We start from the raw sequence: 56,536 nt of genomic DNA, 5'->3' as shown, positions 1-56,536 counted from the left end.
GGCCGCGAGGACGTCCTCGGGGGCGACGACGGTCCAGACGTGCGGCACGTGCCGGGACACCAGGGCATGGCTGAAGTTGTAGAACGTCGCCGTGATCGTGCCGGGGCCCACCGCGCCCATGGCCGCGCCGCGGGCGGCGAAGTAGGAGGCGCTGCGGTCCTCGACGCCGAGCTCGGCCATCTCGGCGGGCAGGTCCGGCGAGAAGTAGTGCGTCGAGTGGAACGGGTTGACGACGTTGTGACAGTGCCGCCCGGCGTGCGCGGGCAGTGCGCTCGAAGAGGTCATGCCCGGCAGGTTACCGACCCGTCGGTATGGCCGGAAGGTCAGGTCCGGTCATGACGAGGACCGGGCCGCGCACCCTCGCGCCCCGGCCCGCGCGCACCGCCCCGCGCGGTGCGTGATGGCAGCAAAGGTGGGTTATTCGTCATTGCCGCCATCGCTCCCGCTGTCCAGGATGGAGCCATGCGACAGCGCGATGTTCTGGTCGTCTACTTCGACGGCGTGCAAAGCCTCGACGTCACCGGCCCGGTCGAGGTCTTCACCGGCGCCGCCCGCGGCGCCCCCGGTGCCTACCGCATCCGCACCGCGAGCCTCGACGGCGGCCCGGTCCGCACGTCCTCCGGACTGACGCTGACCCCCGACCTCGCCCTCGCCGACGCCCCGGCACCGCACACCCTCCTGGTGCCCGGCGGCGACGGCACCCGCGCCCCCGACCCGCGGCTGACCGACTGGCTGCGCACTCACGCCCCCCTCGCCCGGCGGAAGGTCTCGGTGTGCAGCGGGGCACTGCTGCTCGCGGAGGCCGGACTGCTGGACGGCCGCCGGGCCACGACCCACTGGAACCTCTGCGACACCCTCGCCCGGCGCTACCCCGCCGTCCACGTCGAGGCGGACCCGATCTACGTACGGGACGGCGACGTCGCCACATCGGCGGGCGTCACGGCCGGCATCGACCTCGCGCTGGCCCTCGTCGAGGAGGACCTCGGCCGCGACCTCGCCCTGACCGTCGCCCGGCACCTGGTCGTCTTCCTGCGGCGTCCGGGCAATCAGACCCAGTTCAGCGCCCAGCTCGCCGTACAGACCGCCGAGCGCCGCCCGCTGCGCGACGTCCAGCAGTGGATATCCGAGAACCCCTCGGCCGACCTGTCCGTCGACGCCCTCGCAGGCCGCGCGGGACTCTCGCCCCGGCACTTCGCCCGCGCCTTCCGCGACGAGGTCGGCATGACGCCGGGTCGCTACGCCGACCGGGTCCGGCTGGAGGCCGCACGCCGGCGCCTGGAGGACACCCCCGACGGCGTCGAGGAGGTGGCCCGGCACTGCGGCTACGGCACCCCGGAGGCGATGCGCCGCGCCTTCGTACGCCACCTGGGCTCCGGCCCCGCCGAATACCGCCGCCGCTTCCAGCCGGCCCGCCCGGCCCTGTGAGCGGCCCCAGGGACCGGTCCCCGGCCCACCTCTTCCGCAGCCCCTCACGACACACGACGCACCACTCACCGCTCACGACGCACAGCTCACGCACTCACCACTCACCACGCACGACGGGAACCTCATGCAGATCGCGATCCTTCTCTACGACCGCTTCACGGCGCTGGACGCCGTGGGTCCCTACGAGACCCTCGTCCGGCTCCCCGGCGCCGAGGTGGTGTTCACCGGCGAGCGCACCGGCCCGTACCGCAACGACTCCGACTCGCTCGCGCTGGTCGCCGACGCCGCGCTGGACGACGTCACCGCGCCCGACATCCTCGTCGTGCCCGGCGGACCCGGACAGACGACGCACATGACGGACGGCCCGCTGCACGAGTGGATCCGCGCTGTGGACGCCGGCACCACGTGGACCACCTCGGTGTGCACCGGGTCGCTGATCCTCGGCGCCGCCGGCCTGCTCAAGGGCCGCCGGGCGACCTCCCACTGGCTGGCGCTGGACCAGCTGCCCGCGCTGGGCGCCGAGCCGACCGGGGAGCGTGTGGTCATCGACGGGAAGTACGTGACGGCCGCCGGCGTCTCGTCCGGCATCGACATGGGCCTCACCCTCGCCGGCCGGATCGCCGGCGACACCGTCGCCCAGTGCATCCAGCTCGGCGTGGAGTACGACCCGCAGCCGCCGTACGACGCGGGCTCCCCGCAGAAGGCACCGGCCGAGGTCACCGCGCTGCTGCGGGACCGCAGCCGGTTCATCCTCAACGGCGAGTAGCCGGCCGGGCCCGCGCCTCAGGCCACCGGCCAGGTGAAGCGCGGCGCCCTGCGCTCCAGGAAGGCGGCGGCCCCCTCCGAGGTGTCGCCGCTCGCCCGCGCCTCGGCGGCCCAGTACGCGCCCCGCTCCTCGGCCGCCGCCGGCGACACGTCCCACGTCCCGTCGGCGAGCTCCTTCGCGGCGTTCTGCGTCAGCAGCGACCGGCTCGCCAGTACGGCGGCGAATTCCGCCACCCGCCCGGCCAGCTCACCGCCGGCCAGCACCTCGTCGACCAGACCGGTCCGCAGCGCCCGCGTGCAGTCGATCAACTCACCCGAGAACAACAGGTACTTGGCGGCCGAAGGGCCGACCAGCCGGACCAGCCGCCGGGTCGCGGACGCCGGATAGACGATCGCCAGCTTCGCGGGCGTCACCCCGAACAGCGCGCCCTCCTCCGCGAACCGCAGATCACAGGCGGCGGCCAGCTGCGCCCCGCCGCCCACGCAGTACCCGCGTATCGCCGCCAGCGTCGGCCCGGGGAACGCCGCCAGCGCCTCCTCCGCCGCCACCGCGAGCCCCTGCGACTCTCCCGCCGCGTCCCGCAGCGCCCCGATGTCCGCGCCCGCGCAGAACGTGCCGCCCTCGCCCGTCAGCACCAGGGCCCGTACCGAACGCTCGCCCGCCAGCCGCTCCATCAGCGGCGGCAGATCCCGCCACATCTGGACGGTCATCGCGTTCCGTTTGCTCGGGTTGCTGATCGTGACGGTCGCTGTGCCGTCGCTGACATGCGTCTTCAGGGCCGGTTCCATGCCCCGGATATTAGAGCGACCGGCACCGCGGCGGCCCGATACGATCGGCAGTCTGATGTCAGCCACTCTTGTCGCCAAAGACCTCGCCGCCGGCCACGGCGAGCGCGTCCTGTTCTCCGGCCTCGACCTGGTCGTCGCCCCCGGAGACGTGATCGGCCTCGTGGGCGCCAACGGGGCGGGCAAATCCACCCTGCTGCGGCTGCTCGCCGGCCTGGACACTCCGGAGGAGGGCAAGCTCGCGCTCAGCCCGCCCACCGCGACCGTCGGCCACCTCCCGCAGGAGCCCGACCGCCGCCCCGGCGAATCCGTACGCGCCTTCCTCGCCCGCCGCACCGGGGTGAGCGACGCCCAGCTCGCCCTGGACACCGCCACCCAGGCGCTGGTCGACGAACGGCCCGGCGCCGACGACGCCTACGCCACCGCCCTGGAGCGCTGGCTCGCGCTGGGCGCCGCCGACCTCGACGAGCGCGCCGAGGAGACCGCCGCCCAGCTCGGCCTCACCATCGGTCTCGACCAGCCCATGACGTCGCTGTCCGGCGGCCAGGCCGCCCGCGCCTCGCTGGCCTCGCTGCTGCTCTCCCGCTACGACATCTTCCTGCTGGACGAGCCGACCAACGACCTCGACCTGGACGGCCTGCGGCGGCTGGAGGCGTTCGTCACCGGACTGCGCGCCGGCACGGTCCTGGTCAGCCACGACCGCGAGTTCCTGACCCGGACGGTGACCCGCGTCGTCGAACTCGACCTCGCCCAGCAGCAGGTCAACACCTTCGGCGGCGGCTACGACTCCTACCTGGAGGAGCGCGAGCGGGCCCGGCGGCACGCACGCGAGGAGTTCGAGGAGTACGCCGACACCAAGGCCGCCCTCGAGGCTCGCGGCCACACCCAGCGCAACTGGATGGAGAAGGGCGTCAAGAACGCCCGCCGCAAGGCCCCCGACAACGACAAGCTCGGCCGCAAGGCCCGTGTCGAGGCGACCGAGAAGCAGGCCGCCAAGGCCAAGCAGACCCAGCGCCTGATCGAACGCCTCGACGTCGTCGAGGAGCCCCGCAAGGAGTGGGAGCTGCGGATGGAGATCGCCGCCGCGCCCCGGGCAGGCGCCGTCGTGGCCACCCTCCGCGGCGCCGAGGTCGTCCGCGGCTCCTTCCACTTCGGCCCGGTGGACCTGCAGATCGACTGGGCGGACCGGGTCGCCATCACCGGACCCAACGGATCCGGAAAGTCCACCCTGCTCGCCGCCCTCCTCGGCCGGCTGCCGCTGGACGCCGGCGCGGCCTCGCTCGGACCCGGCGTGGTCGTCGGCGAGGTAGACCAGGCGCGCGGCCTGTTCGTCGGCGACGCGCCCCTCATGGACGCCTTCCGGGCCGCCGTGCCCGACCTGTCGCCCGCCGATGTCCGCACCCTGCTCGCGAAGTTCGGACTGAAGGCGGCCCATGTGCTGCGGCCGGCCGACACCCTGTCGCTGGGGGAGCGGACCCGTGCCGCGCTGGCCCTCCTCCAGGGCCGCGGGGTCAACCTCCTCGTGCTTGACGAGCCGACCAACCACCTCGACCTGCCGGCCATCGAGCAGCTGGAGTCCGCGCTCGCCTCGTACGCGGGCACGCTGCTGCTGGTCACCCACGACCGGCGGATGCTGGACGCGGTGCACACCACGCGCCGCATCGAGGTCGGCGCGGGGAGGATCGCCGACCTGCCGGTGTGAGCGCGGGCCCGGCCGGTGATCCGCGCGGATTATCGATTTGGTCCTGAGCTGGGCGGCCCGTAGTGTGGGGTTCACCGACGCGGGGTGGAGCAGCTCGGTAGCTCGCTGGGCTCATAACCCAGAGGTCGCAGGTTCAAATCCTGTCCCCGCTACTCATGAAGAACAGCAGGCCCGGTGCTCAGGCACCGGGCCTGCTGTTCTTTGCGTGCGCCCGCCCTTCCGCTCTGCCGTCGCCTCCGATGCGGGGTATACCGGGACAAACGGGGTGACCGAGGAGGCGGGCATGTTCAGCAGATCCAGAACTCCCCGACGCGATCCGCACACGGCCCGGCTCGGCCGCAACTTCGGCGGGCTCATGGTGCTCGGCGTCATCCTGGTCGTCGCCGGGGTGGTGGGCCTGATCCACGTCGGCGTGGCCACCCTCACCACGATGCTGCTCTTCGGCTGGCTGCTGCTGATCGGCGGCGTGATCGGGCTGGTGCACGCCGTCCTGTCCCGCGGTACGAACTTCTTCTGGCTCGCGGTGATCGTCGCGGCGCTGAACATCGCGGCGGGCGCGGTCGTCATCCGGCAGCCGGAGGGCACCGCGGCTGCGCTGACGATGTTCGCCGCACTGCTCTTCCTGACCGGCGGCGTCTTCCGCCTGGTCGGCGGGGTGGTGGTACGCGGACCGCAGTTCGGCTGGACGCTGGTGCAGGGCGCGTTCGGCATCCTGCTGGGTGTCCTGGTGCTCGGCGACTGGCCGCACAGCAGCCTGTACGTGATCGGCACCTTCTTCTCGCTCGCGCTGCTCTTCGACGGGCTGGGGCTGTTCGCGATGGGGATCGGCGGCCGCCGGATCGTCGGTATGGTCGAGGAGGGCGGCATGATCGACGACGGGGCCTCGGGCCGCACGACGACTACTCCGTGGCAGTCCTTGAATAAGGAACAAAAGCGGCAGAATCAGTCACCGGACTGATCGGTGCACTCTGAATCGGTCAAAACGCGTCGATAGGCGCTGACTTGTGTTCAGCAGCCCGGTCCGGACCTACACATTCTCAACACTCTTCGTGTGAGGATTCCTTCCGGACCCCCAGCAGAACCCCCCGAGGGGCTGACCTCCCCGCTCGCGTACGAAGGTGTGTGGCGGTTCACCGCCCCGGCACTGGAGTGTTCGGTGCCTCAGGCGCGCCACGCGGTCCGGGATCTGCTCGACGAACAGCGCGTGCCCGTGGCCGCCGTCATCATGGACGGTCTGCTGCTGATCGTCTCCGAGCTCGTCACCAACGCCGTGCAGCACGCCGCCCTGCTCTCGCCCCAGATCGCCGTACAGGTCACCATCGGGGCGAACTGGCTGCGGGTCGCGGTGGAGGACAGCCACCCCTACCGCCCCAAGGCGCTGGAGGCGGATGAGGGTGACGTCGGCGGCCGCGGTCTGTGGCTGGTCAAAGTGCTCACCGCCGAGGCGGGCGGCAAATGCGATGTCGAGCACACCGCGAACGGCGGCAAGGCGATCTGGGCCGAACTGCCGCTCGCCCCGCTGGCTACCAGCCCGCCGACTGTCCGGTGAGCTCACGGACCGCCGGGCGGGCCGCGTCCAGCACGGTCATGAACCACGCCGAGAACGGCGCGGCGGCGTGCCGCTCGGCCAGCTCCTGCGGCGTCACGAACGCGATCTCACCGACCTCCTCGGGGTCCGGGGCCGGCTCGGCCCGCACCAGCCCGACGAACAGGTGATTGAACTCCTGCTCCACCAGGCCGGAGGCCGGATCCGGGTGGTTGTAGCGCACCGTGCCGGCCTCGGCCAGCAGTGCGGGCGCCAGGCCCAGCTCCTCGGCGGTCCGGCGGGCGGCTGCCGCGAACGGCTGCTCGCCCGGATACGGGTGGCCGCAGCAGGTGTTGGACCACACGCCGGGGGAGTGGTACTTCGCCTTGGCCCGGCGCTGCAGCAGCAGCCGCCCCTTCTCGTCGAAGAGGAAGACCGAGAACGCCCGGTGCAGCTGCCCGGGGGGCTGGTGGGCCGCGAGCTTCTCCGCGGTGCCGATCGTCGCACCGTCCTCGTCGACCAGCTCCAGCATGATCGGCTCGGCGTCGCCGTCCGGTGTCCTCACCGCCGAGATCCCGGTGGTCTGTCCGTTGGCAGGTGTGATCGGCATGCGCATCCTTGTCGTCGGTCTTCGACGCCAAGTCTGCCCTAGCCGCGTGCACATAAGCGGCAGAGCGGCGTCCTGTGGTGCGCGGCGCCGCTGTGTTCGAAACGGAAACGATCACCGGGCAGACGGAAGCGGGCCCCCACTCCGCCCGTGAGATGGTCCACACCCCGTGACCGGAGCGACCCGCCCCCGAGCGGGCCTTCCCCGGCGGGCCTCCCCGCAGGCAGCCGCCCTGCCGGCCGGTGGCCCGCGGACCTGCGACGGATCTCGTCACACCTGCAGCGGCGCAACCCACCCCACCTGTGACCAGCCCTCTCATAACCGGCACCCGATCCGGCTCCCGGGCCGGACGGCAGTTGTTCATGCGCCGTCCGATCCACCATGATGATCGCGGCAGGCGCAGCCGTCGGTCACTCGATCGTGCGATGAATGCGCGGTGAACGGCCTCATCCGGCGATCCGATAGCCTCTGCCGACGTGCCACCCAGCTCTCCGGGGACGAGGTGTGCCACGCCCGTTGCCCGGGTAGTTCGTATCGAATGCGGACCGGCCGGCGCTGCCTTGTCAGCATTCCAAGGAGTGAGTTCGTCTGTCGACCGCCATCCTCACCGGTCCGCCGGTAGCCGGGTCGCCGCTCGAAGGCGACCTGCGCACTCTGGGTTTTGACGTCCGTACGGCGAGCGACCCGGCCTCGGCCGCCGAGCTGATCGCCGAGGCGCCCGCGGACGAGCGGGTCGCCGTGGTGGACCCCCGCTTCGTCGGACATCTGCACGCCCTGCGGCTGGCACTCACCGACCCCCGCTTCCCGGCCGCCGCCGTCCAGGGCGCGCTCACCGCGCAGCCCGGGGCGCGCGCCGCGCTGACCCGGGCGGCCGGCAAGATCCCGGTCGGCGCCGGCACCGCCCACCTCACCGACGTCCTCACCGAGACGCTCACCGACTCCCTCGACCGCGAGGACATCGGGCTGCAGCGCATCGACCTGGGCAGCCTGGTCGCCACCGTCCCGCTCACCCCGGCCCAGCGCGAGGACGCCCAGGAGTCCGTCGCGGCCGTCGACGACGAGGCCGTACGGCTGCGCACCGCGGTGAAGTCCCGCGACGGCTTCTTCACCACGTACTGCATCAGCCCGTACTCCCGCTACCTCGCCCGCTGGTGCGCGCGCCGTGGCCTCACGCCCAACCAGGTCACCACCGCGTCGCTGCTCACCGCGCTGATCGCGGCGGGCTGCGCTGCCACCGGAACCCGCGGCGGCTTCATCGCGGCCGGATTCCTGCTCCTCTTCTCCTTCGTCCTGGACTGCACCGACGGGCAGCTCGCCCGCTACTCCCTGCAGTACTCGACGATGGGCGCCTGGCTCGACGCGACCTTCGACCGGGCCAAGGAGTACGCCTACTACGCCGGGCTCGCACTCGGCGCCGCCCGCGGTGGCGATGACGTATGGGCGCTCGCGCTCGGCGCGATGGTGCTGCAGACCTGCCGCCATGTCGTCGACTTCTCCTTCAACGAGGCGAATCACGACGCGACCGCCAATACCAGCCCGACTGCCGCGCTCTCCGACAAGCTCGACAGCGTCGGCTGGACGGTCTGGGTGCGCCGGATGATCGTGCTGCCGATCGGCGAACGCTGGGCCATGATCGCGGTGCTCACGGCGGTCACCACCCCGCGCATCGTCTTCTACGTCCTGCTCATCGGGTGTGCGCTGGCCGCCTGCTACACCACGGCCGGCCGGGTGCTGCGCTCGCTGACCCGCCGGGCCCGGCGCACCGACCGCGCCGCCCAGGCGCTCGCCGACCTCGCCGACTCCGGCCCGCTCGCCGGCCTCATCGCCGGCGCGGCGCGTGGCCGCAGCCGCTCCGGTTCCTTCCTCGCGCCCGTCATGGCATTTCTCTCAGCCGCGGTGCTGCTGGTCTGGGTGATCTTCCAGGAGGACCCCGCGTCCTGGCTGACCGTCGGCGTCGCGCTCTGCTCCGCGCTGCTGGCCGGTGCGGCCGTCGCACGCCCGCTCAAGGGCGTCCTCGACTGGCTGGTACCGCCGCTCTTCCGGGCCGGTGAATACACCACGATCCTGGTCCTGGCCGCCCGCGCGGACGTCCCCGGGGCGCTGCCCGCGGCGTTCGGGCTGGTCGCGGCTGTCGCCTACCATCACTACGACACGGTCTACCGCATCCGCGGTGGCACCGGAGCCCCTCCGCGGTGGCTGGTCCGGGCAACCGGCGGCAGTGAAGGACGGATCCTCGTGGTCACCGTCCTCGCCGCCCTCCTGTCCCCCTCAGGTTTCACCATTGCGCTCACGGCCCTTGCTGTGGTCCTGGCGCTGCTGGTGCTCGTCGAGAGCATCCGTTTCTGGGTGGTCGCCGCTCAACAAGGTGCCCCCGCCGTACACGATGAAGGAGAACCCGCATGATCGGCCTCGTGCTGGCAGCCGGCGCCGGACGGCGTCTGCGCCCCTACACCGACACCCTGCCCAAGGCTCTGGTGCCGGTTGATGGGGACACGACCATCCTGGACCTGACCCTCGGCAACTTCGCCGAGATCGGCCTGACCGAGGTCGCGATCATCGTCGGCTACCGCAAGGAAGCCGTGTACGAGCGGAAGGCCGCCCTGGAGGCGAAGTACGGCCTCAAGCTCACGCTGATCGACAACGACAAGGCCGAGGAGTGGAACAACGCCTACTCCCTGTGGTGCGGCCGTGACTCGATCAAGCACACCGTGATCCTCGCCAACGGCGACACCGTGCACCCGGTCTCCGTCGAGAAGACGCTGCTCGCCGCCCGCGGCGACGGCAAGAAGATCATCCTCGCCCTCGACACGGTGAAGAACCTCGCCGACGAGGAGATGAAGGTCATCGTGGACCCCGCCAAGGGCGTCCAGAAGATCACGAAGCTGATGGACCCGGAGACCGCCACCGGCGAGTACATCGGCGTCACCCTCATCGAGGGCGAGGCCGCCGACGAGCTGGCCGACGCCCTGAAGACCACCTTCGAGCGGGACCCCGACCTCTACTACGAGGACGGCTACCAGGAGCTCGTCAACCGCGGCTTCAAGGTGGACGTGGCCCCGATCGGCGACGTCAAGTGGGTCGAGATCGACAACCACGACGACCTGGCGAAGGGCCGTGACATCGCATGCCAGTACTGACCCGCCTCATCCCGTCCCCGGTCGTCGTCGACATCAACGCCGGCGCCCTGGACGACCTGGCGGGCCTGCTGGCCGATCAGCGCATTTCCGCGTCCGGCAAGCTCGCCATCGCGATCAGCGGCGGCTCGGGGGCACGGCTGCGTGAGCGGCTGTCCCCCGCACTGCCCGGCGCCGACTGGTACGAGGTCGGCGGCGGCACCCTGGACGACGCCATCAAGCTCGGCGACGCCATGAAGAAGGGGCACTACGACGCGGTCGTGGGCCTCGGCGGCGGCAAGATTATCGACTGTGCCAAGTACGCCGCGGCGCGGATCGGGCTGCCGCTCGTCGCCGTCGCGACGAACCTGTCGCACGACGGTCTGTGCTCGCCGGTCGCGACCCTCGACAACGACGCGGGCCGCGGCTCCTACGGTGTGCCGAACCCGATCGCCGTGGTGATCGACCTCGACATCATCCGTGAGGCCCCGGTCCGGTTCGTCCGCTCCGGCATCGGCGACGCGATCTCCAACATCTCCGCGGTCGCGGACTGGGAGCTCTCGCACCGCGAGACCGGCGAGGACATCGACGGACTGGCCGCCGCCATGGCGCGTCAGGCCGGCGAGGCCGTGCTGCGCCACCCCGGTGGCGTCGGCGACGACGCCTTCCTGCAGGTGCTGGCCGAGGGCCTGGTCCTCACCGGCATCTCGATGTCGGTGGCCGGCGACAGCCGTCCGGCCTCGGGCGCCTGCCACGAGATCAACCACGCCTTCGACATCCTCTTCCCCAAGCGGGCGGCGAGCCATGGCGAGCAGTGCGGCCTCGGCGCCGCGTTCGCCACGTTCCTGCGCGGGGACAAGGAGATGTCGGCGCTGATGGTCGAGGTGCTCCGGCGGCACGGCCTGCCGGTCACCCCGGGCGAGATCGGCTTCACGGACGAGGAGTTCGTCCAGGTCGTCGAGTTCGCCCCGAAGACCCGCCCCGGGCGCTACACGATCCTGGAGCACCTGGACCTGTCCACCGAAGAGATCAGGGACGCATACGCCGACTATGCCAAAACCATCAGTAGCTGAACTCCGCCCGGTCGTTCACCCCGAGGGGGTGAAGGACCGGCGCAGCGGTGAGCACTGGGCCGGTCGCATGTACATGCGGGAAATCTCGCTGCGCTGCGACAGGTACCTGGTGAACACCAGGATCACGCCCAACCAGCTCACCTATCTGATGACCGTGGCCGGTGTCCTGGCCGCCCCGGCGCTGCTGGTGCCGGGAATCTGGGGCGCCGTCCTCGGCGTGGTGATGGTCCAGCTCTACCTGCTGCTGGACTGCGTCGACGGTGAGATCGCCCGCTGGCGGAAGCAGTTCTCGCTCGGCGGCGTGTACCTGGACCGGGTCGGCGCCTACCTGTGCGACGCCGCGGTGCTGGTCGGCTTCGGGCTGCGCGCCGCCGATCTGTGGGGCTCGGGCCGGATCGACTGGCTGTGGGCGTTCCTCGGTACGCTCGCCGCCCTCGGCGCCATCCTGATCAAGGCCGAGACCGACCTCGTCGGGGTCGCCCGTCACCAGACCGGCAAGCCGCCGGTCGAGGAGGCGGCGGCCGAGCCGCGCTCGTCCGGTATGGCGCTGGCCCGCAAGGCCGCCGCGGCGCTGAAGTTCCACCGGCTGGTCCTCGGCATCGAGGCGTCCCTGCTGATCCTGGTCCTGGCCGTCCTCGACCAGATCCGGGGCGACCTGTTCTTCAGCCGTCTGGGCGTCGCCGTGCTCGCGGGCATCGCCATCCTCCAGACGCTGCTCCACCTCGTGTCCATCCTCGCCTCCAGCAGGCTCAAGTGACGGGGGCGTCCCGCATGCGGCTCGGTGCGGTTGTCCTGACCATGGGCAACCGCCCCGAGGAGCTGCGCGCCCTCCTGGATTCGGTCGCCAAGCAGCACGGTGACCCGGTCGAGGTCGTCGTCGTCGGCAACGGCGCCCCGCTGCCCGAGCTGCCCGAGGGCGTACGGACCGTCGAGCTGCCGGAGAACGTCGGCATCCCCGCGGGCCGCAATGTCGGCATCGAGGCGTTCGGCCCCGGCGGCAGCGAGGTCGACGTGCTGCTCTTCCTCGACGACGACGGGCTGCTCGCCACCGAGGACACCGCCGAGCTGTGCCGCGAGGCGTTCGCCAAGGACGACAAGCTCGGCATCATCAGCTTCCGCATCGCGGACCCGGACACCGGTGAGACCCAGCGCCGGCACGTCCCGCGGCTGCGCGCGGCCGACCCGATGCGCTCCTCCCGGGTCACCACCTTCCTCGGCGGCGCGAATGCGGCCCGTACCAAGGTGTTCGAGGAGGTCGGCGGGCTGCCCGACGACTTCTTCTACGCCCATGAGGAGACGGATCTGGCCTGGCGGGCGCTGAACGCGGGCTGGATGATCGACTACCGGTCGGACATGCTCCTGCTGCACCCGACCATGGCTCCCAGCCGGCACGCGGTCTACCACCGGATGGTGGCCCGCAACCGTGTCTGGCTGGCCCGCCGCAACCTCCCCGCCCTGCTCGTTCCGGTCTATCTCGGTGTCTGGTTCCTGCTCACGCTCGCGCGGCGTCCCTCGTGGCCGGCGCTGCGGGTCTGGCTGGGCGGCTTCAAGGAGGGCTGGACCACCCCGTGCGGTCCCAGGCGCCCCATGAAGTGGGCTACCGTTTGGCGACTGACCCGACTGGGCCGCCCTCCCGTCATCTGACAAGCTCGTATCTGAGAGCATCAGGCGCGAGCCGGGGCATGGCCCCGGCAGCGCACCTTGAGGACGAAAGTGTCAACTGTGAGCGAGACCACGCACGACAGTGCGGTCGCCATGAGTGCCCCGCCAACTTCCGACGAGGGGCTCACCCCCGCCCAGCGTGCCCAGAAGTACGGGCTCTCGCAGAGCGGGGCCCGCCCCGGCCTCGTGGAGTACATCCGGGAGCTGTGGGACCGGCGGCATTTCATCTCGGCCTTCGCCAGCGCCAAGATGACGGCGCAGTACAGCCAGGCCAAGCTGGGTCAGGTCTGGCAGGTGGCGACGCCGCTGCTGAACGCCCTCGTCTACTACCTCATCTTCGGTCTGCTGATCGGGACGCGGAAGGGTGTGCCGGACTTCGTCCCGTTCCTGGTGACGGGCGTCTTCATCTTCACCTTCACGCAGAGCTCGGTGATGGCCGGCACCAAGGCGATTTCCGGGAACCTCGGGCTGGTGCGGGCGCTGCACTTCCCGCGCGCCTGCCTGCCGATCTCGTTCTGCCTGATGCAGCTGCAGCAGCTGCTGTTCTCCATGGGCGTCCTGGTGGTCATCCTGCTCGGCTTCGGGCAGATCCCCACCTGGTCGTGGCTGCTGATCATCCCCGCGCTGGCGTTGCAGTTCGTGTTCAACACCGGTCTGGCGATGGTCATGGCCCGGCTGGGCAGCAAGACCCCGGACCTGGCGCAGCTGATGCCGTTCCTGATGCGGACGTGGATGTACGCGTCCGGCGTGATGTTCAGCATGGAGGTCATCCTCCAGGGCAAGAACGTCCCCGGGTGGGTCGAGGCGGTCCTCAACGCCAACCCGGCTCTCGTCTACATCGACCTGATGCGCTTCGCGCTGATCGACAGCTTCACGTCGGACAAGCTGCCCCCGCATGTGTGGGCCTTCGCCGGTGGCTGGGCGCTGCTGATGGGCGTCGTGGGTTTTGTGTACTTCTGGAAGGCTGAGGAGCGGTACGGACGTGGCTGAGCAGCAGAAGGACGCCGTCGAGCCGACGGCAGCGGCGCAGGCCCGCGTCCCCACGGTGATCGCGGACGACCTGCACATCGTCTACCGGGTCTACGGCACCGGCGCGGGCAAGGGCGGTGCCACGGCGGCGCTCAACCGCATCATCCGGCGCAAGCCGTCGGCCGGTGTCCGCGAGGTGCACGCGGTCCGCGGTGTCTCCTTCACCGCCTACAAGGGCGAGTCGATCGGCCTGATCGGCTCCAACGGCTCGGGCAAGTCGACGCTGCTCAAGGCGGTCGCCGGGCTGCTCCCCGCGGAGCGGGGCAAGGTCTACACGCACGGCCAGCCCTCGCTGCTGGGCGTGAACGCCGCCCTGATGAACGATCTGACCGGCGAGAAGAACGTCGTGCTCGGCGGCCTGGCGATGGGCATGTCCCGCGACCAGGTGCACGAGCGCTACGACGGCATCGTCGACTTCTCCGGCATCAACGAGAAGGGCGACTTCATCTCGCTGCCGATGCGGACCTACTCCTCCGGCATGGCGGCCCGCCTGCGGTTCTCCATCGCCGCGGCCAAGGACCACGACGTGCTGATGATCGACGAGGCACTGGCCACCGGCGACCGCAGCTTCCAAAAGCGCTCCGAGGCCCGCATCCGCGAACTGCGCAAGGAAGCCGGCACGGTCTTCCTCGTCAGCCACAACAACAAGTCCATCCGCGACACCTGCGACCGGGTCCTGTGGCTGGAGCGCGGCGAACTGCTGATGGACGGCCCGACCGACGAGGTCATCAAGGCCTACGAGAAGGAGAGCGGCAAGTAGCCCCTCCCGCGCCCGAAGGCCCCCGCGAGGCGGACTCGCGGGGGCCTTCGCCGGTTAACGGGTGGTCAACTCCTTCCCTACCGGGAACAGTTCGGCCGCGTGCGAAGTTGACCAGATCGTTGCCTCAGGCTTCGGTACCCCCTCGTACGCGGGCGAGATGTACGGCGTAAGCTGTACGGGTACTGAACATAACAAGTGGTATAAGTCGGGCAATACTCACTCGGGCGGGCGATGATGGGCTCGAACGGGGCGCGTCGTGACCTGCGGCGTGTCCGAAATGGGATGTTTTAGCTTGGCGGTGTAGAACGGGAGACGTGACGGCAATGGCTACTGGTTCGCTCCGGCTCCGAAACGCGCCGGGCAGACCCCGGTGAGCGGAGGAGACGAGCAGGCGCGTCGCGTCCACCCCGGGAGGGTGGCGGCCGGTGCCGGGCGGGAGCGGGCGCGCCGCGTCGTCGGGCCACGCAGGCAGCACACCGGCGCCCCGTCGGACGACGGCTCACACGCCGTCCTCGCCCAGGCCGCGCACGAGAACTTCCCGGTCGCGCCCTTCTTCCTGCCACGTGCCTGGCGCGCCGACCTGATGGCCGTCTACGGTTTCGCCCGCCTCGTCGACGACATCGGCGACGGCGACCTGGCACCGGGCGGCGGCGACGCCGTCCTGCTCGGCCTCGACCGCGCGCAGAGCGAAGACCGGACCGCGATGCTGGACGCCCTGGAGGCGGACCTGCGCCGGGCCTTCAGCGACAAGGCCCCCGGGCCCGGCCACCCCCTCATGCGCCGGCTCGGCCCGACCGTCCGCCGCTGCGCGCTCACCCCGGCGCCGTTCCTCGGGCTGATCGAGGCGAACCGCCAGGACCAGCGGGTGACGCGCTACGGCACCTACGACGACCTGCTCGGCTACTGCGAGCTGTCCGCCAATCCCGTCGGCCGCCTCGTCCTCGGCATCACCGGCACCACCAGCCCGGAGCGCATCCGGCGCTCGGACGCGGTCTGCACCGCCCTGCAGATCGTCGAACACCTCCAGGACGTGGCCGAGGACCTCGGTCGCGACCGCATCTACCTCCCCGCCGAGGACATGAAACGCTTCGGAGTCACCGAAGCGGATCTGGCCACCCCGAGCGGGGGCGCATCGGTGCGCGCACTCATCGCGTTCGAAGCGGAACGCGCCCGTGAGCTGCTGGATGAAGGCACCCCGCTGGTGGGTAGCGTCCACGGCAGACTCAAGCTGCTGCTGGCCGGTTTCGTGGCCGGCGGGCGCGCCGCACTGAAAGCGGTCGCGGCCGCCGATCACGACGTACTCCCTGGACCGCCCAAGCCGACCAAGCTCAGCCTGCTGCGCGAGGTGGGGGCGACATTGCGAAGAGAGGGGTGAGTCGGACCGTGGAGGCAACCGCACACGTGTCCGCGCCGGTGCTCGCTGCGTACCGCTACTGCGAGGCCGTCACCGGGCAGCAGGCACGAAACTTCGCGTACGGAATCCGGCTGCTGCCGAACGACAAGCGGCAGGCCATGTCGGCGCTCTACGCCTTCTCGCGCCGGGTCGACGACATCGGCGACGGGACCTTGGAGCCCGCCGCCAAACACGAGCGCCTGGAGGACACCCGGGCGCTGCTGGCGCGCGTCAAGGACGGCCGGGTCGAGGAGGACGACACCGACCCGGTGGCCGTCGCGCTCGCCGACGCCGCCCGGCGCTTCCCGCTGCCGCTGGACGGTCTCGACGAGCTGATCGACGGCGTGCTGATGGACGTCCGCGGCGAGAGCTACGAGACCTGGGACGAGCTGAAGGTCTACTGCCGCTGCGTCGCCGGTGCCATCGGCCGGCTCTCGATGGGCGTGTTCGGCACCGTGCCCGGCGCGCACGACGCCGCGCGCGCCGCAGAGTACGCCGATACCCTCGGGCTCGCCCTGCAACTGACCAACATCCTCAGGGACGTTCGCGAGGACGCCGGCAACGGCCGGACCTACCTCCCCGCCGAGGACCTCGCCAAGTTCGGCTGCTCGGCCGGATTCGACGGCCCCGTCCCACCCTCCGGCTCCGACTTCACCGGCCTGGTGCACTTCGAGGTCAAGCGCGCCCGTGAGCTGTTCGCCGACGGCTTCCGGCTGCTGCCGATGCTCGACCGGCGCAGCGGTGCGTGCGTGGCCGCGATGGCCGGTATCTACCACCGCCTGCTGTCACGGATCGCCGCCGACCCCGAGGCGGTGCTGCGCGGCCGGGTCTCGCTGCCCGGTCGGGAGAAGGCCTTCGTCGCGGTGCGCGGCCTGTCCGGACTCGACGCGCGCGCGATCGGGCGCCGGCAGTCCGTACGGAGGCGCGGATGATGTGCCCGGCGGCGAGTGAGGAATCCGGGCCGGCGTGGCACGCAACCCCCGCGCGCCACCCTGCGTCCATGCAGGCAGCACGGGGGGAGAGGGTATGACATCGGCAGACGCGCGGGCCGGCCTGCGCAGCGCCCGGCCGTCCGGCCGTCCGGAAGGGGCGGCCGCGGTGGTGATCGGCGGCGGGCTCGCGGGCACCACCGCCGCGCTCGCGCTGGCCGATGCCGGACTGCGGGTCACCCTCGTCGAGGGCCGCCCCCGGCTCGGCGGGCTCGTCTTCTCCTTCCGCCGCGATTCCGCGGCCGGCGAACTCACCGTCGACAACGGCCAGCACGTCTTCCTGCGCTGCTGCACCGCCTACGAACAGTTCCTGCAACGCCTCGACGCCGCGCATCTGGTGCCCCTTCAGGACCGGATGGACGTACCGGTCCTGGACGCCGACCGGATGCGGCTCGGCCGGCTGCGCCGCACCGCGCTGCCGGTGCCGCTGCATCTCGCCGGGAGCCTTGCCCGCTACCCCCACCTCTCGCCCGCCGAGCGGGCCGGTGTGGTGCGCGCGACCCTCGCGCTCAAGCGCCTGGACCCGGCCGACCCCGCCCTGGACGGCGTGGACTTCGGCAGCTGGCTCCGCCGGCACGGTCAGTCGGCCCGTGCCATCGAGGCGCTGTGGGACCTCGTCGGCGTCGCGACCCTCAACGCCACCGCGGACGACGCCTCCCTGGGCCTGGCCGCCAAGGTCTTCCGGACCGGTCTCCTCTCCGACCCGGGCGCCGCCGACATCGGCTGGGCCAAGGTCCCGCTCGGCGACGTCCACGACACCCTCGCCCGCACCGCGCTGGACAAGGCCGGTGTCCGGGTCGAGCTGCGCACCCGCGCCACCGCCGTCACCCGCGGTGCGGACGGCTGGCAGGTCTCGGTGGAGAGCGGCCCGCACGGCGGTGAGCAGCTCACCGCCGACACCGTCGTGCTCGCCGTACCCCAGCGCGAGACCCACGGTCTGCTGCCCGACGGCGCCCTGGACGACCAGGACCGGCTGCGCGACATCGGCACCGCCCCGATCCTCAACCTCCATGTCGTCTACGACCGCAAGGTGCTGCGCCGCCCCTTCTTCGCCGCCATCGGATCCCCGGTGCAGTGGGTCTTCGACCGTACGGACGCCTCCGGGCTGGCCGGTCTTCCCGAGGGCGGCGGCAGCCAGTATCTGGCCGTTTCGCAGTCCGCGGCGCAGGAGGAGATCGACGAGCCGGTCGCCAAGCTCCGCGCCCGCTATCTCCCCGAGCTGGAGCGGCTGCTGCCCGCCGCCCGGGGCGCCAGGATCCGCGACTTCTTCGTCACCCGCGAACGCACCGCTACGTTCGCACCCGCACCGGGCGTCGGCAGGCTCCGCCCCGCCGCCCGCACCCAAGCCCCCGGCCTGTTCCTGGCCGGTGCGTGGACCGCCACCGGGTGGCCCGCGACCATGGAAAGCGCTGTTCGCAGCGGCACTGCTGCCGCTCGCGAGGCACTCACCGAACTCGGCTTCCCCCAGGGCCAGTTGCCCCAGGAGGCGGCATGACCACGAGTACGAGTACGAGCGCTCGCACGAGCACGAGCATCGGAAACAGAGGAGAAACCGTGAACCCGGCTTCCCCAGCTATCGACACCGAAAGCGTCACCGCGCTGCTGGAGCGCGGACGGACGCTGGCCACTCCCGTGCTGCGTGCCGCCGTGGACCGGCTCGCTCCTCCGATGGACACCGTCGCCGCCTACCACTTCGGCTGGATCGACGCGGAAGGCCGGCCCTCCTCGGGTGACGGCGGCAAGGCCGTGCGGCCCGCACTCGCCCTGCTGTCGGCCGAGGCAGCGGGCGCGGCCCCCGAGGTCGGCATCCCCGGCGCCGTCGCCGTCGAGCTGGTGCACAACTTCTCGCTGCTGCACGACGACCTCATGGACGGCGACGAGCAGCGCCGGCACCGCGACACCGTCTGGAAGGTGCACGGTCCCGCCCAGGCCATCCTCGTCGGCGACGCGCTGTTCGCCCTCGCCAACGAAATACTGCTGGAGCTCGGCACGGTCGAGGCAGGCCGTGCGACCCGCCGACTCACCCTGGCCACCCGCAAACTGATCGACGGCCAGGCCCAGGACATCTCCTACGAGCACCGCGAGCGGGTCACCGTCGCGGAGTGCCTGGAGATGGAAGGCAACAAGACCGGCGCGCTGCTCGCCTGCGCCGTCTCCATCGGTGCGGTTCTCGGCGGCGCCGACGACCGCACCGCAGACATCCTCGAACGGTACGGCTACCACCTCGGTCTCGCGTTCCAGGCCGTCGACGACCTGCTGGGCATCTGGGGCGACCCGGACGCCACCGGCAAGCAGACGTGGAGCGATCTGCGCCAGCGCAAGAAGTCGCTGCCGGTCGTCGCCGCGCTGGACGCCGGCGGCTCCGCCTCCGAGCGCCTCGCCCAGATCCTCGCCGCCGACGCGAAGAAGAGCGAAACCGAGATCGCCGACTTCACCGAAGAGGAGTTCGCCTCCCGCGCGGCCCTGATCGAGCAGGCCGGCGGCCGTGAATGGACCTCCCAGGAGGCCCGCCGTCAGCACGCCACCGCCATCTCCGCGCTCGACGAGGTCGAGATGCCGGAAAAGATCCGCGCGCAGCTCGTCGCGCTGGCGGACTTCGTCGTCGTACGAGAGAGATGATCGCCATCGACACGAACTGATCGCAGTCGCCGGCCGGTGCCAGCCGGGCGCCGGCCGACGGAATCCCTGAGCACGCTTCACAGTTCACTGCAGAAGGGGAAGCCATGACAGCGACGACCGACGGAAGCACCGAGGCGCTGCCGCCCCGGGCCCCCTCGGCCAGCGATGCCACCGCTGAGAAGACCGAATCCACCGACGCCACCGCGCGCTTCGAAGGCATGCAGACCGCCGTCCCACCGGACACCGCGGCCGCCGCCCGGCGCGCCACCACCCGCGCCACCGACTACCTGCTGTCCGAGCAGGACTCCGCCGGATGGTGGAAGGGCGACCTCGAGACCAACGTCACGATGGACGCCGAGGATCTGCTCCTCCGTCAGTTCCTGGGAATCCAGGACCCGAAGCTGACCGAGTCCGCCGCCCGGTACATCCGCGGCGAGCAGCGTGCGGACGGCACCTGGGCCACCTTCTACGAAGGCCCCGGCGAACTCTCCACCACCATCGAGGCCTACGTGGCCCTGCGGCTCGCCGGGGACGCCCCCGACGCGGCGCACATGGCCCGCGCGTCCGAATGGATCCGCGGACGGGGCGGAATCGCCGCCTCCCGCGTCTTCACCCGCATCTGGCTGGCGCTCTTCGGCTGGTGGAAGTGGGACGACCTCCCCGAGCTCCCCCCGGAACTCATCTACTTCCCCAAGTGGTTCCCGCTCAACATCTACGACTTCGGATGCTGGGCCCGGCAGACCATCGTGCCGCTGACCATCGTCTCGGCGAAGCGCCCCGTACGCCCCGCGCCGTTCGGTCTCGACGAGCTGCACACCGACCCGCGCAATCCCAACCCACCGCAGCCGCTCGCCCCCGCCACCACCTGGGACGGCCTCTTCCAGCGGCTCGACAAGGCGCTGCACGTCTACCACAAGGTGGCACTGCGCAAGCTGCGCGGCGCCGCGATGCGTTCCGCCGCCCGATGGATCATCGAGCGCCAGGAGAACGACGGCTGCTGGGGAGGCATCCAGCCACCCGCCGTCTACTCCGTCATCGCCCTGCATCTGCTCGGCTACGACCTCGATCACCCCGTGCTGCGCACCGGGCTCGCGTCCCTGGACCGCTTCACGGTCTGGCGCCAGGACGGCAGCCGGATGATCGAGGCGTGCCAGTCGCCGGTCTGGGACACCTGTCTGGCGGTCATCGCGCTCGCCGACGCCGGGCTTCCCGCGGACCATCCGCAGCTGGTCAAGGCAGCCGACTGGATGCTCGCCGAGGAGATCGTCCGGCCCGGGGACTGGGCGGTGCGCAGGCCCCAACTGCCGCCCGGAGGCTGGGCGTTCGAGTTCGAGAACGACAACTACCCGGACATCGACGACACCGCGGAGGTGGTCCTCGCGCTGCGCCGGGTCGCGCATCCCGATCCGCAGCGGGTGGAGGCCGCCGTGCGCCGCGCGGTCCGCTGGAACCTCGGCATGCAGTCCAAGAACGGCGCCTGGGGCGCCTTTGACGCCGACAACACCAGCGCGTTCCCCAACCGCCTGCCGTTCTGTGACTTCGGGGAGGTCATCGACCCGCCGTCGTCCGACGTCACCGCCCATGTCGTCGAGATGCTCGCCGACGTCGGCCGCACCCAGGATCCGCGCACCCGCCGCGGCATCGACTGGCTGCTCGCCGAACAGGAGCCCAGCGGCGCCTGGTTCGGCCGCTGGGGCACCAACTACATCTACGGCACCGGATCGGTGCTCCCCGCGCTCGCCGCCGTCGGCATCCCGGCGTCGCACCCCGCGGTCCGGCGCGCCGTCGGCTGGCTGCGGCGGGTGCAGAACAGCGACGGCGGCTGGGGCGAGGACCAGCGTTCCTACCACGACAAGGAGTGGGCGGGCCGCGGCTCCTCGACCGCCTCGCAGACCGGCTGGGCGCTGATGGCGCTGCTCGCGGCCGGCGAGCGGGACAGCGAGACGGTGCGCCGCGGGGTGCGCTGGCTGGCCGAGACCCAGCGGCCCGACGGCTCCTGGGACGAGCCGTACTTCACCGGCACGGGCTTCCCCTGGGACTTCTCCATCAACTACCACCTGTACCGGCAGGTCTTCCCGCTGACGGCCCTCGGCCGCTACGTCAACGGCGGACCGGCCGGCGCGCCCCTGGGGGTGTGATGACGGGACGGCCCCTGCCGGACGCGGATCCTCCGCTGCTGGTCGCCTGCGCGCTCGGCATCGAGCGGTTCGCACTGCGCGGAGGCGACCGCGGCCGCCCGGACAAGGCGGTCGTGCTCCGTACCGGCATGGGCCCCCAGGCGGCGGAGCGCGCCCTCGGCAAGGCGCTGCGCGACGGCTCCGCCACCGCACGATCCCCCGTCGTCGCCAGCGGCTTCTGCGCCGGCCTCGTCCCCGGGATGCTCCCCGGGGACGTGGTCGTCGCCCGGACGACCCGTGATCACCGGCCGGATGCGCCGGAGGTGCACTGCCGCGACAACGGCCCGCTGCTACGGGCCCTGCGGCAGCGCGGGCTGACCGTGCACACCGGCTTGCTGCAAGGCTCTGACCACGTCGTACGCGGCGCGGAGCGGGCCGAGCTGCATGCCGCGGGTGCGGTCGCTGTGGACATGGAATCCGCCGCCACCCTGCGTGAGGCGGTGCGCGCCGGAATCCGTCCGGTTGCGGCCGTCCGAGTGGTCGTGGACGCTCCAGAACATGAACTCGTACGCATCGGCACCGTGCGCGGTGGAATATCGGCCTTCCGTGTGCTGCGCTCCGTACTTCCTGTTTTCTTCGAATGGCACCGTTCTTTGCTGCTCCCCAGGAGGTGAGCTAGATGGCCATGCCGCTTCGCCAGACCATCCGGGTCGGGACCTATCTCTTTGAACAGAAGATGATTCGGAGGCGCGAGAAGTTCCCGCTCATCGTCGAGCTCGAACCCCTCTTCGCCTGCAATCTGGCGTGTGAGGGCTGCGGAAAGATCCAGCACCCGGCGGGGGTGCTGAAGCAGCGGATGCCGGTGGCGCAGGCGGTCGGCGCGGTGCTGGAGTCCGGCGCCCCGATGGTCTCCATCGCCGGTGGCGAGCCGCTGATGCACCCGCAGATCGATGAAATCGTGCGGCAGCTGGTGGCAAAGCGGAAGTACGTTTTCCTGTGCACCAACGCGATGTTGCTGCGCAAGAAGATGGAGAAGTTCACCCCGTCGCCGTATTTCGCCTTTGCGGTGCACATCGACGGGATGCGTGAGCGGCACGATGAATCCGTCGCGAAGGAAGGCGTCTTCGACGAGGCGGTGGCGGCGATCAAGGAGGCCAAGCAGCGCGGCTTCCGGGTCACCACCAACTCCACTTTCTTCAACACCGACACCCCGCAGACCATCATCGAGGTCCTGAATTTCCTCAATGACGATCTGCAGGTCGACGAAATGATGCTGTCGCCCGCCTACGCCTACGAGAAGGCCCCCGACCAGGAGCACTTCCTGGGCGTCGAGCAGACCCGGGAGCTCTTCAAGAAGGCCTTCGCCGGCGGCAACCGCCGCCGCTGGCGGCTCAACCACAGCCCGCTCTTCCTCGACTTCCTGGAAGGCAAGGCGGACTTTCCCTGCACCGCCTGGGCGATCCCCAACTACTCCCTCTTCGGCTGGCAGCGCCCCTGCTACCTCATGAGCGACGGGTACGTCCCGACGTACAAGGAGCTCATCGAGGAGACCGACTGGAGCAAGTACGGCCGGGGCAAGGACCCGCGCTGCGCCAACTGCATGGCGCACTGCGGCTACGAGCCCACCGCCGTCCTGGCCACCATGGGTTCCCTCAAGGAGTCCATCCGGGCGGCGCGGGAGACCGTCGGCGGAAACCGCGGGTGAGGTGAGGGCCGGTGAGCCCGTGCACGCGGGCTCACCGGCGGCCCCGCCGGCCGCGGCCGCCCGGCCAAAACCCCCCCCCCCCCCCGGGCCGCCGGGCGGTGGGCGCCGCCCCCCGGCCGGGGGGCCGACCCATGCCAAGCTTGCGGCCAAAACCGCCGCACCGCCCCCCCCGCGGGGCTGCCCACTTGGGGTCCCCCCCCGCGGGCCGGCCGGGGGGGGGGGGGGCCGGGGGGGGGCACCGGGGGGGGGGGGGGGGGCGGGGGCGCCGGGGCCGGGGGGCCCCCCGGCGGCCCGGCCGTCGGCGGCGCGCGGCAGATCGCGCGCCCCGTCGGCCGGGCCGCCGTCCGTGGTCAGCCGAACCAGTCGAGGGGGACCGATCATGACGATGCTGGAGCACATCCGGGAGCCACGCGACCTCAAGGCGCTACCCGCCGACCGTATGGACGAACTCGCCGCCGAAGTCCGGCAGTTCCTGGTGCATGCCGTAGCCCGCACCGGCGGCCATCTGGGACCCAATCTCGGCGTGGTCGAGCTGACCATCGCCCTGCACCGGGTCTTCGACTCGCCTGACGACCGCATCCTGTGGGACACCGGGCACCAGTCCTACGTCCACAAACTGCTGACCGGGCGCCAGGACTTCTCCAAACTCCGCGCCAAGGGCGGGCTGTCGGGTTACCCCTCGCGCGCCGAGTCCGCGCACGACGTCATCGAGAACAGCCACGCCTCGACGGTGCTGGGCTGGGCCGACGGCCTCGCCAAGGCCCACCAGGTGCGCGGCACGCACAACCATGTCGTCGCGGTGATCGGGGACGGCGCGCTGACCGGCGGCATGGCCTGGGAGGCGCTGAACAACATCGCCGCCGCCAAGGACCGTCCGCTGATCATCGTCGTCAACGACAACGCGCGCTCCTACGCGCCGACCATCGGCGGTATGGCCGACCACCTGGCGACGCTGCGCACCACCGACGGCTACGAGAAGTTCCTCTCCTGGGGCAAGGACGTCCTCCAGCGCACCCCCGTCGTCGGGCAGCAGATCTACGGATCGCTGCACGGCGCCAAGAAGGGCCTGAAGGACTTCATCGCGCCGCAGGGCATGTTCGAGGACCTGGGCCTGAAGTACGTCGGGCCGGTCGACGGCCACGACATCGAGGCCGTTGAGTCCGCACTGCGCCGCGCGGCCGGCTTCCACGGCCCGGTGCTGGTCCACTGCCTGACCGAGAAGGGCCGCGGCTACCGCCCCGCGCTGGAGCACGAGGCGGACCGGTTCCACACCGTCGGCGCCATGGACCCGCTGACCTGTGAGCCCGTCGCGCCGCCCGGTGCGCCCTCCTGGACCTCCGTCTTCGAGGACGAGATGGTCCGGATCGGCGCGGAACGCCCGGACGTCGTCGCCGTCACGGCGGCGATGCTGCAACCGGTCGGACTCGGCAGGTTCGCCGCCGCCCACCCGGACCGCGTATGGGACGTGGGCATCGCCGAACAGCACGCGGCGGTCTCGGCCGCGGGGCTGGCCACCGGCGGTCTGCACCCCGTCGTCGCGGTCTACGCCACCTTCCTCAACCGCGCCTTCGACCAGGTCCTGATGGATGTCGCGCTGCACAGGTGCGGTGTCACCTTCGTCCTCGACCGGGCCGGTGTCACCGGCACCGACGGGGCCTCGCACAACGGCATGTGGGACATGTCGATGCTCGGCGTGGTGCCCGGCCTGCGGATCGCCGCGCCGCGCGACGCCGAGCAGCTGCGTGCCGAACTCCGCGAATCGCTGGACGTGGACGACGCCCCGACCGTCATCCGGTTTCCCAAGGAGTCGGTGGGCGAGCCGATCGCGGCGCTGGAGCGGATCGGCGGCGTCGACGTCCTGCACCGTGCCCCGCAGCCGGACGTCCTGCTGGTCGCGGTCGGGGTGATGGCTCCGGTGTGCCTCCAGGTCGCCGAGCTGCTGGCGGCGCGGGGCGTGGGCGCCACAGTCATCGACCCGCGCTGGGTCAGGCCGGTCGACCCGGTCATCGCCCAACTGGCCGCCACACACGCGATGGTGGCCGTCGTGGAGGACAACATCCGCAACGGCGGCGTCGGTGCGGCGGTCGGCCAGGCGCTGCGGGACGCCGAGGTGGACGTGCCGCTGCGCACCTTCGGTATCCCCGAGCAGTTCCTGGCACACGGCAAGCGCGCCGAGGTGCTCGCCGACATCGGTCTCACCCCGGCCGAGATCGCCGGCCGGATCAGCGCCGTCCCGGCCCGTAAGGAGAACGCCTCGTGACCGGTTTCGACCTCACCGCACTGCTCCGTGAACGCGGCGGCGAGCGCTACGACCTGCACACCCGCCATCTCAACCACCAACTCCCGCGGATGCTGCACACCATCGGCTTCGACAAGGTCTACGAACGCGCCGAGGGCCCCTACTTCTGGGACAGCGAGGGCCAGGACTATCTCGACATGCTCGCCGGATTCGGCGTGATGGGGCTGGGCAGACACCACCCCGTCGTCCGGCAGGCGCTGCATGACGTACTCGACGCCGGTCTGGCCGACCTCACCCGCTTCGACTGCCAGCCGCTGCCCGGACTGCTCGCCGAGAAGCTGCTGTCGTACGCGCCGCACCTCGACCGGGTCTTCTTCGGCAACAGCGGCACCGAAGCCGTCGAGACCGCCCTGAAGTTCGCCCGCTACGCCACCGGTAAGCCGCGCGTCCTGTACTGCACCCACGCCTTCCACGGCCTGACGACGGGATCGCTCTCCGTCAACGGCGAGGACGGCTTCCGGGACGGCTTCGCTCCGCTGCTGCCGGACACCGCCGTCGAGATGGGTGACCTGGCCGGGCTGGAGCGGGAGCTGCGCCGCGGTGATGTGGCGGCGCTGGTGGTCGAACCGATCCAGGGCAAGGGCGTGCTCCCGACCCCGCCCGGATTCCTGCGCTCCGCCCAGGAGTTGCTGCACCGGCACAAGGCCCTGCTGATCGCGGACGAGGTCCAGACCGGCCTCGGCCGTACCGGCGACTTCTTCGCGTACCAGCACGAGGACGGCGTCGAGCCGGATCTGGTGTGTGTGGCGAAGGCGCTGTCCGGGGGGTATGTCCCGGTCAGCGCGACGCTCGGCAAGGACTGGATCTTCAAGAAGGTCTACTCCTCCATGGACCGGGTGCTGGTGCACTCCGCGAGCTTCGGGTCCAACGCCCAGGCGATGGCGGCCGGTCTCGCGGTGCTCTCCGTCATGGAGGACGAGCAGATCGTCGCCAACGCCCGGCACACCGGCGACCTGCTGCGGACCAGGCTGGCGGCGCTCATCGACACCTACGAGCTGCTGCACGACGTCCGGGGCCGCGGCCTGATGATCGGTATCGAATTCGGCCGGCCCAAGTCCCTTGCCCTGCGCGGCCGTTGGTCGATGCTGCAGGCGGCCCGCAAGGGGCTGTTCGCGCAGATGGTGGTGGTGCCCCTGCTGCAGCGCCACCGCATCCTCACACAGGTCTCCGGCGACCATCTGGAAGTCATTAAGCTGATCCCGCCGCTGACCATCGGCGAGCGGGAAGTCGACCGGTTCGTCACGGCGTTCACCGCCGTCATGGACGACGCGCACGGTGGCGGCGGCCTGATGTGGGACTTCGGGCGGACGCTGGTCAAACAGGCGGTCGCCAACCGCTGACAACACGGGGGGACGAATGGTTGCGGCCACGACGGTGGGCGCCGTCAACGACATGACGGCACGCTGGGCGCGGGACGCGGTGGGGGAGCGGGGCACGGTACTCACCGCGGCCGGCGTCTGGCCGCTGCTGGCACTGCTCGCGGGCCCGGCCGGCGGCCCGGCCCGCGCCGAACTCGCCGGAGCGCTCGGCCTCGACGCGGCCGACGCCGTACGTGCAGGCCGCGACCTGCTGGGCGCGCTGGACTCGGCGGACGGCGTCGATGCCGCGCTGGGACTGTGGACCCGGCGCGCGCTGTCGCTGCGTCCCGAGTGGCCGGCGAGCCTGCCGCTCGACGCACACGGCGAACTGACCGGGGACACCACCGCGGACCAGGAGGCCCTGAACGCCTGGGCCAAGCGGCACACCGACGGTCTCATCGACCGGATGCCGGTGGAGGTGGACGCCGACACGCTCCTCGTGCTGGCGAGCGCGCTGCTGGTGCGCACCACCTGGGTGCGCCCCTTCGACGAGCATCCCCACGAGGTGCCCGAAGGGCCCTGGGCAGGGCGGGAGTTGACGCTTCTGCGGCGCTACGGCGGTACGGCGCCCGAGCAGGTGCGGGTGCACCGCACCCCCGCCGGTCCGTTGACGTCGGTCGAGGTCGAGGGCGACAACGGCCTGGATGTGCACCTGCTGCTCGGGCCGCCGGAGATGCCGGGCGGTGAGGTGGTGAGCCATGGCGTGGCCGCGCTGTGCGGCGGATATCCGACGGTGTGCGGCGCCGCACTGACGGACGGCGCCGGGCCCGGTCTGCAGGTGGCGACGGTGCCGAGCTGGGACGGGGTACCCGTGGTGTCGCTGAGCTGCGCGCGGTTCACCGTCGAGGCCGATCACGATCTGTTGCGGCGGGCCGGGCTCTTCGGCCTCGGCGCGGCCTCGGACACCTCGCGGGGTCACTTCCCCGGCATCAGCCAGGTCCCGCTCGCGGTGACCTCGGCCCGGCAGAAGGCGACCGCGACCTTCGGCCCGAAGGGGTTCCGGGCCGCCGCCGTCACCGCGGTGGCCGTCGGCATGGGAAGCGCGCCGAGCACCCCGCCGCACACGGCGCAGTGGGTCTCCGCCCGCTTTGACCGGCCGTTCGGTTTCCTTGCGGTGCACCGGGCGACAGGGATGGTGCTGGTGGCCGGGTGGGTCACCGAGCCGGATGCCGCGGAGCCGCGGACCGGGTACGCCTGGTGACCGCGGCGTCCGGGTGACATCCGACGCCCGGCCGTACGGCTCGTGAGCTGTGCGGCCGGGCGTCGCGGTCAGTCGGTGAGCAGCTGGGCCCGGAGGCGCTCCCGCGTCTCGGGCGTCAGCTTCAGGCCGTCGGTGAGGTAGCTCTCCGTGGAGCCCCAGGTCTGCTCGATCGTGTCGAAGGCCGCGGTGAGGTAGTCGACGTGCGCACCGAACAACGGGGAGAGCAGCTCCATGACCTCGGGGGACATGCCGACGGCGGAGTTGTCGGAACGGCGGATCTTGTAGCGGCGGCTCGGGTCGTTGGACTTGAGGTAGTCCTCCTGGATGGCTGCCGGCTCCACGCCGACGGCCAGCAGCGTCACCGCGATGGACAGCCCCGCGCGGTCCTTGCCGGCGGCGCAGTGCATCAGCGCCGGGAGGCTGTCCTCGGCGAGGGCGTGCAGCAGCCGGCTGTGGTCCTCGGTGCGGGTGGTGATGATGTGGCGGTAGGTCTTGGCCATACGGGCCGCGGCCTTGCCGTCGCCGAGTGCGCTGCGCAGCTGGTCGAGTTCGCCGTCGCGGACCATCGTCCAGAATTCCGCGCCGTCCGCAGGGTCGGTGAGCGGGATGTTCACATTCCGTACGCCGGGCAGTGCGACATCGGGGCCTTCGAGCTTGATGTCCGAGGCATTGCGGAAATCGAAGATGGTGTGCAGCCCCAGGCCCGCGAGAAATGCGGCGTCCGCTTCGGTCGCGTGCGCGAGATGACCGCTGCGGAAGAGCCGGCCCTCCCTTATGCGACGCCCGTCCACCGTCGGCAGACCGCCCACATCGCGGAAGTTGCGTACCTCCGCGAGCTCGGGCTGGACCGGGGGGACCTGCGGCGTCTGCTGCGTCACGCGCGCTCCTAGGGTCGGTCGCCGACGCTGCTCGTCGGCGGTGCGGGGCTCCTTCGACGATACGACATTCATGCAATGGTCAATCATGCGGCGACAGCATCGATTGATGACACAGGTGAAGCCGAACGGCGAGCGCTCTGTGATCGATCGCTATTCCAACTTGGTGAGAATTTGACCGGGTGGCATTAATCACCCCCCGTCAACCCCTGGTTACGGTGGCGTAGGTCACTTCTCGAGGTGAAGTATGTCCTGACGTGGCAGACGATTCGAAGAACATCAGCAGCGGCGCCCATGGCGCCATCGGGTCGTACGCAGCCGTCGGGGACAGCTTCACCGAGGGGGTCGGGGATCCCGGCCGTGACGGGGCGTACATCGGTTGGGCGGACCGGCTCGCGGTTCTCCTCTCGGATCAGCGGGAGGAGGGGGAGTTCCGCTACGCGAATCTCGCCGTCCGGGGGCGGCTTCTCGGCCAGATCATCGACGAGCAGGTGCCCCGGGCCAAGGAGCTCGCGCCCGCACTCGTCACCTTCTGTGCAGGGGGCAATGACATTCTGCGGCCGGGCTCGGACCCGGACGCGGTGGCCGAGCGTTACGAGGCGGCGGTCGCCGATCTGCGCGAGTCCGTGGGGACGGTGCTGCTCTGCACCGGCTTCGACACCCGCGACGTCCCCGTCCTCAAGCATCTGCGGGGCAAGATCGCGACGTACACCGCGCACGTTCGGGCCATCGCCGACCGGCACGACTGCCCGGTCCTCGACCTGTGGTCGTTGAAGTCGGTGCAGGACCGGCGGGCGTGGAGCGATGACCGGCTGCACCTCTCCGCGGACGGGCACACCCGCGTCGCACTGCGCGCGGGCCAGGTCCTCGGCCTGCCGGTGCCGGCCGACCCGGATCAGCCGTGGCCGCCGGAGGCGGAGCGCACGGCCGCCGACGCCCGGCGGGACAACATCCACTGGGCGCGGGAGCACCTCGTGCCGTGGATCGGGCGACGGCTGCGCGGCGAGTCCTCCGGCGATCGCGTCGAGCCCAAGCGGCCCGATCTGCTGCCGCTGTAGCCCGGCCGCGGCCGAAGGCGCGTGGCGCACCTGAGGCCCCGCTTCCCGCCGGAACGGCGGGGCGGGGCCTCAGTGCGCTGCGGGGGCGTACGGCAGATCCGCCCAGACGACCCGGCCCGGGCCGCTGTCGTCGGGTCGGGTCCCCCAGCTCTCGGAGAGAGCGCCGACGAGGAAGAGCCCGCGGCCGCACTCCTTGTCCACGCTGCCGGGCTGGACGTGCGGCGTGCAGGCGCCCGGCCCGCCGCCCTGGTCCGTGACCTCTATGCGGATGTGCGCCCCGACGACGGTGAGTTCGCAGCCGACCTTCTCGCTGTCGGTGTGCCGCAGCGCGTTGGTGAACAGCTCGGAGACGACCAACTCCACGTCGTCGCGGACTTGTTGGTCGGCGCCCCACTCGTGCAGCAGGGTGCCGGCGCGTCTGCGCGCCTCGGAGACGGACGTGCGCTGCGCCGGTAGATGGAACGCGTCCTGCGGGTGCCTGGCGGCGGTGCCGCTACAGCGCCCTAACAGAGGAGCGTTGTTGGAGGAAGCCACTCCGTAACTATGTGCGATGTTGGTCGCCGATGGCAAGGATCACTCTGCAATTTGCAGAATCGGATATGCAGTCTGTTCGGCCTGCTGACGGCATGACACACTGCTGATCACTGAAGCTGGTTGGAGGAGATCGGACGTGGCGGATCCACGGTCGGCCGGTGCGCCGACCGTCCTGCGGGTGGTGCTCGGAAAGCGACTGCAGGACCTGCGTGAGAAGGCGGGACTGTCCTTTGAGCGAGCCGCCGAGGCCCTCGATGTGACCCACGCCACGATTCGGCGCATGGAGAAGGCCGAGGTCGGCCTCAAACTCCCGTACGTCGAGAAGCTGTTGGCGACCTACGGCGTCAGCGAACAGGACGAGATCGACGGCTTCCTCAACCTCGCCCGCGAGGCCAACAAGCCGGGCTGGTGGCACCGGTTCCGCGATGTGCTGCCCGAATGGTTCAGCGCCTTCGTCAGCCTGGAGAGCGAAGCCAACCTGATCCGCGCCTATCAACCGCACTACGTCCCCGGCCTCCTGCAGACCGAGGACTACGCCGCAGCCGTCCTGCGGGCAGGTATGCCGCACGCTCCGGCGGCGGACATCGACCGCATCGTGGCGCTGCGCCTGGAGCGGCAGTCCCTGCTGACCCGCGCGAACGCACCGATGCTGTGGGTGGTGATGGATGAAACGGTTCTGCGCCGCCCGATCGGCGGCCCCCGTGTCATGCGCGACCAGATCGCCCGGCTGATGGAGGCCACGGCCCTGCCGAACGTCCGGCTGCAGGTCATCCCCTTCGCCGCCGGCCCGCACCCCGCGATGTACGGGCCGTTCCACATCTTCCGGTTCCCGATCCCCGAGCTCCCGGACATCGCGTACGCCGAGAGCCTCGTCGGCGCCGTGTACTTCGACCAGCGCAACGACGTCTCGCAGTTCCTGGAGGCCCTGGACCGGATGTGTGCGCAGGCCGCGCCGGCACACACCACCGAGGCCCTCCTGAGTGGCTTTCGCAAGGAGATCTGAACCGTGGATCGCATACGCATCTACAACGGCATGCCCGCCAAGGAACTGGGCAACGACGGCTGGCACAAGCCGTGGAGCGGCGGGAACGGCGGCGAATGCGTCGAGGCCATGCGGCTGGGGGACGGCCGGGTGGCGCTGCGCCAGTCGACCGATCCGGACGGGCCGGCGCTGATCTACAGCCATGGCGAGATCGTGAGTTTCATCGAGGGTGCGAAGGCCGGGGACGCCGACTTCCTGCTCTCCGCGGCACCGTGCCGGCACAGCGAACGGAGGACGGCGTGAGCGACCAGGACATCTCGCGGAGCCCGGACGGCCAGGGGTTCGCCGGCGACCTGAGGGGCCCGGAGCAGGGCTTCCCGGCCGAGCAGATCGACACCAGCAGGCCGCATCCGGCCCGCATGTACGACTACTACCTCGGCGGCTGGGACAACTACGAGGTCGACCGGGTGGCGGCCGAGCGCGTCATCGAGGTGCACCCCCAGATCCGGCTCAGTGCCCGCGCCAACCGCGCCTTCCTGCAGCGCGCCGTACGCGACCTCGTCGCCGGCGGCATCCGCCAGATCATCGACATCGGCACCGGCATCCCCACCTCGCCCAACACCCACGAGGTGGCCCGCGAGATCGCCCCCGACACGCGCGTCGTCTATGTCGACAACGACCCGATCGTCGCCACCCACGCCGGGGCACGGCTGACCAACACCGAGGGCACCGGTTTCGTGCTCGGTGATGTCCGCGACCCCAAGGCGATCCTGGACCACCCGGTCGTCCGCGAACTGATCGACTTCGACCGGCCGGTGGCGCTGCTGCTGCTCGCCGTCCTGCACTTCGTCCGGGACGACGAGGACCCCGCCGCTCTCGTCGCCACCCTCGCCGACGCCCTCCCCGCGGGCAGCCACCTCGTGCTGTCGCACGCCACCGGTGAGCCCTATGAGGCGTACGCGCCGGGCCGCACCGACGTCACCGCGCGCGACGGCGTGGTGAACGTCTACAAGAACGCCACCGCCACCCTCAACCTCCGCTCGAAGGCACAGGTCGAGCCGCTCTTCGGACCGTTCGCGCTGCTCGACCCGGGCGTGGTGCGGGTGTCGCTGTGGCGGCCGGACGGCGAGGTGCCGAGCGCCGAGGAGCTCAACAACACCATTTTCTACGGTGCGGTGGGCCGCAAGGACTGATCCGCCGGGCCGCCGCCGGGCCCTTCGCCGACCGCGACCGGCGCGAGGGCCGCGCGCAGGTCCGCCGGCCCGACGAGGGCGGTGTGCGTGCCCTGGGCGGTACAGGCGTGCGCGCCCGCGACCGCGCCCAGGCGTACGCAGTCCTCCAGGTCCCGGCCCGCCAGCCGGCCGTAGAGGAAGCCGCAGGTGAAGGCGTCACCCGCGCCGTTGCTGTCCACGACGGGACCGGGTGGTACCGCCGCGGGCACATGGCGGGGAGTGCTGTCGTCACGGGTGAGGAGATAGGCGCCGCCCGCACCGGCCGTGGCGATCACCGCTTCGGCGCGCCCCTCCCGGAGGATCTCCCGCATGACGGACCCGATCCGCTCACCCGCACCGGCGGTGCTGAGGAACACCAGGTCCGAGCGGAGCGCGAATTCCCGGTGGTGGCCGTCCAGTCCGTCCCAGTCGTGCAGGTCCGTCGAGACGGGGAGCCCCAGGGCTTCGATGTCGTCGTACAGGAACCGGGCGAAGTGGGTGACCGACAGATGGACGTGCCGGGCGCGGCGCAGCGCCGGAAGGTAGTGCTCGGCAGGCATCCGTAGGTCGAGGGGGTCGCGGCCGTCGTAGAAAGACGTCCGACGGCCGTCCGGGGCCACGAGATTGACGGCACGCCGGGTGCCGTGCGGGGAGATCAACGGCCGGAAGTCGACGCCGGTACCGGAAAGGCGTTCGCGTACCAGGGTGCCCTGGTGGTCGTCGCCCAGGAAGTCGACGAAGCCGGTGGCGAGGCCGAGGGCCGCGCAGCCGAGGGCGACGCCGCAACCCGTGTGTCCGGCCCCTTCGCGGATGGGCGGCACCCCGTAGGAGTCGGCGGCCGGCACGGGCAGCGCGCCGACCTGCACGAGGGTGTCCACACCCGCTCCGCCGACGACCAGGACGTCATACGGTTTTGTGGCCTGCTGCAGTGTCACGAGCGTCCTTGCATCCCTTGCTGGTGCACCCCTTTGCGGATGCCTGGGTCCGACGCCGGGAGTCTAGACGCAGCGCGAAGGCGCGCGGGGGTGTCCGGGGCGCGCGTGACCCGTGGGAGAAAACCGTTCCCGAGAAGCTGCCGGCGCGATCACCCACCGGCCAACGGTGGCTGACGGGCGGCTGTTGACGTGCCAAGGTGCGCCGGCTCGCTGTGCGCCGGATGGCAGAAAGAGCCGTTGACATGACTGCGCGCGGACTGAAGTGTGAGACCGCCGTGATCACATGGCCACGAGCGGCGACCGGTGAGCCGCGAGCGATGAGCGGACAGCCGGTGTCCGGACCGGCGCACGGCCGGGCGCGGCGCGGGGGAGTGGAGTGCGGATGGCAGAGCACGTCGACGACGGGCGCACCGCGGTCGTGATCGGTGGCGGACTCGCCGGGATGCTCGCCGTCACCGCCCTGTTGGGGCACGTCGACGCGATCACCGTGGTCGAACGCGACCGGTACCCTGCGGAGCGCACGTTCCGTAAGGGCGTCCCGCAGGCGCGCCATCTGCACATCCTGCTGAGCGGTGGACAGCGCGCCCTGGACACCTTGCTGCCCGGCACGGTCGAGGCCCTCACGGAGGCGGGCGCGCGGAGCCTCTGTCTGCCGCGTGACCTCATCACCCGGACACCCACCGGCTGGCAGCGCCGCTTCGACGAACGCCGGCACCGCACCCTGAGCGTCACCCGGCCGGTGCTGGACGCCGTCGTCAGGGAGCGCGCGCTGCGGGCGGCCGCCGGATCCGCCACCCGTGTCGAGGTCCTGGAGGCCACCGAGGCGGTCGGGCTGACCGGGGACTCCCGGCAGGTCACCGGGGTGCGCGTACGGTCCAGGGGCGGCAGCGAACGCGCCGAGCGTGCGCTGTCCGCGGAGTTGGTCGTCGACGCGTCGGGCCGTGGGTCCCGGGTGCCGCAGTGGTACGCCGCACTCGGCCGCGGCGCGCCGCACGAGGAGACCGTGGACGCGGGCATCGCCTACGCCACCCGCATGTACCGCCCCCGCGACCCGGAACCGGAGGTGGGCGTCAACATCCCCGGCTGGCCGCAGTGCCCGCGGGGCGCGGCGTACGTGCCGGTCGAGGACGGCAAGTGGCTGCTGACGCTGTCGGGGGTACGCGGACACCACCCGCCCACGGACGAGGCGGAGTTCACCGCCTTCAGCGCCACCGTCGGCGACCCGTACGTCCATGAACTCCTCGCGCACGCCGAGCCGGTCTCGTCGGTGTACGGCTTCCGCGACACCTTCAACCGCCGGCGCCACTTCGAGCGGGCCGGCGCCCTGCCCGAAGGGTTCCTCGTCCTGGGGGACGCCAGCTGCACCTTCAACCCCGTGTACGGGCAGGGCATGTCGGTCGCCGCACTCGGTGCGCTGGCGGTCCGCGGCGCGCTCGACGAGGCCGGGGGACTGCGGGCGGGAGCCACCGCCGAGGCGCAGCGGGCGGTGTCCCGGGCGGCGGACCCGGCCTGGCTCGCCGCGGTCGGCGCGGACCGCCCCTACGCGAGCGACGGCGACGCCAGGGCAGGCATCGGCGAGCGGGTGAGCACCTGGTACGTCGAGCGGCTGACCGCCCGTGCCGCCATCGACCCCGTCGTCGGCGCGGCCTTCCGCGACGTCTTCTGCCTCACGGCACCGCCGTCCCGCCTCGTCTCCCCGCGCGTCGTGCTGCGCACCGTCCTCCTGCCGCGCCGGCCGGGCCTCGCCGGTCCACCGGTGGCCGGGGAGCTGGCGCGGCCGGGTACGGAGGCGTAGCGGAACCGCCTGCGCCGCCCGCCCATCCCGCCGCGCGGGAGCCCCGGGCCGCGCCCCGTAGCCGAAAACGGGGTGCACGCGCCGTGCCGCCCACGGGAGGGTGAGCCATGGAGCGAACGACGACACGGACCACGGAGACGGCCACGCCACCGGCCGGGGACCCCGGCACGCCACCCGCCACACGATGGCGGACGACACAGGACCTCGACGCCTTCGAGGAGGCCGCGGGGGCCTTCCTGCGGGCCCGGCCCGTGGAACACACCCTGCTGCTGTCCGTGACGTCCTCGCTGCGGGTGCTCGGCGCGGATGCGTACGGAAGCGACGCACCGTGGTTCGGGTGGTGGCGGCCGGCGCGCACGCAGACAACGGGAGGGGCGGCAGTCGAGGGCGCCTTCGTGTGGACGCCGCCGCGGCCCGTGCTGCTCTCCCCGATGCCCGACGACGCCGCGGCCGCGTTGGCCGGCACCCTCGTGCCGGAGCGGCTCCCCGAGGCGGGGGTGAACGCCGAGCTGCCGACGGCACGCGCCTATGCGGCAGGATGGCACCGGCGCCACGGCGGGACGCCCGAATCCGCCGGGCGGCGTCGGCTGTACCGGCTCGGTGAGCTGGTCCCGCCGGACCCCGGACCGCCCGGGCGGCCCGCGCCGCCACCGGCGCGGACCGTGCGCTCGTGCTCGCCTGGTTCACGGCCTTCGCCGCCGAGGTGGGTGACGGGCCGCCCGGTGCCTCCCGGGCCGTCGACGACCGGCTCGCCGAGGGCCGCTGCACCCTGTGGGAGATCGACGGCCGGCCCGTCGCGATGGCCGGCGTCAGTCGGACACTGTCCGGTATGGCGCGGGTCGCGCCCGTCTACACCCCGCCCGAGCTGCGGGGACGTGGCTACGCGGGGGCGGTGACCGCCGCCGTGTCGCGGGCCGCGCGGGACGTCGCGGGCGCCGAGGAGCTGGTGCTCTTCACCGACCTGGACAATCCCACCAGCAACGCCCTCTACCAGCGGCTCGGCTATCGGCCGGTGGCCGACCACCTCGTCCTGAGGACCGGGCGCGCCTGCGGGCCCGCCCGGTAGGCCTGAGGGCCGGACGGGCACGGCCCCGCCCGGCCCCGCCCCACCCCGCTGCCTCGCTCCGTCCCGCCGGTGGCCAAGATCACACCCGCTTCGGAATGTCACGGCGGGTCGCGTCGTTGGTGTCTGGGGGTGATGGTGTGAATCCGGGTGTCGCGGTGCGGAGCGGTCGGTACACCGGCGCCGGGCGGCCCCCGGCGCGCCGGAACCTGCCGCTCGTGCAGCCCGTTCACTCCGCGACTGCCCCGACCTTGGAGGTGCCGTGACCGGTTCCCGACCCCGACGCACTCGACTGACCGCGCTGCGGCCCGCGAGCTTCGGCGCCGTGCCCACAGGCGAGCGGCTGGCCAGGATGCGCAAGTCGCCGCAGTTCGTGGACGGCCAGTTCCGCAATCCGGCGCAGACCAGGCAGCTGCTCCAGGGGTCGGCGCTGCCGATGGCACGCACCCAGCTCAGCCGCGAGGGGCGGCTGCGCCGGGCGCCGGTCGGCCGGATTCCGGTGCACCGCCCGACCGGGTCGGAGTGGGACCGGCCGCCCGTCTCCGGCCTGCGGCTCACCTGGATGGGTCATTCGAGCGTGCTCGCCGAGATCGATGGCCAGCGGGTGCTCTTCGACCCGGTGTGGGGCGAGCGCTGTTCGCCGTTCACCTGGGCGGGGCCCAAGCGGATGCACCCGGTGCCGGTCGAGCTTTCCGCGCTGGCGCCGGTCGATGTGGTGGTGATCTCGCACGATCACTACGACCACCTGGACATGGAGACGGTCCAGGCACTGACCGCCACCGGCGTCGCCTTCGTGGTGCCGCTCGGTATCGGCGCCGACCTGGAGTTCTGGGGCGTGCCCGCCGAGCGGATCACCGAGCTGGACTGGCACGAATCCACCCGCGTGGGCGGGCTGACCCTCACCGCCACCCCGGCCCAGCACTTCTGCGGACGCGGGCTGCGCGGCCCGCAGCACACCCTGTGGGCGTCCTGGGTGGTAGCGGGACCGCAGCACCGGATCTATCACAGCGGCGACACCGGCTACTTCGCTGGATTCGCCGAGATCGGTGCGGACCACGGCCCGTTCGACGCGACCATGATCCAGATCGGCGCGTACAGCGATTTCTGGCCGGACATCCACATGACCCCCGAAGAGGGCGTCCGCGCCCACGTCGACCTCTCCGGAGGCAGCCCGTCCGGCGTCATGCTGCCGATTCACTGGGGCACCTTCAGCCTCGCGCCGCACCCCTGGGCCGAGCCCGCGGAGTGGACCATGTACGCCGCCCACTCGGTGGGAGCGGCCGTCGCCGTGCCGCCGCCGGGCAAGCCGTTCGAGCCCGCTGACGAGCAGGCCGTGGCGCCGTGGTGGCGTGCGGTGGCCGTGCCGCCCGTGCACGGCTGGCCCAGCTGGCCGCCGGTGGCGACCACCGCGCACGGCTACCCCACGCCTGCCCCGCAGGAGCGTCCGCCCCACGCGGAAGGCGAACTCGTCGCCGAGGGGTGAGGCGCCCCGGGGCTCCCGGTGCGGAGCCCATGGCGTGCACGGCAGTCCGCGCGGCGGCACGCCCCCGCCTCCCTGTCGCGGGCTCCTGCCGGCCCATCAGAGGGAGCGCGCGGCGCCGCCGTCGATGCGACGCCGGAGCCGCGAAGGCGCTGCGCGCGGTCCCTGATCTGGATCGCCGCGACGCCAACAGCCGTGACGCCAACCGGAGTCAAGGCGCTGAGCTGGAGGGCTGCGATGCCGGCGGAGCTTCGGGTGCGGTCGGCGCGCCCGGCTGACCGGTTCGCGGAGGGGGCTCCGGAGGCGCGGACGGGGGAGTGGTCATCGCCCAGCGGATGCTCGCGGTGAGCGCGCGTCCCGTCAGCCGTACGCAGGCGCTCTCGATCCCCGGCAGCCGTGGGAGGCCGAGGAGGTCGCGGCTCCACGGCGGGAGGGTCGCGAGCGCGTTCGCGGCGAGGACGGCGTACGGGGCTCGCGCCGCCCAGGGCAGGGGAGGGTGCAGGAGCATGAATCGGGCTGCCTCACGGGCCTCTTCGGTGGCCCGTAGCTCGGGGGCGTAGGCGGCCAACAGGTCTGCCAGCTCAGCTCGGTTGCGCGGTGGGGCGAGAACACCCAGCGCCGCCGCCACCCGTGCCGTATCGGCGATGTACGCGTCGCGGCCGGCGGCGTCCAACGGGTGCGCACCGTAGAGCTGGTGGGCACGGAGGAAACTGTCGACCTCGGCGATGTGCACCCAGGCGAGCAGATGGGGGTCCGCTGCGCGGTACTTCTCCCCGGACCTGGTGGTACCGGCCACCCGCTCGTGCACCGCCCGCACGTGGTCGACCGCGCGCTGTGCGTCCGCGGCGGCGCCGAACGTCGTCACCGCGAGGAAGGTGCTGGTGCGTTGCAGCCGTCCCCAGGGGTCGCCGCGATAGCCGGAATGTGCCGCCACCGCGGCCATGGCCAGCGGGTGGAGGGACTGCAGCAGCAACGCCCGCAGCCCGCCGATGAACATCGAGGCATCACCGTGGACGGTACGGATCGGCCGGTCGGCGCCGAACCAGCGCGGACCGGGCGCACCATGGATGCGGGCGCGGTTCTCGGGGCCGGCGGGGCCCGCGACGCGGTGGAACAAGCTGCTGCCGAGTCGCTCCCGCAGGCCGGAGAGCCCCGGCGCGGACGCGTTCATGCCTCCAGTGTCAGCCCGGACCCGGCCGATCCCAAGCGCCGCAGGTCCCCGCCGTACGACGCAGCGGCCCCCGTGGTCCGCGGACGTGTGCCCGGCCCTCCGCACCGGCTGCCGGCCGGTCGTGGAATCAGGGGCGTGGGTGGCGTGTGGCGAGTTCGCCGTCGGGTACCCGGCGTGGCGTACCAAGATCTGCGGCGCGGGATTCCCTGCCCGCGGCAGGCACCACGTGAGGAGGCGTAGCGATGAGCACGGTGAAGGAGACGGTGGAGGTCGAGGTCCCCGTCCATACGGCCTACAACCAGTGGACGCAGTTCGAGGAGTTCCCGGAATTCATGGAGGGCGTCGAGGAGATCAGGCAGCTCGACGACCGCCGCAACCACTGGACCACCAAGATCGGTGGGGTGCGCCGGGAGTTCGACACCGAGATCGTCGACCAGCTGCCCGACGAGCGGATCGCCTGGCGTACGACCGGCGGCGATACCCAGCAGATGGGGATGGTCAGCTTTCAGCGCGTGAACGACACGCGTACCCGGGTGGACCTCGTCATGGACGTCGAGCCCAACGGCCCGGCCGAGAAGGCCGCTGCCGTGGCCGGGGTGATCGACCGGCGCATCAAGGGCGACATGGGGCGCTTCAAGGAGTTCATCGAGCACCGCGGCGGCGAAACCGGCGCCTGGCGGGGCCGTATCAAGCCCGGATGACCAGCTGCGCCCGCTCCGTCGGCGCATCCGGCTCCCGCCCGGCATCAGCCCGGGCGGGAGCCGTCATGAAGCGCCCCGGGCGGGCCGCGACGACGGATGAGGGGCGCAGTCAGCGGCTGTACGCCCCGGTGGCCGAACGGCGCGCGTCGAGCCGGCCTGCGTAGCGATCCGCGCGGTTGCCCGCCCTGGCCATCTCCCGCCGTTCCTTCGAGGCCGCGCGCCCGTGCGGCCCGGAGCAGCAGCTTTCGCCGAATGCGGAGTGCGTCCACCGGCAGCGGGTGTCCGGGTCCTCCCGCGTCGGCGCCTGCGGCAGATCGCAGCTGCCGTAACGGTGATCGTGGGCCGGCCGGGGGTGGTGCTCCGCGCACCGCACCCACAAGGGCTTCGTCTTGTCCGTACGGGACATCTCGTTCCTTCCGGAACCCGCCGCCCGCGTTCCCGGACCTTCCGGGCGGGCGGCCGGGTTGGCCATTTCACGGCGTCACGCTCCTTCCGGAGGCAGGTCGGACTCACGATCCGCGGGAGCGGAAAGCCTTGCAGAATATCGGTGGACCCGGGCGTGAACAAGGGCGTCGCGAGAGGGAACACCGCAACCGCGCACAACGGACGGCTTCGCCACACCGCGCCTCTTCGCGGCCTGAGCGGTGCCGTCCGATCGCTGTGGGGTGTCGCCCGAGCGTCATCGGGGAAGCCTCAACTCCCCCGGCGGGGAGCCTCAACTCCTGCAGTATCGCGCCGTGTTGGTACGACCGTTCGGGTTGATTCGCACTGTCGTACGGGTGACGTCCCCTCAGGGAGGTGGCGAGGGGTAGCGAAACCCCGAAGTGGGTCTGAACCCCACCCTCGCAACAACTAGCGTGCGTGCTCCGCGAAGTGCCAACGGCCGATCCGGAGGGCGCCGATGCCTACCGCATTCCCCCAGGGGACCCAGACGTCCCAGGAGACTCACAGGTCCCAGGGGGCCCAGAGTTCCCCGGGGGCAGCCCCAGTACCCACCTCCGTACGGCGGCGGGAGCGTGAGGGCGGACGGCACGGCCGGACCTCGTTCCCCGAGTCGGCCGCCGACTCGGCGATACGGTCCCGCCTGGTCCGGCTCGCCGCCGCCCCCTGCCTCCTCGTCGCCGTCATCTGCGCCGCCGTGACCGCCTTCGTCGTCCAGGCCGGTGGCGCCCACCTCACCGGGCGCGAATGGGCGGCCCTCTTCGGTGGGTTGGCGCTGATCTGCGTCATCGTGCTCATCGCGGGCGCCGCCGCCAACTCCGAGGCCCGCGCCACGGTCGCCCGCTACGCCCGGCTGCGCCAGGTCTGCGCCCGCAGCCAGTCCGACCTGTACGACCTGCTCGACCGGGTACGCCAGGGCGAATGGCTCCAGCACCGCGCCCCCGACCCGGGCCTCGTCCCGACCGGCGACACCCTCGATCTGCTCGCCCACGAGGTCGCCGCCGCGGGCCGCTCCGCCGAGTCCGCCGTCATCGACGCCGTGGCCATCGCGCGCAGCAACGCCAGCGGCAGCGAGCAGAAGGTCGAGGTCTTCGTGAACCTCGCCCGGCGCCTGCAGTCCCTGGTGCACCGCGAGATCGAGCTGCTGGACGAGTTGGAGAACCAGGTCGAGGACCCGGATCTGCTCAAGGGCCTCTTCCATGTCGACCACCTGGCCACCCGCATCCGTCGGCATGCCGAGAATCTCGCCGTCCTCGGTGGCGCCATCTCCCGCCGCCAGTGGAGCCGTCCGGTCACCATGACCGAGGTGCTGCGCTCCTCCATCGCCGAGGTCGAGCAGTACCCCAGGGTCAAGCTCGTCCCGCCGATCGAGGGCACCCTGCAGGGCCACGCCGTCGCCGACGTCATCCACCTGCTCGCCGAACTCGTCGAGAACGCCTCGATCTACTCCGCCCCGCACACCCACATCCTGCTGCGCGCCCAGCTGGTCACCGCCGGTCTCGCGGTCGAGGTCGAGGACCGGGGCCTCGGCATGTCGTCCGACGAGCAGACGCGGATGAACGCACTGCTCGCCGACCCCGAACACGTCGATGTCGCCGAGCTGTTGAGCGACGGCCGGATCGGGCTGTTCGTGGTCTCCTCGCTCGCCCGGCGGCACGGCATCGTGGTCCGGTTGCAGAGCAACATCTACGGCGGCGTGCAGGCCGTGCTGGTCCTCCCGCAGGCACTGCTCGGCGCGGAATCCGGCGAGACGGGCGGAGCGCGGACGGGATCGCCGGACAGCGACCCGGTACGCGACCATGCCGCCGACCTCGGCATCGAGGCCGGCCACGCGTCGGGCACGGAAGGCCGCCACAACGGTTACGACGTGCGGCAGGGCCTCGCCGGTAGCGGTCCCGAGCCGCTGCCGGTTGCCGGGCCCGGTGCATCCGCGGATGCCGGGCGGGCCGGACGCTCGCTCGATGCGCCGCAGCAGACGGACCACGAGCGGGTGCCGACGGCATCCGTCCACGCCGAAACCGGCGCCGGCGCCTACACCGACGCCGCGGTAGGCGCCTACACCGAGACCGGGTCCGGCGCTTACGCCGACACCGCCGTAGGCGCCTACGCCGCAGGCGGCCCCGGCACCTACACCGGATCGGACGGCTCCACCGGCGCCGACCCCGATTCCCCGCGCCGCCGACTGGTCCGCACACCCGCTCCGGCCGCCCCGCAGGCCGCCGAGCCGACCGCTTCCGTACCGCCGCTGCCCACCCGCCCGGTGGCCCCCGCGCACGACGTCACCGACCGCCCCGCCGACCCCGGCCCGGTCGTGCTGCCCCCGCCGCCCGCCGCGACGGACGACGGGGCCCGCCCCCGGCTGCCGCGCCGGCGCAAGCAGGAGCACCTCGTTCCCGAACTGCGCGGCGACCCGATCCTGCCGTCGTCCGCACGCCGTACCGGACCGGAGCCGGAGCACGACCCCGGCCTGATGGCTGCCTTCCGGCGCGGCGTCAGCCTGTCCGACGAGAGCTACCAGGCAGGCAACCGCTCCGGCCAGGACGGCGACTTCAGCAGCCTTGGCGGCAATGACCTGCTCTATGACCGTGACCACGAGGCCCCGATGGCCCGCCCCCGAGGAGACGACCACAACCATGGTGAGTGATGTGCACGCGCAGGCGCATTCGCAGCTGCAGGGCAGCCAGCACACGGATCTTTCCTGGCTGCTGACCGGACTCGTGCAGCGCGTGCCGCATGCCCGCAGCGCCCTCCTGCTGTCCTCCGACGGCCTGGTCAAGGCCGCCGACGGCTTCGACCCGGACAGCGCCGACCACATGGCGGCCCTGGCATCCGGCCTCTACTCCCTCGCCCGGAGCGCGGGCGTGCGCTTCGGGGACGGCGACGACGTCCTCCAGGTAGTCGTCGAGCTGGAGTCCACCTTCCTGTTCGTCTCCGCCGCCGGGTCCGGGGCCTGTCTGGCCGTCATCGCCGGCCGGGAGGCCGATGTCGCGGTGCTGGGCTACGAGATGGGGATGCTCGTCAAGAGCGTCCGGCCGTATCTGTCCACGCCCCTGCGTCGGCAGGCACCGGCAGGCGGTCGTTGACCATGGTCGTGCGTCGCCGCCGGCGGCAGGGCCGTCAGGAAGCAGCGTGGTACGACGACGCGGCGGGCCGACTGGTCCGCCCGTACACCATCAGCAACGGGCGGACCCGTCCCACCGCCAACTTCGACCTGCTGACCATGGTGATGGCCACCGGACGGCGGCCCGCGTCCTGCCAAGGCCCGGACTACGCGCAGGTGTTGGGCATGTGCGGCGGGCCCGTCTCGGTCGCCGAGATCGCCGCGCACATACGGCTGCCCGCCGTCGTCACCAAAGTGCTCCTCGCCGACCTCGTCGACTGCGGGGCGCTCACCGCGCGAGCCCCCCAAGCCGTCGCGGCAGGACCCGCGGCCCGAACGGACCGAGCCCTCCTGGAGGCGGTGCTGAATGGACTTCGCAAACGACTGTGACCTCGCGGCCCAGAGGGACCCGGGCTCGACCGACCCCTTCCCGACGGCGCTCAAGATCCTCGTCGCGGGCGGATTCGGGGTCGGCAAGACGACCTTCGTCGGCGCGGTGAGCGAGATCGAACCGCTCAGCACCGAGGAGCTGCTCACCCAGATCAGTATCGGGCACGACGATCTCGCGGGCATCGAGGACAAGAACACCACCACCGTGGCCATGGACTTCGGCCGGATCACCCTCAGCCCCGAGCACGTCCTCTACCTCTTCGGGACGCCGGGCCAGGAACGCTTCTGGTTCATGTGGGACGAGCTGTCCAACGGCGCGCTCGGCGCGGTCATCCTGGCCGACACCCGCCGCCTGGACCAGTGCTTCGGCGCGGTCGACTTCTTCGAGCGGCGCGGCATCCAATTCATCGTCGCCGTCAATGAGTTCGACGGCGGCTACCACTACACACCCGACGAGGTCAGGGCCGCCCTGGACCTGTCGCCGGACATTCCCGTCGTGCTCTGTGACGCCCGCCGGTGCAGCTCGGCCACGCACATCCTGGTCGCGCTGGTCCAGCATCTGCTCACCCCCCATCTCGCCGCGACCCCGGAGCTGCCATGAACCACCCCGCGTCCCGTGCCTCGTATGTCTCCTACGACCCGACGCGCCATCTGCTGCTGACCCCTCAGGACGACGAGGCCCCGGCCCGGGTCGCCCGGCTGCGGGCCCTGGGGATCGGTGAGTCCCCGCTGCCCGCCTTCGACGACTTCGCGCGCAAACTGGCCCGCACGACCGGGGCGCCCTATTCCATGGTCAACTTCATCGACGAGCGGCGGCAGTACTTCGCCGGGCTCTACACCCCCGCACAGGACCAGGCCGTCGAGCTGGGCCCGGCGCCCGCCAGCGCCCAGCCCGGCCGGGTGATGGCCCGCGACCACGGCTACTGCCCGCATGTCGTCGTCCGTCGCAAGGCCCTCGTCCTGGAGGACGTCTGCGACTACCCGCGCTTCGCCGGCAACCCCGTCGTCGACGAGATCGGCATCCGCTCCTATCTCGGCGCGCCATTGATCGACCGTACGGGCATGGCCCTGGGGACCGTCTGCGTCGTGGACCTCGAACCGCGTCCCTGGGGGCGCGAAGGGCTGGAGACGATCAAGGCGATGGCGGCCGAACTCGTCGACCAGATCCACCACATGGAACAGCAGCAGGCCGACGTGCCCTGAACACCACCTCCCCCCGGCACCTCGCGGCCCCGGGCGCGGGCATCGGCCCGGCCCGGGGCTTCGATGTGCCGGGGTGCCGGCCCCGGCGGCTCACCTGAACGGCGCGAACCACGAGCGCTTCGCGGCGGGTGCGGTGCGCTGGCCCGGCACCGTGGGCGGCGGCTCCTCGTCCGGCAGCTCCGGCAGCTCCGGCCGCTCCGGCAGCTCCGCCGGCTCCAGCCGCAGCAGATCCGCGAGCCGGCTCGACCATTCGCCCTTGGTCCGGCCCAGGGCGAGTTCGCCCAGGCGCAGCAGCTGGATGTCCGAGGTGCCGGCCGGCGCGAAGATGTGATGCGCGTCCCGCAGGAAGCGCTCCACCGGCCGGTCGGTGAACAGCCCGCACGCGGCGTGGATGTCCATCGCGTCGCGCGCCGACTCCAGCGCCGACTCCACATTGACCAGCTTCGCGTTCATCAACTCCGCGTCACACGGCTGTCCGTGGTCCAGCAGATGCACCGCGTGGTACGCGGCGAGCCGGGCGAGCAGCAGCCGTGACTGGATGCGGCCGAGCTTCAGTTTGATGTTGCCCAAGTCGGACAGCGGCTTGCCGTAGCGCTGGCGTTCGGTGCAGAAGCGGGTCGTCTCGTCCAGCACCGCCTGATGGATCCCCAGCGACACGGCGGTCAGATTGGGCCGTCCGTACAGCACGCTGGAGGAGTACGCCACATTCAGGCCGTCGCCCTCCCGGCCCAGCAGATTCGCCGCCGGGACACGGCAGTTGTCGAAGAACAGCTCGCCGAAGCTGAAGCCGTGCAGCCCCATGGCGGGCTGTTGCGCGCCGACCCGGAAGCCGGGGCTGCCGGACTCCACGAGGAAGGCGGACAGGCCCTTGGAGCCCTCCGCGGTGCGGACGACCACGCCGTGCAGATCGCCGACGTGGCTGTTGCCGACGTAGGTCTTGCTGCCGTTGAGGATGTAGTCGTCGCCGTCGCGGACCGCGGTGCTCGCCATGCCCAGCACATGGCCGCCGGAGTCCGGTTCGGTCACGGCTATGGTCGGCAGGCAGTCGCCGGAGGCTATGGCCGGCAGCCAGGTCTTCTTCTGCTCCTCGTTCCCGAAGTGGACGATCTTCGCGACGCCGAGCTGGGATGCCTGGACCATGGCGCCCATCGCGGCACTCACCCGCGAGATCTCCTCGATGATGAGGGTTTTGGCGACATGCCCGGCGCCCATCCCGCCGTAGGCGCGGTGCACCGTCGCGCCGATCCACCCTTGACGGGCGATCAGCCGCGAAAGGTCGTGGCAGACGGTGCGGCTCGCCTCCATCTCCGCAATCCGTGGGCGGACCTCCCTCTCGGCGAAGTCCCTCACCCGGTGCCGGAGTGCCTCATGTCGCCGGTCGGTGAAATAGCGATGCAAGACGAGCCCTCCTTCGCGATCTTCCCCGAGCTGGTCGCACCCCGCCCCGGGACGGCACCGGCCGTGCCGTCTGTTGTCGTCGTGCAGCGTGTTGTTGCCGTGCCGGAATGTGATCTGTCGCTTACCGCGTGCAATACCCGTTGGCATACCTACTGCGGGGCGCATAAAACATCAACTGGGTGCATTTATGCGATGAGTTGGAGCGCGCAGCATATTCGCACCACCCCCCGGTCGGCGACGGTTCGGCACGGTTTCGCCAGGGCCGGGAAAGCGCGCCACCCCACGCCTCCCCGGCCCGTCGCGGCGGACCGCCGGTCAGTGCTGCCCGGCGTCGCAGCAGGACTCACGGCGCTGCTGCCGGCCGACCTCCAGCCACTTCGGGTGCGCGGCGGCGGGCGCCGGGAAGGCGCCGACCAGGTCCCGCTGCGCGAAGAGCCGGCCGCCGCGCAGCACCGCCGTGGTCCGCACCAGCGAGTCGAAGTCGGTGAACGGGTCGCCGTCCACCAGCGTCATGTCGCCGAGTTTGCCGACCTCCAGCGTCCCCGAATCCCGCTCCGCACCGAACACCTTCGCGGGCAGTGCCGTCGCGGTGCGCAGCGTACGGCTCACACTCAGGCCGCCCCGGTGCAGTGCGCGAAGGCACAGATGCAGCCCGAGCCCCACCGGCGTCAGCGGCTGGTCGGTGCCCAGCGCCACCAGCCCACCGCCGTCCAGCACCCGGCGGTAGACGCCGACCTCCGTGCCGATGTCGGCCAGCTGCGCGGGAGTCGGCCGGTGGCCCGCGTTCTCCCGTACGAGCGCGGCGTCCCACGGCGGCATCAGCGTGCCGACGCGGGCGTCATCGGCCAGCCCCGGATCCTCACCCAGCAGCGCGGCGGCGGAGAACGGCGTGGCCACGAGGGAGAAGCCGGCGCCGGTGTAGACCTCCTCGACATCGCCGTACGCATGGCCGGACGCGGACACCGCGTGCCCGAACTCCAGTCGCTGGGTAGCCTGGAGATGGGTGGTCAGGTCCTGGCCGAGCTGCACGCCCGGGGTGAGCAGATGGCTTCCGGCGCGCACCCCGAGCCGTTCATGAGCGAACCTAGCGGCCTGCTCCATCACCCAACCCGGCGCTCTTACATACGTCTTGACGAAGTCCCAGTCCAGGGCCGCACCCCGCTCCAGTGAACGCCGCAGCCCCTCGCGGGTGCGGTGCGCCCGCCCCATGCTGTACGCGACCCGCCCGCCGTCCAGCAGCTCCCCGCAGGTCAGCAGCCGCGGCCCGGCGAGAGCGCCGGCGGTGACGGCCTCGCGGATGCGCGCCTGCTCGTAGGAGAAGCCGCCGCAGGAGACCGCGGTGGTGATGCCGTACGCCAGCTGCAGCGCGGTCTGCCGTCCGCCGTAGGTCGTCTGCCACGGGTGGGTGTGCGCGTCCCACAGGCCGGGCAGCACGGTCCGCTCCGATGCGTCGATCCGGCGGGCCGCGGCGGGCCCCGAACGGCCGGTGCGGTGCGGTCCGACCGAGGTGATCCGCCCGTCCCGCACCACCACGTCGACGTCCTCGCGCACCGCGTCGCCGGTGCCGTCCCAGAACCTGCCCGCGTGCACCACGGTGTCCCGGGCGCGGGGGCCCCGCCGGCGCAGCGACAGCGGCACCGTCCGTGCCGGGCCGCCCGTCACCGGGATCAGCCGCAGCTCGCCCGCCGACAGATACAGCAGCGTCCCGGAGTCCCCGGACCACGACGGGTGGTCGGCGCTCTCGTCGGTCAGCTGCCGCGGCTCACCGTCGGGGGTGCCGTCGGCCCTGACCGGCAGCACCCACAGCGCGGATTCGGCGATCACCGCCATCCACCGCCCGTCGGGTGACCAGACGGGCCCGGAGTCGTAGCGGTCGGCGATCGAGACGTGCTCGGCGACCGGATGCAGCCGGCTCGCGCCGCTCTCGGTGTCGAGGACCCGGATGACGTTGTAGCCCTCGCGGAAACGCCGGTTGAGGCGGTTGCGGTCGCAGTACGCCAGATAGCGGCCGTCCGGCGACCAACTGGGCCGGCCGGGCAGCCCGCCGCCGCCCAGGGGCGCCGCCAGTATCCGCTCCTTCCCGTCGGCCAGGGCCCGCACCACGAGATTGCCCGACATGTCGAGCGCGGCCAGCCGCCCGCCGTCCGGCGCCAGTGCCGGCTGCACCCGGCCGCCGGTGGCCAGCACGGTCTCCTTGCCGGACGCCAGGTCGTGGCGGCGCACCGCGAACAGGCCGTCCCGGTCGTCCGCGTACACCAGCGAACGGCCGTCCCGCGCCCAGCTCGGCGCGAGGACATAGCCCGTCGCCGCGGCCCGCACGAGGCACCGTGCCGGCCCGCCGCCCGAAGTCGGCGCAAGCCAGAGGGAGTTGAGCGCCGCGAACGCCACCTTGCGGCCGTCGGGGGAGAGCGCGGGCAGATGCACCCCGCGCACCGGCCCCTTCGCCGGGCGTTCGAAGCCGTAGTCCTTCACGCGGTAGTCGGGCCGCTCCAGCGGCAGCTTCGCCGTGAACGGGATCGCCTCGGACCGCTCCGGGGCATCGGCACGGACGATCCGGAACTGCCCGCCGACCGTCAGCAGCAGCTCGTCCCGCGACACCCAGCGCGGCGGCACCGGCTCCACATCCCCGTCGACGGCGACCCGCTCCCCGTCCACGACCAGGGAACATGTCGGCCCGGGATAGTCGGTCGTGCGCAGGTAGGCCAGCCGCCCGTCGGGGGACAGGATGGGCACCATCACCTGCGCGGCGACCGTCTCGGTGTGCTCGGTGCGCACCGCGCCGCCGCCGTCGGCGGGCACCGAAGCCACGGTGCGGGAGATCAGCGCCGCGCCCGCCACCCGCCCCCTTACGAAGGTGATCCGCGACCCGTCGGGCGACCAGCACGGGTCGAAGTCCTCCCAGGCACCGTCCTGATGGGGCCCGTCCTGCCCCGCCAGTCCGGTCACCCGCGTCAGCCGTTTCGTGGCCACTTCCAGCACCCAGATGCGGTACGGGCTGCCGGCCACCGCGTCACCGCCCCGTTCCGAGGCGAACGCGATCCGCGTCCCGTCGGGCGACCAGGCGGGCCCGCGGTCGTCCCACGGCCCGTCGGTCAGCTGCTGGAGCCCGGAGCCGTCGGCACGCAGCGTCCAGAGGTGGAAGCCGCCGCCGCGGTAGGCGCAGACGGCGATCCGCCGGCCGTCGGGGGAGTGCACCGGCCGGGTGGGCTCCAGGTCGGGCGGGGTCAGCGCCACCGCGTCGCCGCCGGCGCGCGGCAGGGACCACAGGACGTTCTGGATCTCGGCGACGAGCCGGTCGCCGGACGGCGCGAGGGAGGCTGCGCCGTTGGTGGCGGCCGTGAACGACAGCGTGGCACCGGATGCCGGGCCGGCGGCGGCCTGCGGGGCGGCGGTCGCGGGGGCGGCGGCCCCGGCCAGGCCCGCCGCTGCCGCCGCCGACGCGGTGCCGGCCAAGAACCTGCGACGGGACAGTGGCGCCGGGATGCCCGCAGCGTTCTGGGAACGGTCCGTGGTGTCCAACGATCCTCCTGGGACAGGGAGTTGCGACGCGGGCGCCGGGTCGGAAGGCCCGATCGCGTCACGCCGCTCGGGTGGAGGGTCAACACCATCACGCGCGCCCCTTGGCGCACCGGCGTATCGAAGGACAGAGTGGGCGGCGTCCGTGCCGACGACGCGTCAGCGACCGCACCGCAGTCAGGAGACGAGGCCATGCAGGCCATGCAGCAGGACTTCCACCAGGCCCCCGACGGCGCCCGCATCGCCACCTACACCTGGCTCCCGGAGTCCGGCCGGCCCCGCGCCCTCGTGCAGATCGCCCACGGCGCCGCCGAACACGGCGGCCGCTATGACCGCTTCGCACGCTTCCTGACCGGCCACGGCTATGCTGTCGTCGCCTCCGACCACCGCGGCCACGGCGGCACGGCGGCGTCCACCGGCGGCCCGGGAGTGGTCGGCGAGGACGCCTGGCGGGCGATCGTCGCCGACCTCAAGGCCATCGGCGACCACACCGCCACCGCCCACCCCGGCATCCCCCTCGTCCTCCTCGGCCACAGCATGGGCTCGATGCTGGCCCGCGACTACGCCCAGGAGTACGGCGCCGACCTCGCCGGGCTGATCCTCAGCGGCACCTTCCGCACCCTGCCGGGCCTGGAGATCGACTCCGCGGTCGCCGAACTGGAGGCGGAGATCGCCGAATTCGGGCGCACCCACCTCTCCGGCTTCATCCCGCGCAACTTCAGCTCCTTCAACGACGCCTTCACCCATCGCACCGGCTTCGAATGGCTCTCCCGTGACGCGGCCGAAGTGGACCGCTACGCCGCCGACGAGACGTGCGGCTTCCCGTTCTGCGCCGGCCTCGCCCTCGACTGGGTGCGGGCCATCCGCAAGATGAACGACCCGGGCAACCTCGCCCGTATCCCGCGCGGACTGCCGGTGCACGTCGCCGTCGGCGACCAGGACCCCTGCAACCAGGGGATGACCCTGGTGGGCGAACTCCTTGAGGACTTCCGCTACCTCGGCACCCGGGACCTGACCTGGAAGGCGTATCCCGAAGCCCGCCACGAGATCCTCAACGAGACCAACCGCGACGAGGTCCAGGACGACCTGCTGGCCTGGCTCGACAAGCACATCTGAACCGCCGGGCCGCCGACCGCGTTCACACCCCCAAGAACGCCCCGATGCGCCCGCGCAGGCCCCGCGGGTCGAGGCCGTGGCCCGCCAGGTGCTCGTCGAGGGTCCCGTAACGCCGCAGTTCCTGGCGGCCGACGCCGAGGCCGAGCACCCGGTGCGGCCGGTCCTCCAGCGCCTCGTTCACGAAGCGATTCGAGGTCCCCGCGAGATACGGCTCCACCAGCACCACGTCCGTCCCGGCCGCCTCGGTGGCGGCCCGCAGGCCGGCGCCGTCGAAGGGACGCACGGTCGTCGCGTACAGCACCGTCACGTCCAGCCCCTCGGTCGCGGCGAGCACCGGGTCCAGCATCGGTCCGACCGTCACCACGACGGCGCGACGTCCCTGCGAAAGGGTCCGGAAGCCCGCCCCGTCCACCGGCCTCGGCGCCGCGTTGACCTGCACGGACAGCCGTACGTACACCCGGTCGTCGCCGGCCGCCGCGGCCCGCCGCAGCAGCGCCTCCGCCTCGTCCGGATGCCCGGGGACGTGCACGGTCCAGTCGTCCAGGGTGTCGAGCAGCCCGATATCGCCCGGCGCCATGTGGGTGAAGCCGCCGCTGGGCCAGTCGTAGGAGCCGCCCGCACTGACCAGCACCCCGCCCACGCCCTGGTGGCCGAAGTCCAGCTTCACCTGCTCGAAGGGCCGCTCCACCAGGAAACTGGCGAAGGTGTGCAGGATCGGGCGGAGCCCGGTGAGTGCCAGCCCGCCGCCCACCCCGACGAGCAGTTGTTCCCGGATGCCGACGTTCACCACCCTGTCGGGGTGCCGGTGCGCCGCATCGGTGAAGCCGTCCTTGCCGATCTCGGCGAGCACGACGGCCAGCCGCGGGTCCTCGTCCAGCAGCCGCGAGGTGACCGCGGCGAAACGCTCTCGCATGGTGTCCATGTCTGCATACCTCTCGAAGTCTTCGTCAGCCGTTGGGTGCGGGAGGGGCCCGGGGTTCAGGCGTTCTTCGGCTCGACCCGGGCGACGACGGCGTGCGGCCGGCCCGGGTGCGGTGCGCTGAACGCCTCCTGCAGTGCCCGGTGGTCGCGGCCGCCGACCGTCGTCGCCGACCAGCCGGCGGTCTCGAAACGGGACGCGATCCCGCCGCGCCAGCCGTGTGTGGCGGAGGAGTTGTCGATGACGAGGGTGTGCAGCCGGTCCAGGCCGACGGCGCCCGCGTGGGCCAGTGCCTCGTGGTTGCTGCCCTCGTCCAGCTCGGCGTCGCCGATCAGTACCCAGACGGCCGGTTCCGGCAGGCCCTGCGCCCGCAGCCCGAGCGCGGTGCCCACGGCAAGTGGCAGCCCGTGCCCGAGCGACCCGCTGCCGATCTCCACCCCGGGCACCAGCGTCCGGTCCGGGTGGTGGCCGAGCGGCGAGTCGTACGAGCCGAAGCCCGGCAGCCACTCGGCGGGGAAGAAGCCCTTGGCGGCCAGCACCGCGTAGTAGGCCATCGGGCCGTGGCCCTTGGAGAGCAGGAAGCGGTCCCGGTCGGGGGCGTCGGCGGTGGTGGGGGAGACCCGCAGCACCCGGTCGTAGAGGACCCAGAGGGCGTCGAGGGTGGAGGTGGCGGCCGGGCCGTGCTTCTCATCGCCCGTCATCAGGCTCATCAGGCCCGGAAGTTCGTCGAAGGTGCGCGCCGTCGCGGGGGTCGGCGCGGGCGTCATTGCGTGCGTCATGCCATCGAGCCTGCAACCTCAAGTGCTCTTGAGGTCAAGCGTCCGGGGGGATCGCGGATCCGGGGACCCGCGATCCCGTGCCCGGGATCAGGCGCCCGGGCCGGCCGTCCACATCAGACGCCCGTCCGCATCAGACGACACCCTGCTTGAAGACGTCCTGCTCGATGAGGATCTTGTCGATCCGGGCCTTGTCCACCCGGTTCGTCACCTCCTCGACCTCTTGCCGGTCGCGTACGCACTTGGCCAGCGTGAAGGCCGAGGACACCACGAAAACCAGGCCGAGGGCGAGAAAGCCGCGCTCCCACGGCCCCACCGGCAGCTTGATGATCCCGATCATCAGCGCCACCAGCGACAGCCCGAAGGAGATCGCGGCCTGCACGAAGAAGGCCGTGGTCGTCGGCCGCTGAATCGATGGAGTAGTCATGCGCGTAGCGTGGCGGCGCCGTGACGCAGGCGCATGAGTACGCGTACTCATCCGGAGGGCCCGGTGGCGGGGGCGGGCGGCCGAATGTGGCAGCACCCACCCTCTGACATGCGGTATTGTTCTCGTGCGCGGTCAGCCGGGAAAGTTTCCGGCCAGGACGGGCATCGGGACGTGGCGCAGCTTGGTAGCGCACTTGACTGGGGGTCAAGGGGTCGCAGGTTCAAATCCTGTCGTCCCGACGATGCAGGCGCAGCTCAGGGGCCGTTTTCGAACGGTCCCTGACGCATGTCCGGGGTCGACCGGCCACAGCCCTCCCTCCTCCTCGCCCCGCTTGCCTCCCCTCCCCTCCCCTCCCCTCCCCTCCCCTCCCCTCCCCTCGCTCGCCGTCGCATGCCGCGGTTGCACAGGGTGAAAGCACCCTCCGGGAGATTTCTGGCGTTTCGCCTTATTGATCCACATAGGGGGAGTGCTCCGTGTGACCGCTCAACTCCCGGTTAAGTTGGACCGTACTCACTGTCCGTATGTGGACTGGTGCTGCGTGTTCATTGCATGACAGGATGAGCGCAGCGGAGCGGGCGGCCTTAACTGCTCGTTGGGTTGGCAACTCCGCTCGATGTGCTGTCGGTTGGGCCCGCCGTGCGGCCGGTGCCCGTGCCGCACGGAGCGCCGGGGGCGGGTTCGGTGAGTGGAGGGGTACGGGGACGGTGGGCATGACAGTGGAGGGCGACGGCCGGTCCAAGGGGGCAGGCAGCGCGCTCGCGGAACGCCTCAACCACCTCTTCGCCAACATGCACCCGCCCGGCGCCCCGTACACCAACGCCTTCGTGGCCGACGAGATCAGCGGCGGGACCGAGGAGTACGGCGGGGTCAAGGTCACCGAGCAGTATCTGTCGATGCTGCGCAACGGCCGGCGCGCCAACCCGAGTCCGGAACTGCTGCGCGCGCTCGCCAAGTTCTTCGCCGTCCCTGTCGGCTACCTGCTCGGTGACCTCTCGCAGCCGCAGGCCGCACGGGTGGAGGAGGAGGTCCGCTTCCTCGCCGCCATGCGGGACCAGCGGGTACGCGCCATCGCACTGCGCTCGGTCGGGCTGCCGCCGGAGGTGCAGGACAGCCTGACGACGATCATCTCGCAGTTCCGGCAGCAGATGAATCTGCCCGCCGATCCGCCGCAGCAGGGTGGTGAGCAGCGTGGTGGGCGAGCCGATACCGACCGCTGAACGCGACCGGATCTTCTATTCCTGGCGGCGGACCGGACCCGAGGACGGGACGAGCATGCGAGTGGGGCAGATACGCAGGCGGTGCAAGCAGCTCATCAAGGAGCTGGCACTGCCCGCCACGACCGACCTTCGGGGGATGTGCGACATCGTCGCGGCGCGGGTGGAGCGGCCGGTCCACATGGTGCCGATGAGCCTGGGCGGCGTCGTCTCGGGGATGACGGCGTCCACGGACGACAGTTACTGGATCTTCTTCGAACACAAGACCTCGCCCTGGCACCAGGCACACATCGTGCTCCACGAGTTGAGTCATCTCCTCCTGGGCCACGGACAGGATCCGGCCATCACCGAGGACGCGCTGCGGATGTGGACGCCGTCGGTCGATGTGGCGACCGCGATGCGCCGGATGGGCCTGACCATGGGCTTCGCCCGGCACCACGGCTACGACAACCTCGCCGAACGCGAAACCGAAGTGCTGGGCACGCTGCTGATGGAGCGGGTGGCGCCGTCGGCCGACGAGCGTGCCCTCCCCCTGGAGGGCCAGGCGGCCGAGCTGGCCGCGGCCCTCGGGCCGGCCCTGCAGCACATCCGCCGCCAGCAGGAAGGCCGGGCCGGCGGCGCCGGCGAGGACTCCCCGGAGATGTCCGAGGGGCCGTACGGGGCCGACGCGGCCGAGGACGGGGGCCCGCGTGTTTGACGTCATCTACCTCTGCTTCGGGGCGGCCGCCTGGGTGCTCGTCGCGTACAAGGCCGTCGCCTGGTTCCGCGACCGCAGCAACACCGACCTGGGGCTCGCCTGTGTGATGACCGGCGGCGTGGCGACGGTCTTCCTCTTCTCCGCGCCCAGCCTCTACCGCGGTTTCGACCGGCTGGTCGGCGTGGCCAACCTCGCCATGGTCTTCCTCTACTCCTCCGTCGTGGTGTTCGCGGCCGGCGCGCTGGTGCTGCTGTTGCGCTGGACCGCGGGCGAGGGTGACGCGGCGCGGGCCCGCGCGCGGTCCCGGGCGCGGGCCGCCGTCGGGGGTGTCACCGTGCTGTGGGCGGTGGCCGTCGTCGGCTTCGCGGTCGGCCGGCCGGACGACGTCGAGCATCCCCGTGACTTCAGCACCGCTTACACCGATTCCCCCGGGGTCATGGTGTTCCTGGTGCTGTATCTGGCCATCTTCGGCGCGAGCCTGGCCGGCCTGGGCACGCTCTGCCCGCGCTACGCCACCCGGCTCGGCGGCTCTTGGCTGGCGCGCGGTCTGCGGGTGCTGGCCGCCGGCTGCTGGCTCGGCCTGGTCTACTGCGCCTGCAAGCTGACCGGCTTCGTCCTGTCCTGGGCGGGCCATGAGGCGCTCTGGCTTTCCAACGGCGTGGCGCCGCTGAGTGCTTCCGTCGGGGCGATTCTCGTCCTCACCGGTTTCGCGCTGCCGGCCGCGGTGCCCCGGGCCGCCGCCTGGCGCCGGCTGCGCCGCCTGACGCCGCTCTGGCGGACCGTCACCGCGCAGACCCCCGAGGTCACGATGGAACGCTCGTCCTGGTCCGGCCGCTGGCCGTTCGCCGACCTGGAATGGCGGGCCAACCGCCAGATGGCGGAGATCCGCGACGTCCAGCGCGGCATCCGCCGTCATGTGGAGTCCGACGCCGTCGACATCGCGCGGGAGCGGGCCCGTACGGTCGCGCTGGTCGACCGGCAGCTGGCCGCCGTCGCGGAGGCGGCCGCGCTGCGCCGGGGTCTGGAGAACCGCGCGGTGGGCCATGTCCCCGCCCTCGGCGCCGACACCGTGGTCGTCGCCACGGGCGCCGAACCGGTCGAACTCGCCGAGGAATACGAGCATTTGGCACTGGTCGCGGACCTCTACCACTCGCCGCTGGTGGAGACCGTGCTCACCGAACTGCGGCAGCGCAGCGCCGTGCCACGCGGCTGAGCGGCGACCACACAGACGGGGTGGCCCGGCACGGGGGTCCGGGCCACCCGAACCACGCCGGCGGGCCCCCCCCCCCCCCGGCCCGGGCCCCCCCCAAAAACCCCCCCCCCCCCCCCCCGCCCGCCGGGGGGGGGGCGGCCCCCCCCCCGCGCGGCCCCCCCCCCCACAACCCCCCCCCCCCCCCCCCCCCCCC

Annotated in this window: 51 protein-coding genes, 2 tRNA genes and 1 pseudogene (1 of these 54 cut by a window edge); 41 read left to right on the top strand and 13 right to left on the bottom strand. The window is 71.9% G+C overall.

Translation table 11 applies throughout. From position 1 onward, the window contains the following. On the bottom strand, window positions 1–285 hold the 5' end (the start) of the coding sequence (locus ACIRQ7_RS12095) for a hypothetical protein (RefSeq protein WP_404261939.1). It extends 585 nt beyond the left edge of the window; only the first 285 of its 870 coding nucleotides appear in the window; the start codon lies at window positions 283–285; its stop codon lies beyond the left edge, outside the window. A 177-nt stretch (window positions 286–462) separates the two neighbouring features. Between ACIRQ7_RS12095 and ACIRQ7_RS12090 the strand changes: the two genes are divergently transcribed. Then, window positions 463–1,425, top strand: coding sequence for a GlxA family transcriptional regulator (locus ACIRQ7_RS12090; RefSeq protein ID WP_404261937.1), 963 nt, complete (start codon window positions 463–465; stop codon window positions 1,423–1,425). A 124-nt stretch (window positions 1,426–1,549) separates the two neighbouring features. After that, a complete protein-coding gene (locus ACIRQ7_RS12085) occupies window positions 1,550–2,191 on the top strand; it encodes a DJ-1/PfpI family protein (RefSeq protein WP_404261935.1) in 642 nt (213 codons plus the stop codon). 17 nt (window positions 2,192–2,208) lie between these two features. On the opposite strand, the gene ACIRQ7_RS12080 is transcribed toward ACIRQ7_RS12085, so the two are convergent. Next, window positions 2,209–2,979: an enoyl-CoA hydratase/isomerase family protein gene (locus ACIRQ7_RS12080; RefSeq protein WP_401466856.1), complete on the bottom strand. Its 771-nt coding sequence runs from the start codon at window positions 2,977–2,979 to the stop codon at window positions 2,209–2,211. Between the two features lie 55 nt (window positions 2,980–3,034). Between ACIRQ7_RS12080 and ACIRQ7_RS12075 the strand changes: the two genes are divergently transcribed. From ACIRQ7_RS12075 to ACIRQ7_RS12060, 4 genes are all read left to right on the top strand, one after another. Continuing rightward, window positions 3,035–4,678 carry an ABC-F family ATP-binding cassette domain-containing protein gene (locus ACIRQ7_RS12075; RefSeq protein ID WP_404261933.1) on the top strand — a complete coding sequence of 548 codons (1,644 nt, stop codon included), beginning with the start codon at window positions 3,035–3,037 and terminating at the stop codon, window positions 4,676–4,678. A gap of 78 nt (window positions 4,679–4,756) precedes the next feature. Then, window positions 4,757–4,830, top strand: a tRNA-Met gene (locus tag ACIRQ7_RS12070). Window positions 4,831–4,961: 131 nt separating this feature from the next. Then, entirely contained in the window at window positions 4,962–5,636 is a 675-nt protein-coding gene (locus tag ACIRQ7_RS12065) for an HdeD family acid-resistance protein (protein ID WP_404261931.1), read from the top strand. A 99-nt stretch (window positions 5,637–5,735) separates the two neighbouring features. After that, complete coding sequence (locus tag ACIRQ7_RS12060) at window positions 5,736–6,227, top strand: ATP-binding protein (RefSeq protein ID WP_404262306.1); 492 nt, start codon at window positions 5,736–5,738, stop codon at window positions 6,225–6,227. Here the strand turns inward: ACIRQ7_RS12060 and idi are convergent. Beyond that, window positions 6,202–6,813 (bottom strand): isopentenyl-diphosphate Delta-isomerase, encoded by a 612-nt coding sequence (idi, locus tag ACIRQ7_RS12055; protein ID WP_401466847.1) that lies wholly within the window; start codon window positions 6,811–6,813, stop codon window positions 6,202–6,204. The two genes, ACIRQ7_RS12060 and idi, sit on opposite strands and share 26 nt — an antisense overlap. A 585-nt stretch (window positions 6,814–7,398) precedes the next feature. On the opposite strand from idi, the gene ACIRQ7_RS12050 reads away from it, so the two are divergent. From ACIRQ7_RS12050 to ACIRQ7_RS11970, 17 genes are all read left to right on the top strand, one after another. Beyond that, window positions 7,399–9,213 carry a DUF5941 domain-containing protein gene (locus ACIRQ7_RS12050; protein ID WP_403672953.1) on the top strand — a complete coding sequence of 605 codons (1,815 nt, stop codon included), beginning with the start codon at window positions 7,399–7,401 and terminating at the stop codon, window positions 9,211–9,213. After that, window positions 9,210–9,947: a sugar phosphate nucleotidyltransferase gene (locus tag ACIRQ7_RS12045; protein ID WP_401466844.1), complete on the top strand. Its 738-nt coding sequence runs from the start codon at window positions 9,210–9,212 to the stop codon at window positions 9,945–9,947. The genes ACIRQ7_RS12050 and ACIRQ7_RS12045 overlap by 4 nt, the downstream gene beginning before the upstream one ends. Further along, on the top strand, window positions 9,935–10,996 hold the full coding sequence (locus tag ACIRQ7_RS12040) for an iron-containing alcohol dehydrogenase family protein (RefSeq protein WP_401466841.1): 1,062 nt from the start codon (window positions 9,935–9,937) through the stop codon (window positions 10,994–10,996). The genes ACIRQ7_RS12045 and ACIRQ7_RS12040 overlap by 13 nt, the downstream gene beginning before the upstream one ends. Then, entirely contained in the window at window positions 10,974–11,753 is a 780-nt protein-coding gene (locus ACIRQ7_RS12035) for a CDP-alcohol phosphatidyltransferase family protein (protein ID WP_401466838.1), read from the top strand. Before ACIRQ7_RS12040 ends, ACIRQ7_RS12035 begins: the two co-directional genes overlap by 23 nt. Window positions 11,754–11,767: 14 nt before the next feature. Then, window positions 11,768–12,640 carry a glycosyltransferase family 2 protein gene (locus ACIRQ7_RS12030; RefSeq protein WP_404262305.1) on the top strand — a complete coding sequence of 291 codons (873 nt, stop codon included), beginning with the start codon at window positions 11,768–11,770 and terminating at the stop codon, window positions 12,638–12,640. A 78-nt stretch (window positions 12,641–12,718) separates the two neighbouring features. Continuing rightward, window positions 12,719–13,648, top strand: a complete 930-nt coding sequence (locus tag ACIRQ7_RS12025; RefSeq protein WP_404261928.1) for an ABC transporter permease — start codon at window positions 12,719–12,721, stop codon at window positions 13,646–13,648. Next, window positions 13,641–14,447: an ABC transporter ATP-binding protein gene (locus tag ACIRQ7_RS12020; RefSeq protein ID WP_404261926.1), complete on the top strand. Its 807-nt coding sequence runs from the start codon at window positions 13,641–13,643 to the stop codon at window positions 14,445–14,447. The genes ACIRQ7_RS12025 and ACIRQ7_RS12020 overlap by 8 nt, the downstream gene beginning before the upstream one ends. Window positions 14,448–14,862: 415 nt before the next feature. After that, window positions 14,863–15,822: a squalene synthase HpnC gene (hpnC, locus tag ACIRQ7_RS12015; RefSeq protein WP_404262303.1), complete on the top strand. Its 960-nt coding sequence runs from the start codon at window positions 14,863–14,865 to the stop codon at window positions 15,820–15,822. Beyond that, entirely contained in the window at window positions 15,819–16,772 is a 954-nt protein-coding gene (hpnD, locus tag ACIRQ7_RS12010) for a presqualene diphosphate synthase HpnD (protein ID WP_401466829.1), read from the top strand. Before hpnC ends, hpnD begins: the two co-directional genes overlap by 4 nt. Before the next feature lie 94 nt (window positions 16,773–16,866). Beyond that, a complete protein-coding gene (gene hpnE / locus ACIRQ7_RS12005; RefSeq protein WP_404261925.1) occupies window positions 16,867–18,324 on the top strand; it encodes a hydroxysqualene dehydroxylase HpnE in 1,458 nt (485 codons plus the stop codon). A 59-nt stretch (window positions 18,325–18,383) separates the two neighbouring features. Further along, window positions 18,384–19,448, top strand: coding sequence for a polyprenyl synthetase family protein (locus ACIRQ7_RS12000; RefSeq protein ID WP_404261924.1), 1,065 nt, complete (start codon window positions 18,384–18,386; stop codon window positions 19,446–19,448). Between the two features lie 104 nt (window positions 19,449–19,552). Further along, window positions 19,553–21,586 (top strand): squalene--hopene cyclase, encoded by a 2,034-nt coding sequence (shc, locus tag ACIRQ7_RS11995; RefSeq protein WP_404261922.1) that lies wholly within the window; start codon window positions 19,553–19,555, stop codon window positions 21,584–21,586. Continuing rightward, complete coding sequence (locus ACIRQ7_RS11990; RefSeq protein WP_404261920.1) at window positions 21,586–22,239, top strand: 1-hydroxy-2-methyl-2-butenyl 4-diphosphate reductase; 654 nt, start codon at window positions 21,586–21,588, stop codon at window positions 22,237–22,239. Before shc ends, ACIRQ7_RS11990 begins: the two co-directional genes overlap by 1 nt. Before the next feature lie 5 nt (window positions 22,240–22,244). Next, entirely contained in the window at window positions 22,245–23,270 is a 1,026-nt protein-coding gene (hpnH, locus tag ACIRQ7_RS11985) for an adenosyl-hopene transferase HpnH (protein ID WP_401466815.1), read from the top strand. Window positions 23,271–23,649: 379 nt separating this feature from the next. Continuing rightward, on the top strand, window positions 23,650–25,530 hold the full coding sequence (dxs, locus tag ACIRQ7_RS11980) for a 1-deoxy-D-xylulose-5-phosphate synthase (RefSeq protein WP_404261918.1): 1,881 nt from the start codon (window positions 23,650–23,652) through the stop codon (window positions 25,528–25,530). Continuing rightward, on the top strand, window positions 25,527–26,909 hold the full coding sequence (locus tag ACIRQ7_RS11975) for an aspartate aminotransferase family protein (RefSeq protein ID WP_404261916.1): 1,383 nt from the start codon (window positions 25,527–25,529) through the stop codon (window positions 26,907–26,909). Before dxs ends, ACIRQ7_RS11975 begins: the two co-directional genes overlap by 4 nt. A gap of 16 nt (window positions 26,910–26,925) precedes the next feature. Further along, window positions 26,926–28,128 (top strand): serpin family protein, encoded by a 1,203-nt coding sequence (locus tag ACIRQ7_RS11970; RefSeq protein ID WP_404261914.1) that lies wholly within the window; start codon window positions 26,926–26,928, stop codon window positions 28,126–28,128. Between the two features lie 68 nt (window positions 28,129–28,196). Here the strand turns inward: ACIRQ7_RS11970 and ACIRQ7_RS11965 are convergent, their stop codons facing one another. Beyond that, window positions 28,197–29,006, bottom strand: coding sequence for a tyrosine-protein phosphatase (locus ACIRQ7_RS11965; RefSeq protein WP_401466804.1), 810 nt, complete (start codon window positions 29,004–29,006; stop codon window positions 28,197–28,199). A 254-nt stretch (window positions 29,007–29,260) separates the two neighbouring features. On the opposite strand from ACIRQ7_RS11965, the gene ACIRQ7_RS11960 reads away from it, so the two are divergent. Then, entirely contained in the window at window positions 29,261–30,061 is an 801-nt protein-coding gene (locus ACIRQ7_RS11960) for an SGNH/GDSL hydrolase family protein (protein ID WP_401466801.1), read from the top strand. Window positions 30,062–30,130: 69 nt separating this feature from the next. Here the strand turns inward: ACIRQ7_RS11960 and ACIRQ7_RS11955 are convergent, their stop codons facing one another. Continuing rightward, complete coding sequence (locus ACIRQ7_RS11955; RefSeq protein ID WP_404261911.1) at window positions 30,131–30,595, bottom strand: ATP-binding protein; 465 nt, start codon at window positions 30,593–30,595, stop codon at window positions 30,131–30,133. A gap of 136 nt (window positions 30,596–30,731) precedes the next feature. Here ACIRQ7_RS11955 and ACIRQ7_RS11950 point away from each other — a divergent pair, with 136 nt between their 5' ends. From ACIRQ7_RS11950 to ACIRQ7_RS11940, 3 genes are read left to right on the top strand one after another with little or no spacing between them, the layout of a single operon-like run. After that, window positions 30,732–31,598, top strand: coding sequence for a helix-turn-helix domain-containing protein (locus tag ACIRQ7_RS11950; RefSeq protein WP_401466795.1), 867 nt, complete (start codon window positions 30,732–30,734; stop codon window positions 31,596–31,598). A gap of 3 nt (window positions 31,599–31,601) precedes the next feature. Next, window positions 31,602–31,880, top strand: a complete 279-nt coding sequence (locus ACIRQ7_RS11945; protein WP_401466792.1) for a DUF397 domain-containing protein — start codon at window positions 31,602–31,604, stop codon at window positions 31,878–31,880. Next, complete coding sequence (locus tag ACIRQ7_RS11940; RefSeq protein ID WP_404261909.1) at window positions 31,877–32,770, top strand: SAM-dependent methyltransferase; 894 nt, start codon at window positions 31,877–31,879, stop codon at window positions 32,768–32,770. The genes ACIRQ7_RS11945 and ACIRQ7_RS11940 overlap by 4 nt, the downstream gene beginning before the upstream one ends. Here ACIRQ7_RS11940 and ACIRQ7_RS11935 read toward each other — a convergent pair. Further along, window positions 32,743–33,723, bottom strand: a complete 981-nt coding sequence (locus ACIRQ7_RS11935; protein WP_404261907.1) for a carbohydrate kinase family protein — start codon at window positions 33,721–33,723, stop codon at window positions 32,743–32,745. The genes ACIRQ7_RS11940 and ACIRQ7_RS11935 overlap by 28 nt on opposite strands. Window positions 33,724–34,105: 382 nt before the next feature. Here ACIRQ7_RS11935 and ACIRQ7_RS11930 point away from each other — a divergent pair, with 382 nt between their 5' ends. The 3 genes and pseudogenes from ACIRQ7_RS11930 (at window position 34,106) to ACIRQ7_RS11920 (ending at window position 38,064) form a co-directional block, all read left to right on the top strand. After that, window positions 34,106–35,518, top strand: a complete 1,413-nt coding sequence (locus ACIRQ7_RS11930; RefSeq protein ID WP_404261906.1) for an NAD(P)/FAD-dependent oxidoreductase — start codon at window positions 34,106–34,108, stop codon at window positions 35,516–35,518. A 107-nt stretch (window positions 35,519–35,625) separates the two neighbouring features. Continuing rightward, a pseudogene (locus ACIRQ7_RS11925) lies at window positions 35,626–36,584 on the top strand (GNAT family N-acetyltransferase). 259 nt (window positions 36,585–36,843) lie between these two features. Then, the gene (locus ACIRQ7_RS11920) at window positions 36,844–38,064 is read left to right on the top strand and encodes an MBL fold metallo-hydrolase (RefSeq protein ID WP_404261904.1); all 1,221 of its coding nucleotides are present in this window, start codon (window positions 36,844–36,846) and stop codon (window positions 38,062–38,064) included. A gap of 208 nt (window positions 38,065–38,272) precedes the next feature. On the opposite strand, the gene ACIRQ7_RS11915 is transcribed toward ACIRQ7_RS11920, so the two are convergent. Further along, a complete protein-coding gene (locus tag ACIRQ7_RS11915) occupies window positions 38,273–39,232 on the bottom strand; it encodes an oxygenase MpaB family protein (protein WP_404261903.1) in 960 nt (319 codons plus the stop codon). 242 nt (window positions 39,233–39,474) lie between these two features. Here ACIRQ7_RS11915 and ACIRQ7_RS11910 point away from each other — a divergent pair, with 242 nt between their 5' ends. Beyond that, the gene (locus tag ACIRQ7_RS11910; RefSeq protein ID WP_401466771.1) at window positions 39,475–39,933 is read left to right on the top strand and encodes an SRPBCC family protein; all 459 of its coding nucleotides are present in this window, start codon (window positions 39,475–39,477) and stop codon (window positions 39,931–39,933) included. A gap of 109 nt (window positions 39,934–40,042) precedes the next feature. Here ACIRQ7_RS11910 and ACIRQ7_RS11905 read toward each other — a convergent pair whose 3' ends face one another. Further along, on the bottom strand, window positions 40,043–40,339 hold the full coding sequence (locus tag ACIRQ7_RS11905) for a hypothetical protein (protein ID WP_404261901.1): 297 nt from the start codon (window positions 40,337–40,339) through the stop codon (window positions 40,043–40,045). Between the two features lie 495 nt (window positions 40,340–40,834). Here ACIRQ7_RS11905 and ACIRQ7_RS11900 point away from each other — a divergent pair, with 495 nt between their 5' ends. From ACIRQ7_RS11900 to ACIRQ7_RS11880, 5 genes are read left to right on the top strand one after another with little or no spacing between them, the layout of a single operon-like run. After that, a complete protein-coding gene (locus tag ACIRQ7_RS11900) occupies window positions 40,835–43,018 on the top strand; it encodes a sensor histidine kinase (protein WP_404261899.1) in 2,184 nt (727 codons plus the stop codon). Then, the gene (locus ACIRQ7_RS11895) at window positions 43,008–43,457 is read left to right on the top strand and encodes a roadblock/LC7 domain-containing protein (RefSeq protein ID WP_401466766.1); all 450 of its coding nucleotides are present in this window, start codon (window positions 43,008–43,010) and stop codon (window positions 43,455–43,457) included. Before ACIRQ7_RS11900 ends, ACIRQ7_RS11895 begins: the two co-directional genes overlap by 11 nt. Window positions 43,458–43,459: 2 nt before the next feature. After that, entirely contained in the window at window positions 43,460–43,864 is a 405-nt protein-coding gene (locus ACIRQ7_RS11890; RefSeq protein ID WP_404261897.1) for a DUF742 domain-containing protein, read from the top strand. Next, a complete protein-coding gene (locus ACIRQ7_RS11885) occupies window positions 43,842–44,465 on the top strand; it encodes a GTP-binding protein (RefSeq protein WP_401466760.1) in 624 nt (207 codons plus the stop codon). Before ACIRQ7_RS11890 ends, ACIRQ7_RS11885 begins: the two co-directional genes overlap by 23 nt. Continuing rightward, window positions 44,462–45,067, top strand: a complete 606-nt coding sequence (locus tag ACIRQ7_RS11880; RefSeq protein WP_401466757.1) for a GAF domain-containing protein — start codon at window positions 44,462–44,464, stop codon at window positions 45,065–45,067. Before ACIRQ7_RS11885 ends, ACIRQ7_RS11880 begins: the two co-directional genes overlap by 4 nt. Before the next feature lie 90 nt (window positions 45,068–45,157). On the opposite strand, the gene ACIRQ7_RS11875 is transcribed toward ACIRQ7_RS11880, so the two are convergent. Together ACIRQ7_RS11875 and ACIRQ7_RS11870 are read right to left on the bottom strand one after the other, a co-directional pair. After that, complete coding sequence (locus ACIRQ7_RS11875; protein ID WP_404261895.1) at window positions 45,158–46,465, bottom strand: acyl-CoA dehydrogenase family protein; 1,308 nt, start codon at window positions 46,463–46,465, stop codon at window positions 45,158–45,160. A gap of 315 nt (window positions 46,466–46,780) precedes the next feature. Next, window positions 46,781–49,984 carry an amidohydrolase family protein gene (locus ACIRQ7_RS11870; RefSeq protein ID WP_404261893.1) on the bottom strand — a complete coding sequence of 1,068 codons (3,204 nt, stop codon included), beginning with the start codon at window positions 49,982–49,984 and terminating at the stop codon, window positions 46,781–46,783. Window positions 49,985–50,173: 189 nt separating this feature from the next. On the opposite strand from ACIRQ7_RS11870, the gene ACIRQ7_RS11865 reads away from it, so the two are divergent. Then, window positions 50,174–51,097 carry an alpha/beta fold hydrolase gene (locus ACIRQ7_RS11865; RefSeq protein ID WP_404261892.1) on the top strand — a complete coding sequence of 308 codons (924 nt, stop codon included), beginning with the start codon at window positions 50,174–50,176 and terminating at the stop codon, window positions 51,095–51,097. A 22-nt stretch (window positions 51,098–51,119) separates the two neighbouring features. On the opposite strand, the gene ACIRQ7_RS11860 is transcribed toward ACIRQ7_RS11865, so the two are convergent. The 3 genes from ACIRQ7_RS11860 to ACIRQ7_RS11850 form a co-directional block, all read right to left on the bottom strand. Next, window positions 51,120–52,019: a transketolase family protein gene (locus tag ACIRQ7_RS11860; RefSeq protein WP_404261890.1), complete on the bottom strand. Its 900-nt coding sequence runs from the start codon at window positions 52,017–52,019 to the stop codon at window positions 51,120–51,122. A 56-nt stretch (window positions 52,020–52,075) separates the two neighbouring features. Continuing rightward, a complete protein-coding gene (locus ACIRQ7_RS11855) occupies window positions 52,076–52,795 on the bottom strand; it encodes a transketolase (protein WP_404261888.1) in 720 nt (239 codons plus the stop codon). A 130-nt stretch (window positions 52,796–52,925) separates the two neighbouring features. Next, window positions 52,926–53,219 carry a YiaA/YiaB family inner membrane protein gene (locus ACIRQ7_RS11850; RefSeq protein ID WP_401466743.1) on the bottom strand — a complete coding sequence of 98 codons (294 nt, stop codon included), beginning with the start codon at window positions 53,217–53,219 and terminating at the stop codon, window positions 52,926–52,928. A 165-nt stretch (window positions 53,220–53,384) separates the two neighbouring features. On the opposite strand from ACIRQ7_RS11850, the gene ACIRQ7_RS11845 reads away from it, so the two are divergent. The 4 genes from ACIRQ7_RS11845 to ACIRQ7_RS11830 all read left to right on the top strand — a co-directional run bounded on the left by ACIRQ7_RS11845 (window position 53,385) and on the right by ACIRQ7_RS11830 (window position 56,343). Further along, window positions 53,385–53,458 (top strand) — tRNA-Pro (locus ACIRQ7_RS11845). A gap of 471 nt (window positions 53,459–53,929) precedes the next feature. Continuing rightward, window positions 53,930–54,436, top strand: a complete 507-nt coding sequence (locus ACIRQ7_RS11840; RefSeq protein ID WP_401466740.1) for a helix-turn-helix domain-containing protein — start codon at window positions 53,930–53,932, stop codon at window positions 54,434–54,436. A gap of 61 nt (window positions 54,437–54,497) precedes the next feature. Next, a complete protein-coding gene (locus ACIRQ7_RS11835; protein WP_404262302.1) occupies window positions 54,498–55,130 on the top strand; it encodes a hypothetical protein in 633 nt (210 codons plus the stop codon). Then, the gene (locus ACIRQ7_RS11830) at window positions 55,123–56,343 is read left to right on the top strand and encodes an MAB_1171c family putative transporter (protein ID WP_404261885.1); all 1,221 of its coding nucleotides are present in this window, start codon (window positions 55,123–55,125) and stop codon (window positions 56,341–56,343) included. Before ACIRQ7_RS11835 ends, ACIRQ7_RS11830 begins: the two co-directional genes overlap by 8 nt. Window positions 56,344–56,536 lie beyond the last annotated feature (193 nt).

Source organism: Streptomyces sp. NPDC101393, from assembly GCF_044767385.1.
In the GTDB taxonomy this organism is placed as follows: domain Bacteria; phylum Actinomycetota; class Actinomycetes; order Streptomycetales; family Streptomycetaceae; genus Streptomyces.
The sequence above is the reverse complement of the archived record's forward strand: the minus strand, read 5'-3'. Positions and strand labels throughout refer to the sequence as shown.

What these genes read in the sequence shown, in the direction of transcription:
- ACIRQ7_RS11970 (WP_404261914.1), top strand. Translation starts at nt 26,926, where the DNA reads ATGGTTGCGGCCACGACGGTGGGCGCCGTCAACGACATGACGGCACGC.
- ACIRQ7_RS11855 (WP_404261888.1), bottom strand. Translation starts at nt 52,795, where the DNA reads ATGACGCACGCAATGACGCCCGCGCCGACCCCCGCGACGGCGCGCACC.
- ACIRQ7_RS12075 (WP_404261933.1), top strand. Translation starts at nt 3,035, where the DNA reads ATGTCAGCCACTCTTGTCGCCAAAGACCTCGCCGCCGGCCACGGCGAG.
- ACIRQ7_RS12080 (WP_401466856.1), bottom strand. Translation starts at nt 2,979, where the DNA reads ATGGAACCGGCCCTGAAGACGCATGTCAGCGACGGCACAGCGACCGTC.
- ACIRQ7_RS12085 (WP_404261935.1), top strand. Translation starts at nt 1,550, where the DNA reads ATGCAGATCGCGATCCTTCTCTACGACCGCTTCACGGCGCTGGACGCC.
- ACIRQ7_RS11860 (WP_404261890.1), bottom strand. Translation starts at nt 52,019, where the DNA reads ATGGACACCATGCGAGAGCGTTTCGCCGCGGTCACCTCGCGGCTGCTG.
- ACIRQ7_RS12030 (WP_404262305.1), top strand. Translation starts at nt 11,768, where the DNA reads ATGCGGCTCGGTGCGGTTGTCCTGACCATGGGCAACCGCCCCGAGGAG.
- ACIRQ7_RS11880 (WP_401466757.1), top strand. Translation starts at nt 44,462, where the DNA reads ATGAACCACCCCGCGTCCCGTGCCTCGTATGTCTCCTACGACCCGACG.
- ACIRQ7_RS11990 (WP_404261920.1), top strand. Translation starts at nt 21,586, where the DNA reads ATGACGGGACGGCCCCTGCCGGACGCGGATCCTCCGCTGCTGGTCGCC.
- hpnE (WP_404261925.1), top strand. Translation starts at nt 16,867, where the DNA reads ATGACATCGGCAGACGCGCGGGCCGGCCTGCGCAGCGCCCGGCCGTCC.
- ACIRQ7_RS11885 (WP_401466760.1), top strand. Translation starts at nt 43,842, where the DNA reads ATGGACTTCGCAAACGACTGTGACCTCGCGGCCCAGAGGGACCCGGGC.
- ACIRQ7_RS12040 (WP_401466841.1), top strand. Translation starts at nt 9,935, where the DNA reads ATGCCAGTACTGACCCGCCTCATCCCGTCCCCGGTCGTCGTCGACATC.
- ACIRQ7_RS11905 (WP_404261901.1), bottom strand. Translation starts at nt 40,339, where the DNA reads ATGTCCCGTACGGACAAGACGAAGCCCTTGTGGGTGCGGTGCGCGGAG.
- hpnH (WP_401466815.1), top strand. Translation starts at nt 22,245, where the DNA reads ATGGCCATGCCGCTTCGCCAGACCATCCGGGTCGGGACCTATCTCTTT.
- ACIRQ7_RS11910 (WP_401466771.1), top strand. Translation starts at nt 39,475, where the DNA reads ATGAGCACGGTGAAGGAGACGGTGGAGGTCGAGGTCCCCGTCCATACG.
- ACIRQ7_RS11840 (WP_401466740.1), top strand. Translation starts at nt 53,930, where the DNA reads ATGACAGTGGAGGGCGACGGCCGGTCCAAGGGGGCAGGCAGCGCGCTC.
- ACIRQ7_RS11865 (WP_404261892.1), top strand. Translation starts at nt 50,174, where the DNA reads ATGCAGGCCATGCAGCAGGACTTCCACCAGGCCCCCGACGGCGCCCGC.
- ACIRQ7_RS12045 (WP_401466844.1), top strand. Translation starts at nt 9,210, where the DNA reads ATGATCGGCCTCGTGCTGGCAGCCGGCGCCGGACGGCGTCTGCGCCCC.
- ACIRQ7_RS11900 (WP_404261899.1), top strand. Translation starts at nt 40,835, where the DNA reads ATGCCTACCGCATTCCCCCAGGGGACCCAGACGTCCCAGGAGACTCAC.
- ACIRQ7_RS11915 (WP_404261903.1), bottom strand. Translation starts at nt 39,232, where the DNA reads ATGAACGCGTCCGCGCCGGGGCTCTCCGGCCTGCGGGAGCGACTCGGC.
- dxs (WP_404261918.1), top strand. Translation starts at nt 23,650, where the DNA reads ATGACGATGCTGGAGCACATCCGGGAGCCACGCGACCTCAAGGCGCTA.
- idi (WP_401466847.1), bottom strand. Translation starts at nt 6,813, where the DNA reads ATGCCGATCACACCTGCCAACGGACAGACCACCGGGATCTCGGCGGTG.
- ACIRQ7_RS11850 (WP_401466743.1), bottom strand. Translation starts at nt 53,219, where the DNA reads ATGACTACTCCATCGATTCAGCGGCCGACGACCACGGCCTTCTTCGTG.
- shc (WP_404261922.1), top strand. Translation starts at nt 19,553, where the DNA reads ATGACAGCGACGACCGACGGAAGCACCGAGGCGCTGCCGCCCCGGGCC.
- ACIRQ7_RS11890 (WP_404261897.1), top strand. Translation starts at nt 43,460, where the DNA reads ATGGTCGTGCGTCGCCGCCGGCGGCAGGGCCGTCAGGAAGCAGCGTGG.
- ACIRQ7_RS11895 (WP_401466766.1), top strand. Translation starts at nt 43,008, where the DNA reads ATGGTGAGTGATGTGCACGCGCAGGCGCATTCGCAGCTGCAGGGCAGC.
- ACIRQ7_RS12065 (WP_404261931.1), top strand. Translation starts at nt 4,962, where the DNA reads ATGTTCAGCAGATCCAGAACTCCCCGACGCGATCCGCACACGGCCCGG.
- ACIRQ7_RS12035 (WP_401466838.1), top strand. Translation starts at nt 10,974, where the DNA reads ATGCCAAAACCATCAGTAGCTGAACTCCGCCCGGTCGTTCACCCCGAG.
- ACIRQ7_RS12090 (WP_404261937.1), top strand. Translation starts at nt 463, where the DNA reads ATGCGACAGCGCGATGTTCTGGTCGTCTACTTCGACGGCGTGCAAAGC.
- ACIRQ7_RS11930 (WP_404261906.1), top strand. Translation starts at nt 34,106, where the DNA reads ATGGCAGAGCACGTCGACGACGGGCGCACCGCGGTCGTGATCGGTGGC.